Origin of the sequence: Pseudomonas sp. (genome assembly GCF_030683065.1) — a bacterium.
GTDB lineage: Bacteria > Pseudomonadota > Gammaproteobacteria > Pseudomonadales > Pseudomonadaceae > Aquipseudomonas.
Genome location: NZ_JAUXMX010000025.1, coordinates 1 through 50,000 on the forward strand (window position 1 = coordinate 1; position 50,000 = coordinate 50,000).

General features: G+C 62.6%; 35 protein-coding genes and 2 pseudogenes. 10 read left to right on the top strand and 27 right to left on the bottom strand.

Going from position 1 to position 50,000, the window contains the following annotated elements:
• Positions 1-229: 229 nt before the first annotated feature.
• Positions 230-2,005, bottom strand: a complete 1,776-nt coding sequence (locus tag Q8K09_RS05820) for an ATP-binding protein (protein WP_305254033.1) — start codon at positions 2,003-2,005, stop codon at positions 230-232.
• The gene (algB, locus tag Q8K09_RS05825; RefSeq protein WP_370869490.1) at positions 2,002-3,345 is read right to left on the bottom strand and encodes a sigma-54-dependent response regulator transcription factor AlgB; all 1,344 of its coding nucleotides are present in this window, start codon (positions 3,343-3,345) and stop codon (positions 2,002-2,004) included. Before algB ends, Q8K09_RS05820 begins: the two co-directional genes overlap by 4 nt.
• Before the next feature lie 281 nt (positions 3,346-3,626).
• Here algB and Q8K09_RS05830 point away from each other — a divergent pair, with 281 nt between their 5' ends.
• The 4 genes from Q8K09_RS05830 (at position 3,627) to Q8K09_RS05845 (ending at position 6,841) form a co-directional block, all read left to right on the top strand.
• The gene (locus Q8K09_RS05830) at positions 3,627-4,463 is read left to right on the top strand and encodes a BON domain-containing protein (RefSeq protein ID WP_305254034.1); all 837 of its coding nucleotides are present in this window, start codon (positions 3,627-3,629) and stop codon (positions 4,461-4,463) included.
• Between the two features lie 268 nt (positions 4,464-4,731).
• Positions 4,732-4,998: a hypothetical protein gene (locus Q8K09_RS05835; RefSeq protein WP_305254035.1), complete on the top strand. Its 267-nt coding sequence runs from the start codon at positions 4,732-4,734 to the stop codon at positions 4,996-4,998.
• Positions 4,999-5,260: 262 nt separating this feature from the next.
• Entirely contained in the window at positions 5,261-5,425 is a 165-nt protein-coding gene (locus Q8K09_RS05840) for a DUF1328 domain-containing protein (RefSeq protein WP_090379030.1), read from the top strand.
• A gap of 186 nt (positions 5,426-5,611) precedes the next feature.
• On the top strand, positions 5,612-6,841 hold the full coding sequence (locus Q8K09_RS05845; protein WP_305254065.1) for a nucleoside recognition domain-containing protein: 1,230 nt from the start codon (positions 5,612-5,614) through the stop codon (positions 6,839-6,841).
• Positions 6,842-7,003: 162 nt separating this feature from the next.
• Here Q8K09_RS05845 and Q8K09_RS05850 read toward each other — a convergent pair whose 3' ends face one another.
• From Q8K09_RS05850 to Q8K09_RS05865, 5 genes and pseudogenes are all read right to left on the bottom strand, one after another.
• The gene (locus Q8K09_RS05850) at positions 7,004-8,032 is read right to left on the bottom strand and encodes a DUF5924 family protein (RefSeq protein WP_370869491.1); all 1,029 of its coding nucleotides are present in this window, start codon (positions 8,030-8,032) and stop codon (positions 7,004-7,006) included.
• Positions 8,033-8,106: 74 nt separating this feature from the next.
• Complete coding sequence (locus tag Q8K09_RS21240; RefSeq protein ID WP_370869492.1) at positions 8,107-8,826, bottom strand: methyl-accepting chemotaxis protein; 720 nt, start codon at positions 8,824-8,826, stop codon at positions 8,107-8,109.
• A gap of 162 nt (positions 8,827-8,988) precedes the next feature.
• Positions 8,989-9,690 (bottom strand): annotated as a pseudogene (locus tag Q8K09_RS21245) (PAS domain-containing protein); the annotation flags it as partial.
• A gap of 24 nt (positions 9,691-9,714) precedes the next feature.
• Positions 9,715-11,955, bottom strand: a complete 2,241-nt coding sequence (locus Q8K09_RS05860) for an EAL domain-containing protein (protein WP_305254037.1) — start codon at positions 11,953-11,955, stop codon at positions 9,715-9,717.
• A 136-nt stretch (positions 11,956-12,091) separates the two neighbouring features.
• Entirely contained in the window at positions 12,092-12,418 is a 327-nt protein-coding gene (locus tag Q8K09_RS05865) for a hypothetical protein (RefSeq protein WP_305254038.1), read from the bottom strand.
• Positions 12,419-12,737: 319 nt separating this feature from the next.
• Between Q8K09_RS05865 and Q8K09_RS05870 the strand changes: the two genes are divergently transcribed.
• Positions 12,738-13,709 (top strand): TAXI family TRAP transporter solute-binding subunit, encoded by a 972-nt coding sequence (locus Q8K09_RS05870; protein WP_305254039.1) that lies wholly within the window; start codon positions 12,738-12,740, stop codon positions 13,707-13,709.
• Between the two features lie 178 nt (positions 13,710-13,887).
• Positions 13,888-16,470, top strand: a complete 2,583-nt coding sequence (locus Q8K09_RS05875; RefSeq protein ID WP_305254040.1) for a TRAP transporter permease — start codon at positions 13,888-13,890, stop codon at positions 16,468-16,470.
• A gap of 119 nt (positions 16,471-16,589) precedes the next feature.
• Here the strand turns inward: Q8K09_RS05875 and Q8K09_RS05880 are convergent, their stop codons facing one another.
• On the bottom strand, positions 16,590-17,717 hold the full coding sequence (locus tag Q8K09_RS05880; protein ID WP_305254041.1) for a PilT/PilU family type 4a pilus ATPase: 1,128 nt from the start codon (positions 17,715-17,717) through the stop codon (positions 16,590-16,592).
• Between the two features lie 100 nt (positions 17,718-17,817).
• Here Q8K09_RS05880 and recC point away from each other — a divergent pair, with 100 nt between their 5' ends.
• From recC to recD, 3 genes are all read left to right on the top strand, one after another.
• A complete protein-coding gene (gene recC, locus Q8K09_RS05885) occupies positions 17,818-21,156 on the top strand; it encodes an exodeoxyribonuclease V subunit gamma (protein WP_305254042.1) in 3,339 nt (1,112 codons plus the stop codon).
• Positions 21,153-24,698: an exodeoxyribonuclease V subunit beta gene (recB, locus tag Q8K09_RS05890; RefSeq protein ID WP_305254043.1), complete on the top strand. Its 3,546-nt coding sequence runs from the start codon at positions 21,153-21,155 to the stop codon at positions 24,696-24,698. The genes recC and recB overlap by 4 nt, the downstream gene beginning before the upstream one ends.
• A gap of 205 nt (positions 24,699-24,903) precedes the next feature.
• On the top strand, positions 24,904-26,748 hold the full coding sequence (gene recD / locus Q8K09_RS05895; RefSeq protein WP_305254044.1) for an exodeoxyribonuclease V subunit alpha: 1,845 nt from the start codon (positions 24,904-24,906) through the stop codon (positions 26,746-26,748).
• A 114-nt stretch (positions 26,749-26,862) separates the two neighbouring features.
• Here the strand turns inward: recD and Q8K09_RS05900 are convergent, their stop codons facing one another.
• The 13 genes from Q8K09_RS05900 to Q8K09_RS05960 all read right to left on the bottom strand — a co-directional run bounded on the left by Q8K09_RS05900 (position 26,863) and on the right by Q8K09_RS05960 (position 45,521).
• Positions 26,863-27,654: a gamma-glutamyl-gamma-aminobutyrate hydrolase family protein gene (locus Q8K09_RS05900; protein WP_305254045.1), complete on the bottom strand. Its 792-nt coding sequence runs from the start codon at positions 27,652-27,654 to the stop codon at positions 26,863-26,865.
• Positions 27,655-28,176: 522 nt separating this feature from the next.
• On the bottom strand, positions 28,177-29,400 hold the full coding sequence (locus Q8K09_RS05905; RefSeq protein ID WP_305254046.1) for a VWA domain-containing protein: 1,224 nt from the start codon (positions 29,398-29,400) through the stop codon (positions 28,177-28,179).
• A gap of 53 nt (positions 29,401-29,453) precedes the next feature.
• Positions 29,454-29,945 (bottom strand): hypothetical protein, encoded by a 492-nt coding sequence (locus Q8K09_RS05910; protein WP_305254047.1) that lies wholly within the window; start codon positions 29,943-29,945, stop codon positions 29,454-29,456.
• A gap of 10 nt (positions 29,946-29,955) precedes the next feature.
• A complete protein-coding gene (locus Q8K09_RS05915; RefSeq protein WP_305254049.1) occupies positions 29,956-30,687 on the bottom strand; it encodes a hypothetical protein in 732 nt (243 codons plus the stop codon).
• 33 nt (positions 30,688-30,720) lie between these two features.
• Positions 30,721-32,274, bottom strand: a complete 1,554-nt coding sequence (locus tag Q8K09_RS05920; RefSeq protein ID WP_305254050.1) for an SUMF1/EgtB/PvdO family nonheme iron enzyme — start codon at positions 32,272-32,274, stop codon at positions 30,721-30,723.
• Complete coding sequence (locus tag Q8K09_RS05925; RefSeq protein WP_305254051.1) at positions 32,264-33,487, bottom strand: FtsX-like permease family protein; 1,224 nt, start codon at positions 33,485-33,487, stop codon at positions 32,264-32,266. Before Q8K09_RS05925 ends, Q8K09_RS05920 begins: the two co-directional genes overlap by 11 nt.
• Positions 33,471-34,169: an ABC transporter ATP-binding protein gene (locus Q8K09_RS05930; protein WP_305254052.1), complete on the bottom strand. Its 699-nt coding sequence runs from the start codon at positions 34,167-34,169 to the stop codon at positions 33,471-33,473. The genes Q8K09_RS05925 and Q8K09_RS05930 overlap by 17 nt, the downstream gene beginning before the upstream one ends.
• 2 nt (positions 34,170-34,171) lie before the next feature.
• Positions 34,172-36,136: a vWA domain-containing protein gene (locus Q8K09_RS05935; RefSeq protein ID WP_305254067.1), complete on the bottom strand. Its 1,965-nt coding sequence runs from the start codon at positions 36,134-36,136 to the stop codon at positions 34,172-34,174.
• A gap of 2 nt (positions 36,137-36,138) precedes the next feature.
• Entirely contained in the window at positions 36,139-37,212 is a 1,074-nt protein-coding gene (locus Q8K09_RS05940) for a hypothetical protein (protein WP_305254053.1), read from the bottom strand.
• A gap of 3 nt (positions 37,213-37,215) precedes the next feature.
• A complete protein-coding gene (locus Q8K09_RS05945) occupies positions 37,216-39,891 on the bottom strand; it encodes a putative virulence factor (RefSeq protein WP_305254054.1) in 2,676 nt (891 codons plus the stop codon).
• A complete protein-coding gene (locus Q8K09_RS05950) occupies positions 39,888-43,016 on the bottom strand; it encodes a virulence factor SrfB (RefSeq protein ID WP_305254055.1) in 3,129 nt (1,042 codons plus the stop codon). The genes Q8K09_RS05945 and Q8K09_RS05950 overlap by 4 nt, the downstream gene beginning before the upstream one ends.
• Before the next feature lie 13 nt (positions 43,017-43,029).
• Positions 43,030-44,421: an SrfA family protein gene (locus tag Q8K09_RS05955; RefSeq protein ID WP_305254056.1), complete on the bottom strand. Its 1,392-nt coding sequence runs from the start codon at positions 44,419-44,421 to the stop codon at positions 43,030-43,032.
• A 173-nt stretch (positions 44,422-44,594) separates the two neighbouring features.
• Positions 44,595-45,521 (bottom strand): AEC family transporter, encoded by a 927-nt coding sequence (locus Q8K09_RS05960; RefSeq protein WP_305254057.1) that lies wholly within the window; start codon positions 45,519-45,521, stop codon positions 44,595-44,597.
• An 82-nt stretch (positions 45,522-45,603) separates the two neighbouring features.
• On the opposite strand from Q8K09_RS05960, the pseudogene Q8K09_RS05965 reads away from it, so the two are divergent.
• Positions 45,604-45,738: pseudogene (locus Q8K09_RS05965) on the top strand (GFA family protein); the annotation flags it as partial.
• Between the two features lie 130 nt (positions 45,739-45,868).
• Here the strand turns inward: Q8K09_RS05965 and Q8K09_RS05970 are convergent.
• From Q8K09_RS05970 to Q8K09_RS05995, 6 genes are all read right to left on the bottom strand, one after another.
• Positions 45,869-47,824: a DUF4105 domain-containing protein gene (locus tag Q8K09_RS05970; RefSeq protein ID WP_305254058.1), complete on the bottom strand. Its 1,956-nt coding sequence runs from the start codon at positions 47,822-47,824 to the stop codon at positions 45,869-45,871.
• Positions 47,821-48,141, bottom strand: a complete 321-nt coding sequence (locus Q8K09_RS05975; RefSeq protein WP_305254059.1) for a DUF2388 domain-containing protein — start codon at positions 48,139-48,141, stop codon at positions 47,821-47,823. Before Q8K09_RS05975 ends, Q8K09_RS05970 begins: the two co-directional genes overlap by 4 nt.
• Positions 48,142-48,293: 152 nt before the next feature.
• A complete protein-coding gene (locus tag Q8K09_RS05980; protein WP_305254060.1) occupies positions 48,294-48,611 on the bottom strand; it encodes a DUF2388 domain-containing protein in 318 nt (105 codons plus the stop codon).
• 113 nt (positions 48,612-48,724) lie between these two features.
• Positions 48,725-48,919, bottom strand: a complete 195-nt coding sequence (locus tag Q8K09_RS05985; protein ID WP_305254061.1) for a DUF1127 domain-containing protein — start codon at positions 48,917-48,919, stop codon at positions 48,725-48,727.
• Between the two features lie 244 nt (positions 48,920-49,163).
• The gene (locus tag Q8K09_RS05990; protein ID WP_305254062.1) at positions 49,164-49,379 is read right to left on the bottom strand and encodes a DUF1127 domain-containing protein; all 216 of its coding nucleotides are present in this window, start codon (positions 49,377-49,379) and stop codon (positions 49,164-49,166) included.
• A gap of 430 nt (positions 49,380-49,809) precedes the next feature.
• On the bottom strand, positions 49,810-50,000 hold a 191-nt coding region (locus Q8K09_RS05995; protein ID WP_305254063.1), incomplete at its 5' end, for an NAD(P)(+) transhydrogenase (Re/Si-specific) subunit beta.

Genomic DNA, 50,000 nt, shown 5'->3' on the forward strand with positions numbered 1-50,000 from the left:
CTGGAACACCTGCTTTGCCAAATCGACACCAATTCGCTTAAATTTCATGGTGACTCCTCCCTTCGTGACTTTTGTTTTGACAACTCTAGTCTGGCGCATAGACGCCGTAGGAGGGGGGAGTCCATTTCATTGGGCTACAAAAAAATGCTGCTCACTTGGCTTAAGTGAACAGCATTGCGCACCCTGCTGACTATTTTCACAGCACCTCAACGCTTCCCGCAGGCATGCGTCAGAGCGGCAGCTCCAGGTAGAAGCGCGCGCCCTGGCCCAGGCGTGACTGCACGCCGATGCGCCCGCCGTGCAGCTGGGCGATTTCCTTGCACAATGCAAGCCCGAGGCCGGCACCGCCGGTCTTGCGGCCGACCTGGACGAACGGCTCGAATATCCTCGCCTGCTGGCTGTAGGGAATACCCTCGCCATCATCCTCGACCGCCAAAATCACCCGCTGACCCTGGCGTCGCGCCTGCAGACGGATCTGCCCATTGGCGTGACTGTGGCGCAGGGCGTTGCCAAGCAAGTTGTCGAGGGCGCGCTCGATTTGCAAACGGTCCACATCGATCTCCGGCAATGTGCCGCCCACTTCGACACTCAGGGTAACCCCGCTTTCGGCGGCTTGGGCGGCAAAGCGCTGTTGCGCCTGCCGCAGCAATTGATCGAGGTCGCAGGGGTGCCTGTCGAGCTGCTGCAGGCCGTTCTGGTAACGCGAGAAATTCAGCAGGTCGTCAATCAACAGGAGTAGGCGACGCATTTCCTCATCGACCGTTTGCAGCAGCTCGCTCTCCCGCGCCTCAGGCGAAAAATGCAGGCGCTCCTGCAGCAGGCTGAAAGCCATGTGCATGCCCGTCACCGGGGTGCGCAACTCATGCGAGGCGCGCAGCACGAATTCGCTGCGCACGCGCTCGAAAGCCCGTTGCTCGGTAACGTCGTGCAACACCATTACCGCGCCATGAATCCGTTCGTCGCTGAGGCTGACCGGCGTGAGGCTGTACGTCAGCAAGCGGGTTTCGCCGTCGGCCTCGACCTGCAAGTCTTCCTGCTCCTGCTCCAGACCTTCGCCGCGCATGACCCGCTGCAGCTGCTCGTCCAGTCCCGGCCGCTGCAAGGCCTGGCTGATGCCCACGCCGCGCGGCTGGTCGTACCAACCGAGCTGGCGCTGGGCAACCTGATTGAAATGATCGAGCAGGCCGCTGCGGTCGAAAATCAGCAACCCGTCATCAATGCTGTCGAGCACCGCTTGCAAACGGCGTTGCTCGGTGAGCAAAGCCTCGACATCGCTGTTCTTGAATTGCCGCAGCGAGTCGGCCATCACCCCGAAGCGCTGGCTCAGGGACGACAGCTCAGCGACCGGAGACGGCGGTAGATTGACCTGGAAATCACCTTGGCTGATCCGTTCGACTGCCAGGGTCAGGGCCTCGAGCGGCTGGCCGAAGTGCTGGGCAATGCTGTGGGCAGTGACGAATCCGAGCAGCAGCACGGCCAGGCCAATCATGCCGAGTAGCGCAGCAATCAGGGTGGCGCGCTCCTGTGAGCGATGCTCGGCGCTCTGCAGCGCTTCGAAGTAGCGTATCTGTACGGCATTGATGCGCTCGCGCAGCGCCTCCACGGACTCGCCGAAAGCGGCAGAACCCAGCAGCTCCTGACGCACCGACAAAGGCTTGTCCATCAGTGCTTCATAGAGCGCATAGGCACTGCCAATCTCGCTCACGGCCTGGCGATCCAGGTCATCGATCGCGCCTTCACGAGCCTGCTCAAGCCACTCGTTAAAGCGCTGATCGGAGGCCTGCAAGGCCTGGTGGTCGAGGTTTTCTGGCAACAGCAGGATCAGCTGTTTGCCCAGCTCCAGGCGAAGGCCAAGAGTGGCATCAAGAATGCTCAGGTTATGGGTCATTGCCTGGCTTTGCGTCTTGGTCAGCTGCAATACGCTGAACATGCCCAAGAGCAGGCCAAGCAGGGCCATGGTGATCAGCGCGCTGCTGTTGAGGAAGAGCCGGCTGCGCAGCTTCACAGGTTGAACTGCTTGCGTTTGCGGTACAGGGTCGAGGCATCGATGCCGAGGGTTTTGGCCGCCAGGTCGAGGGTTTCGCTGCCAGCCAGTACCGCGCCGATATGGGCTTTTTCCAGTTCTTCCAGGCTCAGCGCACCGCCGACGCGCGGGCCATTGCCGGCCGGCTGTTCGCCAAGGCCGAGGTGGCTGACCTCGACCAGTGCCTGGGTGCAGATGATGCTGGCGCGCTCAATCACATTGCGCAGTTCGCGAATATTGCCGGGCCAGCGGTATGCCAGCAATGCTGCGCGCGCCGCATCACTGAAGCCGCGCGCCGGGCGGGCATATTCCTTGACGAACCGCGCGAGGAAACGCTCAGCCAAGGCCAGCAGGTCTTCACTGCGCTCACGTAACGGGGGCAGCTTGAACGTGATGACGTTGAGGCGGTAGAGCAGGTCTTCACGGAACTCGCCATTCTTGACCATCTCATCCAGGACCCGATTGGTGGCAGCGAGGAAGCGCACATCGGCACGGCGCGTTACCGGGTCGCCGACCCGCTCGTATTCTTTATCCTGAATGAAACGCAGCAACTTGGGCTGCAGGGTCAGCGGGAAGTCGCCGATCTCATCAAGAAACAGGCTGCCGCCGTCGGCCTGATTGACTCGGCCGAGGGTGCTTTCGCTGGCACCGGTGAAGGCGCCGCGGCTATGGCCGAACAGCTCGCTTTCCATCAGTTCGGCAGTCAGTGAGGGGCAGTTGATGGTCACGCAGAATTTTTTCGCGCGTCGGCTCCAGCCATGAATGGCCTGCGCCAGTTCACCCTTGCCCGTGCCTGACTCGCCGAGAATAAGGATATTGGCGTCGGTAACAGCGACCTGACGCGCAGTCTCCAGGATTGCCATCATCGCCGGATTGTTCGAATCGAGATCCTGTTTGCTGTTGCGCACTTTGCCTTCCAAGGCCTCCAGGCGCGTGGACATGTACCGTATGTGCAACTGCTTGATCGCCGCCATGCGCAATTGTTCGGGGCTGCAGGGTTTGACCAGGTAGTCCGCCGCGCCGGCCTGGATGGCGTCGACCGCGATATCCACCGCCGACAGCGCGGTGACTATCACTACATGCATCCATGGCGCCTGCACGCGCATCTGCGCCAGCACGTCGAGGCCGTTATCTTCGCCAAGGCGTAGATCGAGGAAGCACAGGTCGAACACCTGACGTTGCAGGAGCGCGTCTGCCTGCTTGGCACTGCTGGCCGTGGCCACCTGATGGCCGGCGTCCTCCAGGCAGTAACGGAAGGTGCGCAAGATTGCCGCCTCGTCATCGACCAGCAGAATGCGCCCGCCCGGTTGTTCTGCGTCCATGTCCATCTCCAGATGATTGAGGGGGCTGCAACAAACCTGCGCTACGGCGCGCGACACGTTCACAACCGCCAAGCGCAGGCGTAGTCCCGGCAATTTCGTGCAGGTTGCACGACGAGTATGCGGCGATCCTGCAAGCTGCATGCTGCCTCTCTTCGAGAGTTTTGATAACCAATTGATTTATATGATTTTAATTTTTAACCCTGGACTGGCACGCGCCCTGCAATTGTCTGGTTAATCGTTGCCCTAAGTGGCGCGTAACTGGATTCAATAGGAGTTCTGCCATGCATAAGTTGAAAGCTCTGGCCCTGGCCACCGCATCCGCAAGCCTGATCGCCTTCATGCCCTTGGCGGCCCATGCCGAGCAGGGCGATCTGAGCAGCCAGCTCAGCGAAGCCCGCCAGGAAGGCTCGATCTGGACCGCGTTCGCCCTCAACCGTCATCTCAGTCCGTTCAAAATCGATGTCGATGTCGAGAACGGTAAAGCACTGCTCACCGGCAGCGTAGAGACCGCGGTCGAGCGTGAGCTCGCCGAGCAAGTCGCGCTGGGCATCGAAGGGGTGAACACAGTCAATAACCAGCTGCAGGTCGATCCGCAGATCGAACCCATCGCCAGCAATGAACCAACCCTGGCGCAGCGTTTCGATGACGCCACGCTGGTCGCCACGGTGAAATCCAAACTGCTGTGGAACAGCAACACCGAAGGCCTGGATATCAAAGTGGCCAGCGAGAGCGGTGTGGTAACCCTCAGCGGCAGCGCACCGACTCCAGTGGCCAAGGAACTGGCGGGGCGCCTGGCGGCCAACACCAACGGCGTGCGCCAGGTGCAGAACCAACTGACCGTCAGCGCTGCCGACACCAATGCCGCCAAGGCGCAGCAGGCGGCGACTGATGCCGGAGCAGCGATCAGCGATACCTGGATTACCAGCAAGGTCAAATCCAGCCTGCTGTATAGCCGCAATCTCGACGGCTTGAACGTCTCGGTAACAACCAAGGCCGGCCAGGTCACGCTCGGCGGCAGCGTGCTGAGCGCGGCAGAGAAGCAACTGGCCATCGAGACCGCGCGCAACATCCGCGGTGTGCAGGCAGTTGAGGCTGCGGGCCTGAGCATCGCTGACTAATCCGCCAATAGCTGTACGTCCACCTATTGGGCGCGACAGGGATGTTACGCCTCAGGCCATCGTGCAAAACGCCCGACGACCAGACAGCGATCGTGCAGGACGCCCGTAATCGTTGCCGGTTCTATTTTTATCTCTTTGATTTAAATGACTTTTTATTTTCAATGTGGGTGGCATGCTCACTGCAATAGTCACCTTATCAGCACCCAGCGCCAGCATCCATGCCGGCCGGGCACCGGACAACCCAGGCAAGACTGGGAGGAGTTGCAGAATGAATCGCCGTCATTTCGATCTCGCCTTAAGCGACAAGCTTTTGTTGGTTGGCAGCGCACTCCTGTTGATCGTGATTGGGTTGGGGCTGGCATTGAGCCGAGATGCCGAAAAAATCGAACACCGCACCAGGCTATCGGCTCCAGCTGCACCGGCGGGCGCTGCGGCAGCAGACACCAGAACAACCCCTCAGGCACAGCAAGCCAGCAGCCATAGCCGGGCGCCGGACAACAGTGCCCCATCACGTCAATCCAGTTGGGTGTTCTAACCATGAGCATGCAACTGCAGGCAAGCAAATCGGCGCTCTGCGCGATCGTCCTGCTGCTGGCTGTGCTGCTGGCGCTGCTCAGCGGCGCAGCACTAGCCCTGTGGGGCAGTCGCTCCACGACAACTATAGAGCCAGGATCGCATCAGCCGTGCAGCGTGCGTCGCGTCTGGCCAGTGAACGCCGGCCAGACGCCGGAGCTGGAACATCCGCCCCTGCATTCGAGTCAAATACAGCAAGACCTTACATACCTAGGAGAAACACCATGTTGAGTTGGGCCATAACGTTTCTGATCATCGCCATCATCGCCGCCGTACTGGGCTTCGGTGGTATCGCCGGGACAGCTACAGGTATCGCGAAGATTCTGTTCGTCGTATTCCTGGTGATGTTCATCGTGTCGTTCATCATGGGTCGTCGCCCAAGAGGCTAGCGATCCACATCGCTGGCTGGTGCCCTGCAATTGGGCGCTGGCTTGGCGCTGCGGATCTGCTCGAATCCAATACCCGTGACAGACTACGGCAGAGCCATGTCCGGTTGATTCCCGCCAGGCACCGCACAACCTCAACGCCATCACCTTGAGCCGCGTTATCATTCGCGCATCGAGTGGGGGTGGATGATGCTTAACGGTTTGTGGCTGGGATTTTTTGTGGTGGCGGCAGTGGCCGGACTGTCGCGCTGGTTGCTGGGTGACGACCCTGCGGTATTCGCCGCGATGGTCGAGAGCCTGTTCGTCATGGCCAAGCTGGCGGTCGAGGTGATGGTGGTGCTGTTCGGCACCCTGACCTTGTGGCTGGGCTTTCTGCGTATCGCCGAGAAGGCCGGGCTGGTCGACCTCATGGGGCGCGCCTTGGGCCCCTTGTTCGCGCGTCTGATGCCCGAAGTGCCACGCGGCCATCCAGCGCTGGGCTTCATCACCCTCAACTTCGCCGCCAACGGCCTGGGCCTGGACAACGCGGCCACGCCGATTGGCCTGAAAGCCATGCGTGCGCTGCAAGAGTTGAACCCGAGCAAGGTGGTGGCGAGCAACGCGCAGATTCTCTTCCTGGTGCTCAACACCTCATCCCTGACCCTGCTGCCGGTGTCAATCTTCATGTACCGGGTGCAGCAGGGCGCCGACGACCCGACCTTGGTCTTCCTGCCGATCCTCTTGGCTACCAGCGCCTCGACCCTCGCCGGGCTGCTGGCGGTAGCCCTGATGCAGCGCCTGCGCCTGTGGGATCCGGTGGTGCTGGCCTACCTGATTCCCGGTGCGCTGCTGCTCGGTGGTTTCATGGCGCTGCTCGCCGGTCTGTCCACCACGGCGCTGGCGGGACTGTCCTCGCTGCTCGGCAACCTGACCCTGTTCGGCCTGATTTTACTGTTCCTGTTGGTCGGTGCGTTACGCCGGGTGCCGGTCTACGAGAGCTTTATAGAAGGCGCCAAGGAAGGCTTCGACGTGGCCAAGAGCCTGCTGCCCTACCTGGTCGCCATGCTCTGCGCGATTGGCGTGCTGCGCGCCTCCGGCGCACTGGATTTCGGTCTTGATGGGGTGCGCGCCGCAGTCCAATGGCTGGGCTGGGACACCCGTTTCATCGACGCCTTGCCTACCGCCCTGATGAAGCCGTTCTCCGGCAGCGCGGCGCGAGCCATGTTGATCGAGACTATGCAGAACTTCGGTGTGGACAGCTTCCCCGCGCTGTTGGCCGCGACGGTACAGGGCAGCACCGAGACCACCTTCTACGTGCTGGCGGTGTATTTCGGCGCGGTCGGTATCCAGCGCGTCCGGCATGCCGTGGGCTGTGCATTATTTGCCGACCTGGCCGGGATCATCGCCGCCATCGGCGTGTGCTACTGGTTCTTTGGCTAAGCAGCGCAACCACCAAGCCCGACCGATCAGGACCGCGCTCCGGCGCGGGGAGACACGACTGGGAGGGGCTTTCGGTTCGGGCCTCCCAGCAGTGGTAGCCGCGCTCAAGGGCGCGGCTGAAGCGCCCCCCCACGGTCAAGTTGTAGTGGCCCTGTTTGCCGGTTACTCAACCACCTTGAAGCGCAGCACACCGATCATCTGCCCAGCCTCGGTCATGACCTGCACCTGCCAGTTGCCAAGCGGGTCGGCAGGGAAGTTCTGCTTGTGGGTCCAGGCACGGTAGCCATTTTTGCGGCCGCCCTGGATGTCCAGAGCGATATGCTCGCCCGCCCGGCCGTTGTGGCGCCAAACGTGGTAAATGCGTTCATTCAGACCGCGCGGGGCGTTGATCGCGGTATAGGCGTACAAGCCCTGGTTGCGCAGCTGCGCAGCACTGAGTTGCTTCAACGTTGCGCCCGGCGCGCGGTTGCGGTTGTCGAACTCGGTGGTTACCGCGACCTCGGTCAGCCACAGCGTCGCTGGCGGCACCCAGACGCGCGCCAGCCAGCCAGTCGCACCCAGCGCCAGGATCAGGCCGACCAGCAGCACGCCGCGCCACCAGCGCCGGATAGTGATAATACCGAGCAGGCTGGGAAACGACAGCAGCGCGGCAGTGGCCAGGGCCAATTGGTAGCTCTGCGGGGTGGTCAATTTGAAGATGATTGGCAGGGCAGTGAGCAGCACGGCGAATAGCGTGAACGAATGATAGGTGAGGAACAGCCAGCGCCGCGGCGCCAGCTTCTTGTAGTAAAGCGGGTCGGTGATCGAGACCAGCGCGGCCGCCGCCAGCACCCCGGTAAACAATGCCTGGCCGCTGTTCCAGGTGGTGGTAATGATGAAAAACGGCAGGACGAAGAACAGGCTTTCCTGGTGGATCAACTGGGTCGCGTAGCGCAGCAACGGCGGCGGCAATTCGAAGCCGAACCAGCGGGCGATCTGCGCACGCAGGATATTTTCCAGAATCAGCCACAACCAGCTGACCAGCATCACCGTGGCCAGCACCTGGGCCAGTTCGGCCTGACGCTCGACCAGCAGAAAACTCGCCAGCCCAGAGGCAAAACCGAAGATCGCCACCAGCCCCGGATTGCGCTGGATCAAGGCGAACAGACGGCGCAGCGGGGGTTTACAGGACTCGAGTAGGGACAAGGGCAGGCTCATGGCTATCGGCGAATAGTCGAGAATACTCCTTGTGCCCCGCGTCTGTGTCCAGCGCCGCCTGCGGTTCTTCAGTGGCTGCGCTTCTGCCCCCAGAAATGTTCGACCAGCGCTTGCAGGCGGTCGGCCAGGGCAAAGACCTGGCCGGCACTGCTACGGCTCTGACTGCCGGCCACCACATTGCTCTCACTGGCGAGGCGGATACTGTTGAGGTTGCGCTGGATATCCTCACCGACGGCGCTCTGCTCCTCCACGGCGGCGGCGATCTGCAGGTTCATGTCACTGATCTGGCTGACCCGCTGGTTAATGCCCTCGAGTGCCTGGGCCGCTTGCAGCGCGTGGCCAACGCTGGCTGCGGCCTGGTGCTGGCTGCGGCCCATGGCGGCCACGGCGTTGCCGGTACCCTGCTGCAGGTTGCTGATAATGCCGTGGATTTCCGCGGTGGACTGCTGGGTACGCGAGGCCAGGCCGCGCACTTCGTCGGCAACCACCGCAAAACCGCGTCCGGCCTCACCGGCCCGCGCCGCTTCGATGGCGGCATTGAGGGCGAGCAGGTTGGTCTGCTCGGCAATGCTCTGGATGACTTCCAGGGCACGATTGATCTCCTGACTGTGCCGCTCCAGCTGGAGGATCACCTCGTTACTCTGCTGCACTTCGCTGGCCAGGGTGGCGATTGAGTGGCGGGTCTGTTCGACCAGCTGCAGGCCGCTACCGGTTTCCAGATCGGCGGCGCTGGCCGCGCTGGCGCTGAGCTGGGCGTGCCGTGCCACTTCCTGCACGCTGCTGGCCATCTGGCCGATGGCGCTGGCGACCTGATCGGTTTCGCCCTGTTGCTGCTTAGTGGCCTGAGCGCTGCTGTCGACGGCGGCGACCAGTTGCCCAGCCTCGACACTCAACTGCCAGGCCGAGTCGGCTATTCGCCCGACCACGGCGCCGGTTTCGGCCTGCAGACTGTGCAGGGCGAAGGCAATCTGGCCGAAGCAGTCGCTGCGCCCGGTATACACCAGCTGGCTCAATGGATTATGCGCAATCGCCTGGGCCTGGCGGGTCAAGCTCGCCAGTGGCCGCAGGCCGAGGTGCAGCACGCCGGCCAGCAACATGCCGAGTAGCGTCGCCGCGCCGAGGGCCGGCAGCAATGGCAGAACGCCACTGACGCCGAGCAGTAGCGCGGCGAGCAGGCCAGGCGTTGCGCAGAGCAGGCTGAGGCGCTGCGCCAGGCTCAAGTGCGGCGGCCGCAGCGGGTTGCGGCCGCCGCGCAGCTCGCCATACAAACGTTCGGCACACGCAACCCGTTGCGGCGAAGCCTGGGTGCGCACCGACTGGTATTCCGCCACCTGGCCATTGCGCAGCACTGGGGTGACATACGCGCTGACCCAATAATGGTCGCCGTTCTTGCAGCGGTTCTTCACCAGGCCCATCCACGAACGACCGGCCTTGACCGTGCGCCAGAGGTCGGCGAAGGCCTGAGGCGGCATGTCCGGGTGGCGCACGATGTTGTGGTTGTGACCCAGCAACTCGGCTTCAGTGAAACCACTGATGGCAATAAAATCCGGGTTGACGTAGCTCACCGCGCCCTTGAGATCGGTGGTGGAGAGGATATTGGCCTGGGCGTCGACTGCGACCGCACGACCACTGACGGGCATGTTGAGTTTCATTAGGCAGCTCTCTCGGATTTATTGTTATGGAAGGGAAAGGGCAGGCTGCAACAGGCAACAGAGCCCCTCGAAGCAGTCCTCGCCACTGAATAGCCGCTCCAGCTCAGCCGGTGGGCGCGGCCGGCTGAACCAGTAGCCTTGCGCCAGACGGCAGCCTTCGGCGCGCAGAAAATCGAGGTGTTCGCTGTGCTCCACACCTTCGGCCACCACCTCCAGACCAAGACTCAGGCCCAGACCGATGATGGCGCGGCTGATTAACTGTGAGTCGCCATCGGCGGACGTGCCGCTGATGAACGTCTTGTCGACCTTGAGAATGTGCAGCGGAAAGCGTTTGAGGTAACCGAGCGAGGAGTAGCCAGTGCCGAAGTCGTCCAGCGCCAACTGGATGCCCAGGCTGGCCAGTTCGCGCAGGCAGGCCAGGGTCTGGACGCTGTCTTCCATCAGCTGGCTTTCAGTGATCTCCAGCACCAGGCTGGTGGGCGGCAGACCGCTTTCGCGCAGAATATCGGCGACCCGCGCGGCAAAATCAGCCTGTTGCAGTTGCCGGCTGGACAGGTTGACCGAACAGCGCAACGCCGGCTGGCCGGTCAGTTGCCAGTGACGCACCTGCGCGCAGGCCTGACGCAGCACCCAGTCGCCGACCGCCTGGATCGCCCCGGACTCCTCTAGGCAGGGAATAAACTCCAGCGGCGACACCGCCCGGCCCTTGTGCTGCCAGCGCAACAGCGCTTCCACGGCCACCAGGTAAGGCTGCTCACGATCCAGCTGGCAGATCGGTTGATAGACCAGGCTGAACTCGTCCCTGGCCAGCGCGCGGCTGAGTGCGCTCTGCAGCTCCAGTTGATACTGGGCCTGGGCCTGCATTTCGGCACTGTAGCGGGCGAACTGCGCCTTGCCGGCAGCCTTGGCGCGGTACAGGGCGAGATCGGCTGCTTGCAGCGAATCGAGCCCGGCGTTTTCCTCGCTGAGCGCGGCAATACCGATGCTGATGCTGACCACCAACTGGTGTTCCTGTATCTGCAGGGGCGGCTGCAGGCTGTCGAGCATGCGCTGGGCCACCCGCTCGGCATCGGCGGTGCAAGCGAGGTCGTCAAGCAGCACCACAAACTCATCGCCGCCGAAGCGAATCAAGTGATCGCCGGGGCGCAGGCACTGGCTGAGGCGACGTGCGACCTCGACCAGTACCTGGTCACCGATGTGATGACCGAGACTGTCGTTGATCAGTTTGAAACGGTCCAGGTCGATGAACAGCAGCGCCGACTCACGCGCACCACTGCGACCCTGGCGTTGCAGGGCCTGATCCAGCAGCTCGGTCAGACGATCACGGTTAGCCAGACCGGTCAGCGGGTCGTGGCGAGCGGCATGCTGCAGTTGCTCTTGGGCGGCACGCCGCAGGCTGATGTCGGTCTGCGAACCGGCCATGCGCCGCTGGCCCTCAGCGACCTGCTCGGCCACGCCGCGCACCAGTACCCACAGGTAGCTGCCGCTCTGCCGACGAATGCGGTACTCGTGGTGCAGCGAAGGTGTGCTGCCTTGTAGGTGCGCATCGATAGCCCGGCGCAAGCCACCAATGTCATCGGGGTGGACGCGGGCGAACCAGCCGGCACTGCCGCTACCGAGCTGGTCGCGGTGCAAGTCGAGCATGCCCGCCCAGCGCTCCGAGAGGTACAGCTGGTCGTGATCGATGTGCCAGTCCCAGAGCCCGTCATTGGCGCCGCGCAGGGCACGGGCGAAGCGTGCCTCGCTGTCTTCCAGGGCCTTGCGTTGCGCGGAGCTGTAGGTGTCCAGGGCCAGACCGATGTCAAAGAACACCGCCTTCAGCAGGCTGGCAAAACTGGCGCTAGCCGGCTGCTCGCCGAGCAGGCCATCGAGCATCTCGTTCAGGTACAGGCGGTAGGCACCCAGGTACCACTTGAGGTCGACGCCGATCTTCTGGTGAACCCAGCCGATGCGCAGGCGATTGAGCACGTAACTCTGGTCGTAGGGACCATTCCACAGGCGCTGGTAGTAGTCGCTCTGGCTGTGCTTGAGGCGGGTGATTGTCGCCGGATCACTGACGATGGCGGCGGTCGCCGGGAAATCGCCGAGACGCCGGTAAAGGTTGTCGAGAAAAACCGAGTGGGCCGGCTGCACCGCCGCGCTATGACGGCTGAGCTGCTCGACATCGGCGGCGCTCCAATCGAGAAAGCGCAGGCGCTGGCTGATTTCGTCGCGGTCAAGACCGACGTGCTGGAGCAGTTCTTGGAATTCTTGCTCGTTGCCCATGGCGAGTCCTTACTTTTTTCGGCGCAAAAAAAAGCGCCGAGGCGAGTCATCTATAAAAAATGACTACCCTCGACGCTCTGTCTTGCAGGCCCATATGTCCTACCCGGCAAAGCTGGTTGTCGCCGCAGCTAAACCATTACTCGCGTGGGGTTTTACCCGATTCGCAATTATTCGACAAGCTCTCCAGCACACACATCGTCCGCTTGCGTAGTTTGGCCAGCTGCGCCGATTTAAAAGCATGCCGGGTCTGCTCCAGCACTTCTACAACATCGCTGAGCAGGGCCTGTACCTCACCGGCCTGATCCTGCGGCAGCGCCTGCAGCCAGCGACAACTGGCCGCCTGACTGCAGTCGCTGGGTTGTTCGAGGACTTCGCAGCCTGGCGCCTGGGCATGCAGCAGTTGCCGTACCCGGTCGATGCATTGCGGTTTGGGCAGGGTCACGAGTAGGCAGGTCTGGTTCATGGCGACAACTCGGTGGCGAATTGCCATGAAGGCTAGCGCGCCTGGCCAGCACTTCTATTGACCGGGGTCAGTGTCGCGCAGACTTGCGCCAGCGTCTGCGCAGCCGCTCGCCAACCGACCAAGGACAACCCTTCGGGGGCATACGCGCATGGATCAGTTGGCAGATTTACCCGCGCACCAGGCGCAATTACATACCCGGTTACCAGCTAAAAACGCATTGCTCCGTGCAAATTTTGTCCGAACGGTTAGACTTTCTCGCTTCCAGCCGCAGCCCACGAGGTTAGTGCGGCTCAACAACAAGCAGAAAAGGAGCTATCCCATGAAAGGCAAATCCTTGGCGTGGGTTCTGTCGGCGGCACTCGCAGGTATCACCTTGAGTGGCGCAGTACAGGCCGAAGAAAAATTCGTCACCATCGGCACCGGTGGTCAGACCGGGGTTTACTACGTGGCAGGCCAGTCGATCTGCCGCTTCGTCAATCGCGGCGCCAGCGAGCACAACATCAAGTGCAACGCTCCGGCCAGTGGCGGTGGCGTGGCTAACGTCAACGGCCTGCGCAGCGGTGAGTTCAACTTCGGCATCATGCAGTCGGATCACCAGTTCAAAGCGCTCAATGGTGTGGCACCGTTCCAGGCTGAAGGCGCGATGGGTGATATCCGCGCCTTGTTCTCCTTGCAGAGCGAAGTCTTCACCGTGCTCGCCCGTCGCGATGCCAAGATCACCAGCTTCGACGACCTCAAGGGCAAGCGCGTCAACGTTGGCAACCCGGGCTCCGGGCAGCGCGACACCCTCGATGAAATCATGCAGGTCAAGGGCTGGGACAAGTCGGTATTCGCCCTGTCTGCCGAGCTGAAGCCGGCCGAGCAGGCATCGGCCCTGGGCGACAACAACATCGACGCCATGACCTATTTCGTCGGCCATCCCAATGGCGCGATCCAGGAAGCCACCACCACCACCGACGCCGTACTGGTACCAGTGACGGGCGCCGAGATCGACAAGCTGCTGGCTGAAAAGAGCTACTACACCAAAGCTGAAATCCCGGGCGGCGTGTACAAAGGCAGTGACGCACCGACCCCCTCGATTGGCGGCAAGGCGGTACTCTCCACCACGGCCCAGGCCGATCCGGAAGTGGTCTACCAGCTGGTCAAGTCGGTGTTCGATAACATTGAACGTTTCAAGCGCCTGCACCCGGCATTTGCCGACCTCAAGGAAGCCGACATGATCAAGGCCGGTCTGACCGCGCCACTGCATGACGGTGCCGTACGTTATTACAAGGAACGTGGCTGGATGTAAGCCACGCTCGCAGCCTGGAAAAGCCTGGGCAAAATCCGGGGCACGCAGCCCCGGATGGCACTGGCGCTGCTCCAGCCTGCAAGATGAAACTGCACTACCCTACGTTTGAAACAAGCCCGCGCGTCGCAAGGCCGCGGGCTTTGCCGTTCTCCGATTTCTCGAATCCAGGTTGCAGCCCATGCATGACAAGCGACTTTCAACCCCCGAGCTTTCCACCGAAGAACTGATCGCCCAGGACGTCGGCGCACGCACCCCCGCGGGTGCTATGGCTCGGGTAATAGCAGGCCTGGCCCTGCTCTGGTCGCTGTTCCAGCTATGGATCGCCTCGCCCCTGCCGTTTATTTTTGGCATTGGTGTGCTCAACAACACTGAAACCCGCGCCATTCACCTGGCCTTTGCCCTGCTTCTGGCATTTCTCGCCTTCCCGGCGTTCAAGCGTTCGCCGCGCGACCGCGTACCCCTGCTGGATGTCGCCCTCGGCCTGGTGGCCGCAGCCAGTGCCGCCTACCTGTTCATTTTCTACCAGGATCTGGCGCAGCGTCCCGGCAGCCTGACCACGGCCGACCTGATCACCGCCTGTATCGGCATTCCGCTGCTGCTCGAGGCCACCCGTCGCGCCCTCGGTCCGCCGCTGGCGATCATCGCCCTGCTATTTCTCGTTTACAGCCTGGCCGGGCCATATATGCCGGGCCTGCTATCGCACCGCGGGGTGAGCTTCAACGCCCTGGCCAACCACCAGTGGATCACCACCGAAGGGGTGTTCGGCATCGCCCTCGGCGTGTCCACCAGCTTCGTGTTTCTCTTCGTGCTGTTCGGCGCCCTGCTCGAACGCGCCGGCGCCGGTCACTACTTCATTCAACTGGCCTTCAGCCTGCTCGGGCATTTCCGGGGCGGCCCGGCCAAGGCGGCGGTGGTGGCCTCGGGCATGACCGGGCTGATCTCCGGCTCCTCGATTGCCAACGTAGTGACTACCGGCACCTTCACCATTCCGATGATGAAGCGCACCGGTTTCTCCGCAGAGAAGGCCGGTGCAGTTGAAGTGGCGTCCTCGGTCAACGGCCAGATCATGCCGCCAGTGATGGGCGCCGCAGCCTTCCTGATGGTCGAATACGTCGGCATTCCCTATGTCGATGTGGTCAAGCACGCCTTCCTGCCCGCGCTGATTTCCTATATCGCGCTGGTCTACATCGTCCACTTGGAATCGCTCAAGCTCGGCCTCACCGCCCTACCGCGCAGCAGCCCGGCGCTCCCCTGGCTGCGCCGTCTGACCGGCCTGGCCTTCGGCGCGGCGCTGATCAGCGGTATCTCCCTTGGCGTCTACTACGGCCTCGGCTGGCTCAAACCGGCCCTCGGCGAAGGCTTCAGCGGGGTCGTCGGCGTGCTGCTGGCGGCACTCTATATCGGCCTGCTGAAGATTGCCGCCAGCGTCCCGCCACTGCCACCGGAAGACCCCGACGCGCCACTGGACAAGCTGCCCGAAACGCGTGCAGTACTGCTCAGCGGCCTGCACTTTTTGCTGCCGGTGGTGGTGCTGGTCTGGTGCCTGATGATCGAGCGCCTGTCCCCCGGCCTGTCGGCTTTCTGGGGCAGCGTAATGCTGGTGTTCATCCTGCTCACCCAGCGCCCGCTACTGAGCTGGTTGCGCACCGATGGCAGCCATGAGCACGGTAACTTCATGGATGGCCTGGTCGACCTGCGCGAGGGCATGACCGCCGGGGCGCGCAACATGATCGGCATCGGCATCGCCACCGCAGCAGCGGGGATCATCGTCGGTGCAGTGTCACAGACTGGGGTCGGCCTGGTGCTGGCCGATGTGGTCGAGCTGCTGTCGATGGGCAACCTGCTGCTGATGCTGGTGCTCACCGCGCTGCTCAGCCTGATCCTCGGCATGGGCTTGCCGACCACGGCCAACTACATCGTAGTGTCCAGCCTGCTGGCGCCGGTGGTGGTGGCCCTGGGGCAACAGAACGGCCTGATCGTGCCGCTGATTGCGGTGCACCTGTTCGTCTTCTACTTCGGCATCATGGCCGACGTCACCCCGCCGGTGGGCCTCGCCTCGTTCGCCGCCGCAGCGGTGTCCAAGGGCGATCCGATCAAGACCGGGCTGATGGCCTTCTACTACAGCCTGCGCACCGCGGCGCTGCCGTTCCTGTTCATCTTCAACACCGACCTGCTGCTGATCGACGTGGACTTCTGGCACGGGGTGCTGATCTTTATCGTCGCCACCATCGCCATGCTGATTTTTGCCGCCGGCACCCAGGGTTACTTCCTGGTCAAGAGCCGCTGGTACGAGAGCCTGCTGTTGCTGCTGATCGCCTTTACCCTGTTCCGTCCGGGCTTCTGGATGGATCTGCTGCACGACCCCTACCGCGACATCCCCCCGGCGCAGCTGGTGCAGGCGCTGGGCGAAGTCGAGGGCGGCAGCCAGTTACGTTTGCGTATCAGGGGCGAGGACGCAGTAGGCGATCCCCGCGAGTTCGCCCTGCTGTTACCAGTACCGGATGGCGACAGCGGTGAAGAACGCATGGAGAAACTCGGCCTGCTGACCTACGAGGAAGACGGCAAACTGCTGATCGACAGCGTCACCTTCGGCAGCCTGGCGGCCGATGCCGGCCTGGAGTTCGACCAGCAGATTCTGGTTGTACGCGCGCCGACCGAGCGCTGGATCAAGGAGCTGATGTGGCTTCCGGGCTTCCTGCTGTTTGGCCTGGTGGTCTGGCTGCAACGCCGGCGGCGTGAGCCCGAGGCCGTTGCCGGGTGACGGCGTCGATCCGCGTGCCGTAAACATCGAAGGCAAGGGTGGGCTGCGGTAAGCGGCTGTATGCCAGGGTGGCAGAAGCGCTTGCTGCCTGCCCTTGCACCTAAGTGGCATGGCTCGATTCAATTGTCGCGCAGCACCTTTAGCTCGCCATCCTCTGCGCCAAAGCCGCGCTCCAGCTTGACCTTGAGGCTCAGGTCGGTGCGCGAGTCGGCGAATTTGAGCGCTTCGCCCAGGGTGATTCGACCGGCTTCAAGCAGTTGATAAAGGTGCTGATCGAAGGTCTGCAGACCCTGCTCCAACGCGCGCGCCGTGGCGTCGCGAAGGTCGTCCAGCTGATCACGCTGGATCAGGTCGCGGATGTAAGGCGTGGCCAGCATCAGCTCGACCGCCGCCACACGCTTTTGCGTCACACCAGGCACCAGGCGCTGGCCGATCACCGCCAGCAGGTTCTGCGCCAGGTCGGCCAGCACCTGCTTGCGCGCCTCGTCCGGAAAGAAGCGCACGATCCGCTCGATCGCGTGGCTGCTGCTGGTGGCGTGCAGGGTGGCCACGCACAGGTGCCCGGTTTCCGCGTAATGCAGGGCATGCTGCATGGTCGCCGCATCGCGGATCTCGCCGAGCATGATCACGTCCGGCGCCTCGCGCAGCACGTTGCGCAGGGCGTCGGCAAAACTATGGGTATCCAGCCCGACTTCGCGCTGGTCGATGATCGATTTCTGGTGCTTGTGCAGGAACTCGATGGGGTCTTCGATGCAGACGATATGCCCGCTCTTGTGGCGGTTGCGAAAATCGAGCATGGCCGCCAGGGTGGTCGACTTGCCCGAGCCAGCCGCGCCAACCATAAGGATCAGCCCGCGGTCCTGCATGCTGAGTTTTTCCAGCAGTTTAGGCAGGCCGAGCGCCGTGAAGTCGGGGATCTGGCTCTTGATCAAGCGCACCACCATGCTCACTTCGCCGCGCTGGTAGTAGACGTTGACCCGGAAGCGCCCGGCGTTCTGCACGCTGACCGCCAGGTTCATCTCCAGATCGCGCTCGAACTCCATGATCTGTTTCTGGGTCATCAGCTGGTAGGCTTGCCGCTGCACCTCGCCGGCTTTCAGCACGCGCTCGTCGACCGCCTGGCTATGGCCCTCGATCTTGATGTGCGGTGGCGCGCCAACACTAAAAAACAAATCGGAACCGCCGCGCTCGTAGAGCAGTTGCAGATAGGGGAATACATCCACCGCGTCATCAGTCGTGTCGTTCATCGCGCCTCCTCGCTTTTTGCGTTGTCATCCTAGCACTGGCGGTCGCCCCGCACCGCCAGACTGGTTACCCTAGCGCTTCGCCACGGATGCAGTGCCCGCCATGCTCACTCTTTATCATGCTCCCGACCTGGAAACCCTCGGCGAACTGGCCACCACCCTGCTGGCCCAGCCGCTGCGTGAACCTTTCGCCCCCGCCTTGGTGGTGGTGCCGAGTCAGGGCATGGGCCGCTGGCTGACCCTGGAACTGGCGCGCAAACAGGGCATCGCCATGCAGCTCGAGGTGCAGTTGCCGGCCAAGTTCGTCTGGGATCTGTCGCGCCTGGCCCTGGGCCAACTACCCGAGCAATCGGCGTTCGCGCCAACCACCCTGGCCTGGCGCCTGTACGACTGGTTGTGCGAGCCGCTCAACCTGGCCGAAGCGCCGCGTCTGGCGCATTACCTGGACGGGGGTGACGAGCGCCGACGGCTGTCGTTGGCCAGCAAGATCGCCGACGTATTCGACCAATACCTGCTGTATCGCGACGACTGGCTGGCTGCTTGGGAGCGCAACGAGCTGCTCGACCTGGGCCCGGACGAAGCCTGGCAAGCGCTGCTCTGGCGCGAACTGACCCGCGATGGTCACCCGCACCGCGCGCGCCTGCTCGAAGACCTGCTGCGCCGCCTGTACGATGCTGCGCCCATCGATGGTCTGCCCGAGCGGCTGCTGGTGTTCGGCATCAGTAGCCTGCCGACTCACCACCTGCGCGTGCTCGAAGGCCTGGCACGGCACACCGAGGTGGTGATCTTCGCCCTCAACCCGTGCCGCGAAGCCTGGGGCGAAATTCGCGATATCCGCGAGCTGGCCCGGCAACCTGAGCTGAGCCCCGACGATTGGTACCTGGACGTCGGCCATCCGTTATTGGCCAGCCTGGGCAAGCAGGGCCGCGACTTCTTCGACAGCCTGTTCTCCCTGGCCTCCGCCGAAGGCAGCCAGGAAGTCGGCCTCTACTCCGAAGACCCGGACCTGCACGACAGCAGCCTGCTGCAAGCGCTGCAGAACGACATCCTGCGCCTGCGCACTCGCCAGCCCAATGAGCGCCTGGTGTTGCGCGAGGACGATCGCTCGCTGGAGCTGCATATCGCCCACTCGCCGCTGCGTGAAGTGGAAATCCTGCACGACCAGTTGCTCGCGCGCTTTGCCGCCGACCCGCAGCTGACCCCCGATCAGGTGGTGGTGCTGACCCCGGATATCGAGCGCTATGCGCCCTATATCGAGGCGGTGTTCGCCTACAAGGCGGGTGCCCATCGGGAGGGTACGCCCTGGATTCCCTTCAGCCTGGCCGACCGCAGCCTGCGCGCCGAAGTCCCGTTGATTGAGGCCTTTCTCAACCTGCTGGCTCTGCCCGACAGCCGCTTCGCCGCCGAGGAAATCCTCGCCTGGCTGGAGCAACCGTCGCTCGCCCGGCGTGCCGGCATCGAAGCCGAAGACCTGCCGCTGCTGCGCGACTGGCTGCGCGACGCCGGTGTGCGCTGGGGCCGCGACGGTGAGCATCGCCAGCAACTGGGCTTGCCGGCAGACAGCGCCTTTACCTGGCGCCAGGGCCTGGATCGCCTGCTGCTGGGCTTCGCCGCGCCGCCGCAACTGGCCGGTTCGCGCGCCCCCTTGCTCGGCGACAACTGGCCGCTGGATGCCCTGGAAGGCGCTCGCGCCCAATTGCTTGGGCGCCTGAGCGCTTTCGTCGAGCGGCTGGCCGCCCTGGCGCAGAGCCTGCAGCGCCCGCGCAGCCTGAGCGAATGGGCCGAGACCCTGCTGGCATTGGTCGACAACCTGTTCGACGAGCGCGAGGCCGGTGACACCCTGTTATTGCTCTCCCGTGCCTGCGCGGCCCTGCAGGATCAGGCCACGGCTGCCGGTATCGAGCGGCCGCTGGAGCTGGCGCTGGTGCGCCAGCAACTGACCTCTGCCCTGGAGCAGGGCAGCGGCGCCTCGGGCTTTCTCACCGGGGCGGTGACCTTCTGCACCATGGTGCCGATGCGCAGCCTGCCGTTCCGTTTGGTCTGCCTGCTCGGCCTGGACGACGGCGCCCTGCCACGGCGCACCCCAGCCGCCGGCTTCGACCTGATCGGCCAGAAACCGCGACGTGGCGACCGCGCCCGACGCCTCGACGACCGTTACCTGCTGCTCGAAACCCTGCTCGCCGCACGTGGCGGCTTGTACCTCAGCTACGTCGGCCGCGACCCGCGCAGCAACGCCGAACTACCGCCCTCGGTGCTGATCAGCGAACTGCTGGATGTCATCGACCTCACCGCGATCTGTGGTCCCCCCTGTAGGAGGGGCCTTGGCCGCGAAACAGACGCCGCCGATCCGTCAGCGCCTGCCAAAACCAGCACCCACATCACCCATCAGCACCCGCTACAACCCTTCGCTGCCGGCAACTTCGCCAGCGGAGCGCAGGCCGGTTTCGCCGCGCCCTGGTTTCGCGCCGCCCAACGCCTGAGCGAGGCCGTCGAAACAGCGCAGCCATTCGCCAGCACCCTGGCCACGCCAAACCAGGACGGGGCGGGCGGCGACCCGCTAACCATCGAGCCCAGCCAACTGATCCATTGCTTCAAGCACCCGGCGCGCTACCTGCTGGAACAGCGCCTCGGCCTGCGCCTGGCACAGGGCGAAGAGGCACTGGCCGGTGACGAACCCTTCAGCGTCGAATGGACCAGCCAATACGGCCTGCGCCAACTCGCGCTGCAGGCCATCGAGCAAGGCTGGAGCGAGCGCGAGGAACGCAGCATCGCCGCCGCATCCGGCTGGCTGCCGGTGGGCGAACTGGGCCAGGCCCACTGGGGGCAGATTCGCGGACCGATCCGCGCCTTCGCCCCGATCCTGTTCGACGAGCGCCCTGAAGCCGCGCCACAACCGCTGCTGGTGGATATCCAGCTGGCCGGCGTGCGCATCCACGGCTGGCTCGACGGCGTCAGCGCCAGCGGTCTGTTCGACTACCGCCTGCGCGACCTCGGCGCCTGGGAGCTGGCGCCATTCTGGCTGCGCCACCTACTGCTCAACTGCGCCGCCACCCCGGACATCGCCCGCGATAGCCGCCTGCTGTCGCCGAAAAGCGAATGGCGGCTGGGGCCATTGGCCAATCCGCTGCAACTGCTCGAACCCTGGCTCGCCGCCTACCAGAGCGCCCTGTGCGAGCCGCTGCCGGTGCTGGCCAAGTGCAGTTATGGCTTCGCCAAAAAATGGCGCAGCCCCGGTAAAAAGGAGCCAATTGACGCCGCACGCAGCGAAGCGCGAGTGATGTGGCAGGGCAACGACTACATGAACGGCGAAGGCCAGGACCCCTGGAACGCCCTGGCCTTCCGCGACCGTGAGCCGCTGGATGAACGCTTCGAGGCCTTGGCCCAACAACTTTACGGTCCGGCCCTGGATGCCCTGCACGCAAGCGAAGAGGACGAAGCATGACAGGCGCACCGTTGGATCTGCTGCAGGACAGCTTCGCCGGCCGCTCACTGATCGAGGCAAGTGCCGGCACCGGTAAGACCTGGACCCTCACCGCTCTGTACGCACGCTTGTTGCTGGAGAAGCGGCTCAACGTCAGCCAGATTCTGGTGGTGACCTTTACCACCGCGGCTACCGCCGAATTGCGCGAACGGATTCGCCTGCGTCTGGCCGAGTTGCTGGCAGTCTACGACGACGGCCCCGGCAACGATGAGCTACTCAATCGCCTGCACGCGCAGTACCCTGATGCCGCCAGCCACCGACGTCTGCTGCTGGCGGTGCACGGCTTCGACGAGGCGGCAATCTTCACCATCCACGGTTTCTGCCAACGTGCGCTGCAAGATGCGGCATTCGAGGCCGGTGGCGATTTCGACAACGAGCTGACCCACGACGACCGCGAGATTCTCGACGCCCTGCTCGCCGACCTCTGGCGCCACGAGTTAGCCGCCGCCGAGCCGCAGTGGGCGGCCTTTCTGGTGCAGCAAAAAATCACCCCACAAAGCCTGCGCCAGCGTCTGCGCAATCACCTGGGCAAACCCTACCTGCGCATCGAACCGCAGCCCGGCGCCAGCAGCGAGATGAGCGCCCTGCGCGACGCCTGGCAGCACGCGCGAGACTGCTGGCAACGCGACAGTGGTTGCTGGTTGCCGCAGCTCAAGGGCTTCGCCGGCTTCAAGAGCAATATGTGCAACCCGGCCAAGCTCGGCGCCTGGCAGGTCGAGCTGGACGGTTATTTCAGCGACGCCGCCGCGCTGTTCAGCAAGACCGAGGCACACCAGCGCTTGTCCCGTGAAGGCCTGGCCAAGGCCAGCAAGAAAGGCGAGAGCGCGCCGCACAGCCCGCTGGCCGATGCCCTGCAAGGCCTGTGCGAGGCGCTGCAGACTGCGCTACCCGAGGCCGAGCAGCGCTTGATCGACCTGCAGGTGCGCCTGATCGGTCAACTCAACGAGCAGTTACCGCAACGCAAGGCTGCCCAGCGCCTGCTGGCCTTCGACGACCTGCTCAACAAACTGCAGCAGGGGCTCTATGGCGAGGGCGGCGAACACCTGGCCGGCAAACTGCACGAGCAATACCCGGTGGCGCTGATCGATGAATTCCAGGACACCGACCCGGTGCAGTACCAGGTGTTCCGGCGCATCTACGAAAACCAGGGTGACCTGTGTTTTGTCGGCGACCCCAAGCAGGCCATCTACGCGTTTCGCGGCGCGGACCTGGCCACCTACCTCAAGGCCCGCGACGAGGCAGCACGGCAATACAGCCTGGCCACCAACCACCGTTCCACACCCGAGTTGATCGCCGCGCTCAACCAGTTGTTCGACCGGCCCATGCCCTTCGCCGAGCCGGGCCTGACCTATCCGCAGGTCGGCGCCAGCCAACGCGCGCGACCGCAGCTGGTGCTGCCGGTTAGCGATGACGAGCAGGACGCACCGCTGGCGCTGGTCTGGCTGGCCGACGATTACCTCGGCAAGGGCGAGGCCGGCGCCCTGGTGGCACGCGACACGGCCCGGCGCATCGCCGCGCTGCTCACGGCGAGCGGCCGTGGCGAGGCCTATTTCGAGGCACCGGACGAACGCACGGCGCTGAAAGGCGGCGATATCGCGGTGCTGGTCGCCAGCCACCGCCAGGCCGGGGAAGTCGCCGCCGAGCTGGCGGCGCGCGGCGTGCCCAGCGTGCGCCGCGGCAAGGAAAACGTCTGGCACAGCGAAGAAGCCGGCGAGCTGGCTGCGGTGCTCGCCGCCTATGCCGAGCCGGGCCGCGAAGGCGCACTGCGTTATGCCCTGGCCAGCCGTTTGCTAGGGCGCAGCGCTGCCGATCTGGCCGCCTGCCAGGACGATGCCCAGGCCTGGGATGCCGAGCGCGAAGCCGCCGAGCGCTATCACCAACTCTGGCAGCAACAGGGCTTTATGCGCGCCTTCCGCGCCTGGCTGGACGAGCAGCTGGTGGCCCCACGGTTGCTCGCTCTGGTCGATGGCGAACGCCGCCTGACCAACCTGCTGCACCTGGCTGAACTGCTGCAGAGCGAGAGCCTGCAGCGCTCCGGGCTGGAACAACTGCTGAGCTGGTTCAACGCCCAGCGCAGCGCCGAGGCTCATGGCGAAGAAGCCCTGCTGCGCCTGGAAAGCGATGCCGAGCGGGTGCAGATCGTCACCATCCACACCTCCAAGGGCCTGGAATACCCGCTGGTATTCTGCCCCTACCTGTGGGACGGCGCGCTGCTGCGCCAGAGCGAAGACATCACCTGCCACGCCGACGACGGTACGCCGCTGCTCGACCTGGGTGGCGAGCAGCTCGATGCGCACCGCGAGCGCGCCCGCCACGAGCGCTTCGCCGAGCGCCTGCGCCTGACCTACGTGGCCCTGACCCGGGCCCGCGACCGCCTCTGGCTGCACTGGGGGCCGGTGGACTGCAAGCCGAAAAAGGACGGCACGCTCAGCGAAGCCGGCCTGCACAGCAGCGCACTGGCCTGGCTGCTGCACGGTCGCCAGCTGCCCGGCGAGAATGCCCTGGGCGACCTCGCCGGCCACCTGAAAACCCTCAGCCCTACCGGTCTGCGCGGCGAGATCGAGCAGCTGGTGGGCGCCAGCCACGGCCATATGGCCGTGCAAGCGCTGCGCGAAAGCGAAGCCAGCGCCGCCGGTGAACGCCGCGCACCGCCGCCCCTGCAGCTGCAGCAGATGAACCGCAGCCTGCACAGCGCCTGGCGTATCGGCAGCTTCTCCGGGCTGGCCTCTGGCATGCACATGGAAGCGCCGGATCGCGACGGCCTGGCACTGCCCGCCGCCAGCGAGCCGGGCAGCGGCTTCTTCGCCTTTCCCCGCGGCGCCCGCGCCGGCACCTGCCTGCACGCGATTCTGGAAGACTGGGCGCGCGGCAAGGCGCCGTTGGCTGACTTGATCGAACCGGCGCTGCGCGGCCATGGCATCGACAGCGACTGGCGCGAGGTAGCGCTGAACCAGTTGCAGCAGGTGCTCGACAGCGACCTCGACGGCCATGGTCTGACCCTGGCCAGCCTGCGCGCGGCGCGGCGCCTGCCGGAGCTCGGTTTCACCTTCCCGGTAGCCAACCTCGACCTGCAGCGCCTGCGCGCCATCCTCACCGACCCTGCCTTTGGGCTGCCCGTGTCGATGCGCGAAGCCGCGGCGCGCCTGGAGTTCGACAACCTGAAAGGTTTCCTCAAGGGTTTTATCGACCTGACCTTCGAGCACGACGGCCGTTGGTACATCGCCGACTATAAGTCCAACTGGCTCGGCCCGGACGTCAGCTACTACGGCGGCGATCGCCTACTCCAGGCCCTGGCCGGCGAGCACTACTACCTGCAATACCTGATCTACCTGGTGGCGCTGCGGCGCTTCCTGCGCCAGCGCCTGGTCGACTTCGACAACAGCCAGCTGGGCGGCGCCTACTACCTGTTCCTGCGCGGCATGCCAACGGCCGGGGTGTATTTTTCCCGCCCAGCGGATGGCTTGCTGGACGCGCTGGATACCTTGTTCGAGGAGGGCAGATGATGGAATACCACGCCGTAGGATGGGTTGAGCCTGCGATGCCCATCAATGCGCAGGTCTACCACTTGTTGGGTATCGCTGCGCTCAACCCAACCTACCAATCTACGGCCGCCCACGCGCTATCCGTAGGGTGCGCCGTGCGCACCATGGTTATTGCACGTGGTGCGCACGGCCTAGGCGGCTCCGCGGCACCCTACGGGGGTATTGCATGAACCTTTCCGACTTGCCTCTCGGCCCGCTGGAACGCGCGCTGGTCGACAGCCTGCGGCGTCTCGATCCGGCCGCCGAACCGCTGGTGCTGGCCTCGGCGGCACTGCTCTGTGCGGCGCTGGATAACGGCGACGTCTGCCTACCACTGGCGCGGCGTGCCGGGCAGCGGCCCTGGCCCGAGCACGCCTTCTGCCTGCCGCCACTGGCCGAGTGGCAGGCGCGACTTGAAGCCTCGTCCCTGGTCGGCGGCGACGGCGACTTCGCCCCGTTGATCCTTGAGCATGGTCGCCTCTATCTGGCGCGCTACCAGGCCTACGAACGCCAATTGGCCGAACAGTTGTTGTTGCGCGCCGCCGATCTGCCCGAGGTCGACGAGACCCAGCTGAGCGAAAGCCTGACTCGCCTGTTCGCCTTCAACGCCCAGCAGCCGGACTGGCAGCGCCTGGCTGCCGCGCAGGCGGTAAGGCGCAGGCTGGCGGTGATTTCCGGCGGCCCCGGCACCGGCAAGACCACCACCGTGGTGCGCTTGCTCGCGGCGCTGCTCGAACAATCCGCCGGCGCTCCGTTGGCCATCGGCCTGGCCGCGCCCACCGGCAAGGCGGCGGCGCGGATGGCCGAGGCGATCCGCAACGCCAAGGCCAGCCTGCCGGTCGACGAGGCGATCAAGGCAGCGCTGCCGGACCAGGCGCGCACCCTGCACCGTCTGCTCGGCAGCCGCGGCGACAGCCCGCAGGTGCGCCATAACGCGAGCAATCCCCTGGCGCTGGACGTACTGGTGGTTGACGAAGCCTCGATGGTCGACCTGGCGCTGATGGCCAAGTTGATCGACGCCTTGCCGCCCAGCGCCCGACTGATCCTGCTCGGCGACAAGGACCAGCTGTGCGCGGTGGAAGCCGGCGCGGTATTCGCCGAACTCTGCGAAGGCCGCGGCTTCGACGCCCAGGCCGCCGCCGACCTGCAACGCATCACCGGCCAGCAAGTGCCCGTCGCCCAACCAACTTCACGCCTGGGCGATGCCGTGGTGTTGCTCACTCACAGCCACCGCTTTGCCGGCGACAGCGGCATCGGCGAGCTAGCGCGACGGATCAACGCTGGCGACGCCAGCGGCACCCTGGGGTTACTCAAAGAGCAGCGCAGCGATCTGGCCTGGAACGCCCAGCCGACCCCCGCCGATCTGCTGGAACGCCTGGACCGGGGCTACGCGCCCTTTCTCGCCGCGGCAAAAACAGGCGATCCGCAGGCCGCCTTTGCCGCCTTCAACGGCTTCCGCGCGCTCTGCGCCCAACGCGAAGGCGCCTGGGGCGTGGCCGGGATCAACGAAGCACTGGAAGCACGGGTGAAAAGGCGCGGCCAGGTCGCCAGCCGCGAACGCTGGTACGTCGGCCGGCCGGTGATGGTGCGGCAAAACGACTACGCCCTCGGTCTGTTCAACGGCGACATCGGCATCTGCTTGCACAGCGAATACGGCTTGCGGGTGTTCTTTGAGGGAGAGGGCGAAAACGAAGACGGCTACCGCCCCTTTGCTCCGGCGCGCCTGCCCAGCCACGACAGCGCCTTCGCCATGACCGTACACAAGAGCCAAGGCTCGGAATTCAGCGAGGTACTGCTGGTCTTGCCCGAGCAACCCAGCCCATTGCTCAGTCGCAGCCTGTTCTACACCGGCATCACCCGGGCCAAACACAAGGTAGAAATCTGGGGCCTGCCGGCGCGCCTGAGCGAGGCGGTGACCACCCGCGCCGAACGTGCAGCTGGCCTGGCCGAACGCCTGGCGGTCGAGCCGACCAGCCTACCCAAACCTGTAGCGAGGCCTGAGACCGGTCAGGATCAACTGGCGCTGTTCTAGCCTGGATGGCGGAAGGGTTGAGCGCAACGATAGCCATTGCATGCCGGCATGCATGGCGATTTTTCAGGTCAGTGCCCGGCCGAGCGCAGACGCGCGGCCGCAAGGCGTTGTGCGCTACTGCTGGTCAGCAGTAGCCATGCGCTGACGACAGGCTTCGCCGAAGGCCTGGAAGATTTTCACCGAGTCGGGGTTGGCACTGGCCTGCCACTCCGGATGCCACTGCACCGCCAAGGTGAACTGCGCCAATCCGGGGGCATGGATCGCTTCGATCAGGCCGTCTTCGGCGTAGGCCAGTGCTTCAAGGCCTTCGCCCAGGGTGGCGATACCCTGGCCATGCAGCGAGTTGATGGTGATTTCATCCTTCTGCAGCACATCGGCCAGCCAGCTGCCGGCTACCAGGCGCACGCTGTGGCTTTCGCCGTACTGCACATCCACCGGATCGGTAGAGTCTTCGCGGTGGTCGTCGAAGTCGCCTACGGCATAGAGTTTCTGGTGGATGTCGCCACCCAGGGCCACGTTGATTTCCTGCATACCCCGGCAGATGCCGAAGATCGGCAGACCGCGTGCGACTGCGGCACGGATCAGCGGCAGATCGAACAGGTCGCGGTCGCGATCCTGGGCCTTGTCTGGGGTCAGGTTTTCCTGGTTGTAGAGCGCCGGGTCGATGTTGCTGCCAGCGCCGGTGAGGTAAACGCCATCGACCATGTCGAGGTATTGCTCGAGGTCATCGGTGCCGCAGCAGGTCGGGGCCAGCAGCGGTACGCAGCCGGAAATCTCAACGAGGGGAGCGATGTACTTGTGGGTCATCACCTGATAGGCATGCCCTTTGCGTTCCTGGGCGCCCATGGACATGAGGACCACGGGCTTGCGTTTGGCGTTGGATACAGTGCCGCTAATGTTGGACATAAATCACCTTGGGGCAGGGACAGCCTGCCGTTGCTGTGCAGGAAGGGCCGCATGGCTGCGGCGCTGCCTCCTGTGTGTTGCCGGTGTCGACGGGCGCCCGCGCAGACTGCAGGGCAGAGCTTTTTGGCCTGTTCTAGGCGCGTTCTGACTGTCGAAACACCGGCTCAGTCTGCCAAAGCCGTAAAATATGTCAAACGAATGGTGCACTTTTCGAGTGGTAATCTGGCAAAACCAGACGCTGACCACAGGCAGAAATTACTCTATATTGCTGATATTAATAGTATTTATCTAAATAAATACGAGCAGAGCAGTCCAATATTTTTAACGCCTTACACGTCTGCTCTTTTGCCCGTCAGATGCCGCGGAGTGAGCGACGCCCTGGATCGGCCCAACGCTAATCTGGGTTCCTGCGTGCAACACGAATAGGTCACTCACCTGTTCGGCTACGCAGGATTTTCACCCTCTTCACCCTGTGCGCGTGTGCCGCTGTGCGTCACTATCAGAGTGGCCAAACTGCGCGGCTTACTGGCATTGCGCCGCGCTGGATACTTCCTCGCTGGCCTGCAACAAAATACGTGAGACCTCTTGCTCACTGCTTGCCGAGTACACTCGGCCGCCGGTGTTTTCGGCAATACAGTTGGACAAGGTGCTCTCGCCGATATTCACCACATTGACCCGCAGCCGCGGCTGTTCGCGGGCAATTCGACGAGACACGGCGCACACGTCGCGCTCGCAGCCATCTTCGCCATCGATGAACATGACCACCACGGCATCGCGGCGACGACCATCGACAAGACTTGCCGCCTTTTCCAGACTGGCCGCCAGGGGCGTACCTTCATTTGCGGTGATGTTTTGCAGACCCGCCAGCAGTTGCTGGCGCTCGGCATGGGCGAACACGCCTTGATCAACCTGGCGGTCACAGCCTGCAAACGTGATGAGGCGCATATCGATGTCGGGATGCAGGCTGCCAATCATGCCGCCAAAGGCATTCTTGGCCACAGCCAGACGTGTCGGTTCGGATAACAGCATGGCCTTGCGCGGATGACGGGCGTCATAGTGCTGGCCTTCCTGAAAAAACCATTGCTCATCAGCCTGTGACGCAGCGATATTGATGTTCATCGAGCCTGAGGTATCCAGCACCACAACGAAATCCGGCGCTACAGAGGGGTCCTTCTGGCAGGCATAGCTGACAAGCGGCTGCGGGTTGAATACGTGCAGCAGGTAGCCGCGCCAAAACCACAGCAGCCAGAGCAAGCCGATCAGCAACAATGGCAGCAGGGCCAACCACAGCCAACGCCGCCCGTGGCGTGCAGGCGCCGGGGCCGAGCTCGGCGCGACGGCAGGCGGCGGCAATGCCGGCAACCCCCAACGCACCACGACTGGATCACCATTGAGGCTGTATAGGTTGTGCAGGTCCGGCGGCCCGATCAGGCTCCGCAAGGCACTCGCCGGCGCCGCATCGCCACGGCCCTGCAGCGCATTAGCCAAATGCCCCAACGCGTCCTGACGCTGCTGGTAGATTTGCAGCAATCGGCTCTGCTGCTGCTCGTCCAGCTGCGTATAGGGCGTCGGCTGACCGCCCAGTTCAGACCACCACTGCAAGGCGCCATCGCTGCCGGGGCGCGGCTTGGCAAATAGATTGGCAACACTGGGCGGGAAGTGCTTGCGCACCAATTCGACCTTGGCGTCGAGCGCAGCAAGCACGTCCTGAGGATAGGTCGCTGAGTCGTGTGCAACGCGCTGCATGAACAAAATTCCTGAAAAAGTGGTGGCCGCTCAAGACGGCCACCGAGGGTGCATTACTCGTAACCAAGGCTCAGCTGCAAACGGCTGACCTTCTGCTGCAGCGCCTTTAGCTCTTGCTTGCGCGCTTCGGCATCAGCCGTTTGCCCAGCACCGGCCGGCCCGTTAAGTTGCTGCTCCAGGCCGGCAATTTGCTCCTGCACCTGGCTCTTGTTGGCGTGCCGACTTTTAAGCTGGTTTAACAACATCCCCAGCGAACGCTCCAACGCCTCGCGCTGCTGCTCTTGGCCGAGCAGGCTCTGCTGCGTGGTGGCCTGCTGCGCGGCTATTTCCTGGTAGACCCGATGGAATAGCTCGTTTTCAGCGCGGGCGTCGCTTAAGCCCTGCTCGCGCTGGCGAACCTGCTCGCTGTAGCCGCCTGAATAGTCGCAGTTCATCTTGGTTATCAGGCTGGAATTGTGATCGCTCGAATCGCAACTACCTGGTGTGGTGGCGCACCCTGCAAGCACCGATAAGCTGAGGCCGAGAGTTAACAGTCGTAGTGTCATGTCTGTCCCCTCAACCCAGCGTGATCGCAGAGCGCTGGCTGTATAGGCCATCGACTTCTTGCTGCAAGGCAACCACCTTGGTGTTCATTTTGCTGATTTCCGTTTCAATGCTGGCAACCTCGTCGCCTGCACCGTTCTGACGCTCCAGCACTGCGGTTTTCTCATACTCGGTAACCTTGTTGCGCATGCCGGCGAGGTCTTTGCGCATCTGCGCGATGTTGCTGTCGATTTCGGCGATTTCTTTCTGCGCCTTGGCTGCGTCGAGTTGCTGGGTCTTGATCGACTTCTGGATCTGGGCAATGCGCTCCTCGTCGTCACGAATCACTTGCTGCAACGTCGCGGTTCGGCTGGCCACCTTGTCGGTATCGGCCTGGATATCGCTACTCATCAACTGCAGACGCTCGGTCGTATCGGAATACTCGCTGCGGCGTTGGTCGAAATAATAATTGGCGCCCATCGCCACCCCGCATGCCGCGATACCGGCAATTACCGCGCACTGGGCCTTATTGCTCGAGTTGGATAGCGCGCAGGCCAGTACACCGGCTCCGGCTGCCGCAGCACATGCCTGAAAGCCCGAGGTGCTGAAAAACTTCGCGCCGTTACCCTGGGTCAACCGTGGGTCAGCGGCTGGCGAACCGCCGATCATCGAACTGCCGGTGCTGGCACAGCCAGTCAGCAGAATGCTCCCTGTCATGACAAAGCTGAGAACTACCCTGGAAAAAGACCACTGGCTCAGTTTCATGATGTTGCTCCTGGATGTTGCGTTTTCTGGGGTTTATTGGGATACGGCTTTGCAACTGGCCAACCATGCTGCGGTGTCGATCTTGTGCTTTTGAAGAAAGACCTGCTGGTTGGCCCAGTGCGTACGCAGATAGGGTTTGAGCTCTTGCAATTGTTTGTTGCGGCTGATGATTTCTTCCATCACCGGCACCTGCGCGCTGAGTAAAGGCTGGCCATACAGCGTGGCTGACTCGACCAGACTGCTGGCGTAGTAACGGCTGAGTTTGTGCAGGCGATCCTTCTGCTCATCCAGCTTGCCCTTGCGCATGTCGCAGCTTGCATCTTGCTCACTGCTTTCGCAGTTGAGGCTGTAGTTGTGCTGCAGAAAATCCAGGTATTTGCCATCGTCGAACAGTTTCGTGCACAGGAAAGCACCCAGGTTGAGGCTGGCTCGAATCGCCTGATCACGGGTTTCTTCCTGCTGCTGGTTACTCGCCCGCAACTGGTTTTCCAGGGTTTTGAGCTGATCCTTGAGCGCCTGATCCTCAACCCCCGAGGCCAATGCTTCGAGCGCCTGCACCGCGCCCTTGCTCTGCGGTTGGTCGGCGGCCTGATCGCCACTGCCCAGCTTCTGCCAACTCTTCTCGATACTGGCGACCCGCTCACGTGAGGTCAGGGTTTGCGAGACCAGCGCCAGACGCAGCCCTGACGTCTTGTTTTTTACCTGCCCCTGGGCTGTGTAATACGGCTCTTCCTTGCGCAACGCCGTGCGCAGTTCGGCTTGTGCGGTCAGGTAGTTGCCCCCGCGCACGACATAGCCACCGGCTTGACCATGCTGACGATCGAGTTTGTTCAGCCGAAACGGCTCAAACATCATTTCATCGGCATTGCCGAGCATGTCGTGCAGGCCAAGCGGGTTGGGCTTGAGCAAACCGCCAAGCTGCAGCTGGCCATTGGCCGATTGTGAACCGGCGAACCACTCGTGGTTGTTCAGGCCTTCGGGCATCGGATAGCGGCCGTCACGGAACTCGGCAGTGCCAACTTCCAGTCCGCCACGGGCCGCGAACTCCCACTCCACTTCAGTCGGCAGGCGGACAAAACCGAGGGCGCCATCCTCTTTGGGTAAGGAGGCCGGCGCATTCTTGCGTAGCCACAGGTTGTATTGGTCTGCCGCCTGCAGGGCCTCCAGCCAACTGATCGAGACCACCGGCAGGCGCAGTTTGTTCGAGGCTGTCGGGCAGCTCTCGTCCATCAGCGCGCGGTATTGCAGTTGGCTCATTTCATACTTGGCCATCAGGTAATAGCGGGAATTTTCCGACTGTGCCCCGGTAAAACTGCCCGCGATAAACGCCGGGCGCGTCTGCTCAACATAGCCCCACTCGGCATTGTCCTGACCGATGCTGACGGGGTAGTCGTCGAGCGGGCCGGCAAGAGGAATGTAAACCTTGCGAAACACCATCGAGCCGTCACAAGGCATCGGCAGCACAACATCGCTCGCCTCGGGTAACGGATTGAAATGCTTCTGCTCCCAGCCCGCCGCATTGGCTGCGCTGACCAGACAAAGACCAAGCGGCAGCAATAGAACATGACACCAGTGTTTAGAGTTCACGCAGGCTCTCCGCGGGTTGAATACTGATGGCCTGCATGGCCCCGACAAGGGCGACCAACGCAGCGACCACGAGGGCTAGCATCAAGGCCACAAGGCCGTGCCAGACGGTGATATGACAAACAAAGGTGCCCGTGCTCTGGCTGCTGCCAAGCAGCTGGTTGAACAGGTCACTGGCCCCCCAGTACAGCGCCAGCCCGCCGATATAGCCGGCGAGACTGAGCAGCACGGCCTGCAGCATCAGGTAGCCGACCACCGCCGCGCTGCTAAATCCGAGCAGCCGCAACAGCGCCAGACTGCGCCGCTTGCGGTCGATATTGGCGAGAAAGGCGCCCACCAGTGACGCGATGCAACCGGTTAACGCGACCAGCGCGATCACGCCAAAAATCACCCCGAGAACATGGTTGATCGCCTTGACGCTTTCGATATCGGCCAACCGCGTCGCGGTTTCGATGTGCTGGGCATTCAGCCAGCGCTCCAGTGGCGCAACGCTGTCGACATCGCGCGCATACAGCCGTGCGCGCGCATAGCGTGGCGCCAGACCGGCGAGCGCTTTGCCGCTGCTCACATTGAGGGCGGGCACCTGATAACCATCGCGAAAATGCTCCAGGCCAAGCAGTAACTGCGGTGCCACGAAGGCCGCCGCCCGCCCAAACCGGGCGGGGTCGAGGACGGCCAGGACCTGCAGGACCTGCTCGCCGCGCTCGTTGGCACCATCGAGTCGGCGCAACACGCGCAAGCGCACGCTGTCCCCGGGCTTGAGCGCCAGACGCTCGGCCACACGGGCACTGAGAATCACCTGATTGGCCTGCACGGCGCTGTGCGCCGTGTCCAACAACGGATCGCCTTGCTGGGTTGGAATGATCTCCACGCCTTCCATAAAGCGGCGCTGCTCGCCAAGCAGGTCAGCCTGGGTATTCAGCGAGCGTGGCTGGCCGATGGCAAAGCCGGTTTCAGGCAACTGCTGCAGGCGCGTGAGCCAGGCGTCATCATAATTGCCACTGCTCAGCAGCTTGATTTCGAGGTTACGCGGGTCACGCAGCAGCTCGTCCTGCAATTGGCTGACCACGCCATGCTTGAGGCCAAACAACAGCAACAACGGTGCGATCACCGCAACCAGCGACGCGGCAATGCACAAGGAAACCTTGCGGTCATGCACAAGGTCGTCGAATGCCAGTTTAGCGAGCAGCGCCAGGTGTCTAATCGATTGCGGCAAAGAGTGTCTCTCCCTGACGACTGACCGCGCCGATGCGGGTCAGACCGAATTCCTGCACCAGCGACCAATCATGGGACACCACTAGTGCACTCAAGCCCAGCTGTGCGACCAGGTCCAGCAGCAGCTCAAACAGACGCCGTGCGCTATGCGGATCGAGTGCCGCCGTTGGTTCGTCGGCCAGCAATACTTGCGGCTCGTGGGCAAGCGCTCGCACACAGGCCACCCGCTGGCGTTCGCCGATCGACAACGCCTGGGGCAACTTGCCTAGCAATGGTTCCAGGCGCAGCACCTGCACGGCTTTCGCAACCTGCGCGCTGCGACTGGGCAGGCCCAACATACGCCGCGGCAAGCTGATGTTGTCGCGCACGCTGAGAAACGGCAGCAAGCCACCGCTTTGCAGCACGAACCCCAAATGGCGGGAACGCACAGCCGCCAGGGCCGCCTGATCATTGGCGTCGAGCAGCCGGCGAATGTCCAGGCGCTCACGGCCGAGCTGGTAATGCGTCAGCTCTTGTGGCGCCAGCAGCAGCCCGATCGCTTCAAGCAGAGTGCTCTTGCCACAGCCGCTTTCACCGGTGACCGCGCGGATTTCACCACGGCCCAGTTGCAGGTTGGGCAACCGCACACAGTGACGCTGCGCCCCACTGCCACGCGCCACCATCAACCCCTGAATATCGAGCATCGCTAAGGCATCATCTCAAGGGGCACGGGATAGACGTTATCGCGAGCATCGCTGTCCTTGGCCAACGCCACCCAACGGTCAACGTCGGCGTTGTAGCGCTGGTAGTGGCGCAGCTTGGTGCTCAGGGTACGAATGAATTTTTCCTGAGACAGGCCATCCCAGCTTTTCCAGGTTTCTTCATCCAGGTTGAGCACTTCGCTCTGATACGGCAGGTCTTCCAGGTACTCACCCAGGACGCCCAGCTCAGCGAGCCGCGTGTTATCGCTCTGCTTCAACTGGTTCGGGTCAGCGCCCATGGTGGCGGCCACCGAGCGCAAGCGCTGGAACATCTCGCTGGGCGAGATCAAACCTTCGTTGGCGGCATCGAGGATCTGTTTGAGTACATCGCTGAGGTCGCTCAATTGCGACTTGGTCAACAATACCCGCACGTCGGTGGTCGGCAGATTCTGCTTGATCAGGTCACGGTCGCTGATCCATGCCTGAAAAACCGGAGGTGCCTGGCTGCCGGTCTTTTGCCCAAGGTAGGCCAGCTGCATGGCATGACCAATGAGCGCGGCATCATCGAGCATTTTCTGCTCGGCTGGGTCCTGCTTGGCATTGAGCGCACTGCCAATCGCATCATCGCCCATGTAAGCAGACTTGACCTGCGTGGTGATGGCGCTGGCCAAGGCATCCACTTTGCGGCCGTAGGCGTCGAGATCGCCCGCATTTACCGGATAGTAGAGCGAGGTGTTGGTCCCGGGATACGTCGACAGCGCCTGATACTGCGCCTCGGCCGTAGCATGGTTTTTAAGCCCTGCCGCGGTCTTCAGGTGCAAGGTGTAGATCGCCACCCCCGGGTTGCTCGCCTCGATTCTTACCTGCTCGGCGCCAAGACCGGTATGCGACAGCGAACTGTCACCGTCAATTGCACCCGCGTCGGTAATCAGCACCACATAGCGCGCGCCGAACTGGCTCCAGTCGACCTGGTCAATCGCATGCATCACCCCGGCATAGGCATCCTCATCGAAGCTGCTGCTGGAAACCTTGGCTTGCTGGAGGTCGGCAACCTTGTCGAGAAAGTCGGCACCGTCTTTCACCGTATTCGGGTCTGCATACATCTTGCTGACGTAATCGAGGCCCGCCACCGCCTTGGTGCTGGAGCGGAAAGCCACCAGGCCGAACTTGACCTGTTTACCGAGGTTTTCCACCTCGATTTGTGCATACACCTTGCGAATGGCCTCGCGGGTGCGCTCGATATAGGGGTCCATGGAAATGGTCGAGTCGATGACAAACACCACCGCGGCGCTGAACTCTTTCAACTGACTGGCAGACTGCACGGCACTGCTGCCCGCGCCGGCTGCAGCGGTCGAAGCCGCCGCGTCCGCCTTGCTGACCGAGGCGACATTGAGGATTCGCGCGCGAAAGCCTTCTTCGGTCATCACCTCTTCACCACTGAGCACCGGCAGCAGGTAAAACTGCTTGTGCATATCGACAAAGAACTCTGGCTCCTGAGCCAGTACCCCAGGGGCCTGGACGCCTTGCTTGAGCTTGGCCCGCAGCGGAGCAACCTGACTGACCGGGTCTGGCGCGTCGAGAATACTTTCCAGGGTCGTACGTTCTTTGAAAAACAGCAGGCGGTCGCGGTTTGCCGGGTTGGTGAAGGCCAGGGTCAGTTGCATTTTCCAGTCGACGGTACAGCTCGCGGCCAACCAGCCGATGCTTTTACCGTAGCTGTCAGGACCAACCCTGAGCCATTCTGAACTGCCGGCCTCGGCTCGCTCGTACACATAAAAACGACTGAATGCCGGTTGTGTAACACCACCTGCTGCACCAGCAGCGCTGACCAGTTGGCAGTTGGGCGTGGTTAGCACCCGCTGGAACAGGGTCTGCTTGCCATCTTGCAGCAAGGGTTTGTCTGCAGCTTGCAGCAGGGGGCTAATGCACAATGCCAACGCCGCGGCGACTGACCAAGAGTGACGACGCATGCTCACGGCTGCAGCTCCTCGAGACGTTGTTGTGCTTCGAGATTGTCAGGCTCGACACTGAGAATGGTTTCGTACCAGTAGGCTGCCGTGGCGTTGTCCGGCTCGGCGAAGCAGGCGCTGGCCTGATGGTACTTAGGGTCATATTCATGGGCGTAGGCCAGCGCCACCTTGGTGTCGCCGGCCTGGGAGCGATTGGCATACAGGCGCTGGGCGATGCCGCAATGTTGGCCGGCCTTGGCGCTGTTGATCACGCTGAGCAATTGATCACTGTCGGGGGCTGCTTTCACGCAACCCTGGACGAACTGCAACTCGGCCTGAGTGCCCATGTTTTCCACTGCACAGGGCGCAGCAGCCAACGGCTCGGCACTGACTGTTGCCGGCACGCTGAGCGGCGCTTCGGCAGCGGGCAATTCGGCTGCCGGCTTGAGCAAGAACCACAGGCCGAGAGCCACAGCCACCAGCAAGCCAAGCAACGCCAGCACCCACAGCAAGGGGCTACGCTTGACCGGCGGCGTAGTTATTGCCTGTGGTTCGGGTTCGCTGGCCGCCAGATCGCTGGCCGCCAGGACGCTGGCCGCCAGGTTGTCATCCGCCGTGCTCGGCAGGTCAAATACTAGCTCAAATTCCGGCAGCGCCACGGCGTCTGGTTCGGCAGGCGGTGCAACGGGCGTGAGTTTGGTCGATGCCGTGCTCGGCGCATAATCGCCGTCACCGGCGAGCGAGGAGATCAGCCCTGGGGCCAAACGCATGGGGTTTTCATCTTCACTGCGGCCGTCCTGGGTGCGTAACTTGAAATTGAAAATCTCGTTGGCGGAACACAGCAACAATGGGTCGACGATCTCGCCACCGACTGCGGTGCTCATAGATTCGTCATCGGCGCCGGGAGCGAACGTATCCACCCGGAACCAGCACGGGTTGCTGCTCCACGCCTGGCCGTGCTGAAGATAATGGCTGTCCTGATTGCGCTGAATAGCAAACTCCAGCTGCTCGGTCTGCTCCTCCCAGCCGCGCACATTAAGGATGGCGCGCCCAGGCAAGGAGGGTTCCAGGGCAAGTAACTTGGCATTGATGGACATGACTTATCTCGCTTGAAAAACCCGGATGACCTGACCCAGCGCGGCGTTTTGCTCTGGGGTAATGTCGCGACCTTCGCTGTGCCCGGCATTGGCCTGGGTATGCAGGGCCACACCGGAAATCCAGTCGTTGGCAAACACGGCGGTTTGGTCCGTGGCCTGCGCTGGCAGTTGCGGCAATTGTTGGGTGATGACGTCACGGTAGAAGGCAAACAAGGCGTCCTTGTTGCCGAGCAACCCCTTGGGGCGCTTTTCCGGTGGCTGGTACATGTGACCGAACCAGGCGACGAAGTCGTTGAGCACCAATTGCGTGGTGAGCACTTGCCGCTGCACCAGGTTGTCTCGGCGCACGCCGCTTTGCGCGCGCTTGAGCAATGCCTGGCTCAGCTGCTCGGGCAAGCCCAGGCGGTAAGCCGTGGTGACCAACTCATCAACCAGCGCATCGATCACATCGCGCGGCAAACCCAGCAACTTGAGCAAGCCCTGGCGGTCGCCCAGCTCACGCAGGTGGCCAACCCAGGCCTGGAACGCCGCCTTGGCGAAACGATGTTCATGGCTTTGCTGCTCGGGTGCAGCCACGGCTGCCGGCTTGGCGACACTGCCTGAGAAGATATCGAAGCCGTCGTCTTCATCGTGGCTGTCGGCCTGGGCCGCCTGGCCACTCTGCACGGCGGATTCAAAGGCACCACTGAGGTAGAGGTCACGCAGATGCTCGTCCGGCAGCGCCATGTAGTGCAGTAGCTCGCCGAGCTCTTTCATGCGCTTGACCAGCGGGCGCACAATTTTATTGGCCTGAGCCTGCTTGATGGCCAACGCCCCCTCGCCATCCAGCTGGAAGTAACTGTTGAGGTAACCCTGCACCTCCTTCGGCCGACCGTGCAACTGATCGGCGATACGGCGCAGCTTGAATTCCAGGCACGCCAGTGCCGTAAAGCTGTCACTAAAACGGCTGATACCGCCGTCATTCAGCTCAAGCATGGCCTTCCAGGCTTGCGCCGGGTGGGCAACATGGCGGTTGACCAGCTCACTCTTGCTGAAGGTTTCCCCCAGTTGTTCGAGCATCGGCTTGGTCGTTGCCGTGAAGGACTCTTCCTGACCCGCTGCACTGAGCGTGATAAAGGAGGTGTCCAGGCGCGGCTTGCGCACCAGGTAGGTGTTATTGAAGGGCGCATTGCCCCACTGCTTCATCCACTTCTGGCTGCCAAATCGCTCGACGATGGTCAGCTTGAGCATGTTGTCGCAGGACTCGGGGAAGAGCGCGGGGTCTCGCATGTTCAATGCGCTGCTAATCCAGCCATCGCACATGGTCAGCGCCCAGATCAGGCCGCTGGCATGACCCTGACGCTCTTCGGCTTCCTCGCCTTGGGTCTTGTTGATCCAGCGCTCAAGCACCGGCGCCACGCTGACCACTTCACTTTGTTTGAAGGAGCTGGTGCAGACTACCAACGCGTTCATTTCCTGCTCATCGGTGTAGCGCTCGAACAGATAGGCAACCTTGCCACGCAGCAACAACTTGCCGATCGGATCAATGATGCTGCCATCACTGGCAACTTCTTCGGCCTCGGAAATCTTCGCCAGCTTGCTGCGCGAGCGATAGCCGGGGAAGTCGAGCAGATCGACATCATTGACGATCGGATTACCCGGCTCGTTGACCAGGCGGAATATCAGTTCGGTGGTCAGCGCCGCCAGTTGCGCGCTGGGCAGCAACACCGGCGCTTTGAGTTCGCCGGCAACCAATGGCCGCACTTCCAGGCTGCTGTCTTGGGCGCTACTGCCCAGACGACTGAGGATATCGACGTTCATGATGCTGTTGCTTTGCACGAAGCGCTCGCCGTCGCTGCGTACCAGGGCACTGAGCGGGGCAAAGACGGTGCTCGGCAGGCCCAGCGCGTGTAACGCCTGCGCCAGACGCACATAGGTTTGTGTCAGCGTGGGTTCTTCACCCCACAGCACCGAGAACAGCTCGGCGCGCTCTGCCACGCTGAGATAAGGCGCGACCTTGAGCACCCGTGGCCAATACACCGGCTTGAGCTTTTCATCCGCCTTCAACGAAATAATCGCCAGGTAATCGCACAGTGCGACCACGTCATCACTGTTGACACCCGGTACCGGCCGCCCCGACTCGCGTCCATCAAAGCGGTGCAACAATGCCTGGATACGCTCGCTGCTGAGGGCGTAATCGACACGTTCCTGATCGAAGTCGCCAAACCAGATATTGGCCAGGATCTTGGCCAGTTCAATTTCCTGGAACAGGCGCAACTCAACCGGATAAGCAGCATCCGGGCTGGGCTGGGCACGCCGACTGAAGCGAGTAACCAGGCCGGTGGCCTCCTTACCACCACCGACCGGATTGACGTGCTTGATGAACTCCAGCCGTTGATTGCCGAAATCGGTTTCCAGATTGCCTGCGCTGTCAGCCGCCAAGGCCGAAATCAGGTAACTCTTGCCCGCCTGGGACAACCCGAAAAAGCCGATGCACATTGGCGTGCCCGAGGCCCGGCCAAGGCTTTTGGCCAGGTTGCGCGTGCGGTGCAATTCGAAATTGAAACTGTCGGCTTCGGCATCCAGGCGCTTGGCATTGCCACGCACGCCCTCGACCCACTGCAATGCTTTGCCAGCACCGTCATAGACCGCCTGCCAGGCGTTAATCAGTTCGCGTTGTTCAGAGGTGTGATTGCTCATTTCGGATTCACGTTCCCGCTGTCGAGCCAGTAGTCGGAAGCACCATCGTCAGCGCTGGACATGGTGTAGAGCTGGAGCTTCACATCTTTTTTCGGATCGAAGGTGTCTCCGCCTTCGATGTTGGATTCGATGTTGTCGTCGATTTCCAGCAGGTCACTGATGATCTCGGCATCGCTGCGCTCGGCATCTGCGGCTTTGACCTTGAAGCGCAACAACAGGTAGGGGTTGAGCCCGTCCGAGGTCTTTTTGCCGCTGAGCTTGGCTTTACCTTTGTCGGTGAGCTGGATCAGGTACAGCGGCGAAGCCACCCAGCGCTCTGCGCAAAGCTGTCGGTAACCAAGACGTAAACGGCCCTGGACGGGCAACTGCGGCCCATCGATAGCATCGTCGTGGAGTACCAGGCGGCCGTTATCGGTGGTGACATCGCGGTACAGCACATCGCTGTCAGTGATCAGGTTATTGGTGTCGAGCGTGCCGATATGGCGCATGGTCGAGTAGGGTTTGAGCCGGCTGACCCCGAAGTAGAAATTGGAGATATTGCGCTGCTCGCTGAGCAGACACAGCATCGCGCCAACGGCGGCGGTGCTTTTCGGGTCATCGATCTGACCGTTCTTGTGGAACGGATACCAGCCACCCGTGCGGTAGCCCTGCATCGGGATGATGCGCCCCGGGGGCAACGGCAGGTTCTTGCGGATATGCGCCTGCACACCCGCCAAACGCGAAGGTCGGCCAGTCAATAACAGGGCGTCGCAGGGGTACTGGAAGATCACCTCGCAGAGGGCATCGAGAATCTTCGTCAGGTTGATCTGATCGTTGAGAAATGCGCCATGGATAGCACTCAGATCAAGCTGGATTTCCACCTGCTGCAGGTTGAAATCCGCGCTGCCGCCGTCGGCCCGGCGCACGGCGCTGGCCACGTAATTGCGTACACCCTCGCTGACGGCGTCAGCGCCCAGCAGCTCGGCATAGGTATGGGTGCTGATGTCGCTCGGTTGCTCGGGGTTGTACTGCTCGTAGGCCTTGAGTAACGCCAGCCCAAGCGGGGTAAAGACCTGCAGGTTGAGTTGCTGGCGCAGCACGGCCTCTTGGGCGGTGACGGTCTCCTTGCCGCTGAGTTTGGACAACAGCGAATCGGGGGCCTTCACTCCCACGCCGCGCAAGGCACGGGTAAAGCTCGGCAGGACAAAGCGCTGAATGATGTCCAGCAAAATGTCGTCACCGGCGACCTTGAAGCTGTCGCGAAAGCGCTGCTCGGGGATAATCGATACGTTGCTGCCAGCGCTGTTTTCCGTGCCTCGCTCAATCCGGTAGTCAGTAATGACCAAATCCGTCGTGCCACCGCCGATGTCGATACTGGCCAGCGTGATGCGCTCGCGATCCTTCTTGTCAGGACGGGCCAAGCTGTCAAAAAACTCCTCGGGGTGACCCGCGAAATTTTCCCGCACCTCGGTATACAGGTAGACCAATTGGCCGCAGGAAGCTTCGTCCCACTCCACCTTGATCTTGGGCAACGGGATACGCGGCAGCGGAACCCCGCTGTTGCTCTTGTTCGACTTGCTCGGGTCCAGGTCACCCTCATGCCAGCCCATGCACTTCCAAACCAACGCAATGGCTTGCAGCATGCGGTCGTTGAGAATGCTGCGCTCAGCCTGCGTCATGCCTGGCGGCACGGTCAGGGTGATGCTCGACAATTGCCGCGGGCGGTCCGTGTGGCCCTGACGCGTACGCTGGGCTGGGCTGTTGATCTGCGACAACGCCTGGGTCAGCACCTCGGCGAGCATGAAGGTCATCAGCGAGCTGCGCGAGTACTGCGGCGAAAACGCAGGCAAACGGTCATCTTCGTTTTTCAGCTTGTAAAACGCCTGCCCCAGCTTGGTGATCTTGTGTGAAAAGGGGGCCGCTGTCGCCTTGGGCTCCTGGCTGGTTTTCAGGTGCGAGCAGTTGAATCGCCAGCCATGGGTGTAACCCTCTTCATCCCACAAATAACGCTTCGGACTGGACAACCCGGTCGACCCTTCAGTGCCGCGACGCTGGCCGGCAAGGCGCGCCGCCTCACTGCCGACACGGGCAATGGTCGGCCACTGGAACGCATCATGACGACCGCTCTGGCCAGAGAAATTTTCTTTGCCGAACGTCGCCTGGGTGAATTCGATCCGGCTTTCAAATGGGTGGCTGTAGACCTGCTCGGGGCGGCTCAGGTCGCGCAGCTGCAGGGCGTAATTGGCGCTCATGCCATCGCCCGCCTGGCCGTGATTTTCGATCAGGATGCCGCAGGTGCGCGAGTTGCCAACATCGAGAACCAGGTCAACCGTGATGGGCGGATCAATCGAATCGACGCCGTTGGCACCTAGCTTGATTTGTGGAATATCGACCTTGGCCGGCTCGCTGCTGCGCTGCTCCGGTATCGGTTTGGCCAGCAGGCTGAGCAGATTCAGGTAATGCGCAATGTGCTTCTGCTCGGCAATGTCTTCGTTATTGCTTTCCTCGGTGCGGTGCTTGTTGGCCTCAAGGTAGATTTCCTTGAGCCACTCCTGCACCCACTTGTGGTCCATGAACCAGCGGGTCTGCTTGGCATTGCAGGCCAGGCGAAACAACGCACCGGCATTGACATCTTCGCGGGTCGGCGCCAGGTACTGCATGCCATTGCTGACACGCATTACGCGGGTATCAAACGCCACGGTGAGGCGATGGGTGTGGCCGTCTATATCCGGCTCATCGAGCTGCACCATGCGCATCCGCGCCCAGTTACTCGGGCCTTCGTCATAGCGCTCAGGGTGCATAAACCGGAAGAACGGCACAGGCAGCCATAGGCCGTTAAGCAGCTCAAGGCTGCTCTGCATGCTGACACGAAGGTCCTCATCGGTTTCACTGATCAGGCGCTCCTGCTGCTGCGCCTTGTCCAGGCTTTCACCGCTTTTGCCTTCGGTGCTGATCGGCCCCAGGTGAAAATATTCGCCGGTTTCCTTGTTCTGCAGCAGGCGCGCGATCAATGCGTTGCCCATCTTGGCAAACAGCCCCGACGGCTCCTTGCGTAGATCAAGGGTCAGGGCGAAATCCATAAACTGGATACCGCTATCGTTAACCAGGGTGACGGTTTCTTCGAATTGCGTGAGTTCTGGCAGCATGAGATGGGGGGCCTTATTCGCCTACTTTCCGCATTGACATGGGGAATTGTTCGTTACCGTAACTGCCCGTACAGTCGGCGATGCTTTGTGCGCCAGGCTTGCACTGCACTTGGGGCATGTCGTAATTGCTGCCGTCGGTGCAACCCGCCAACCCCTGGCTATTGATGGCCAGGCTGCCATCGACCATGGCGGCACCTACCGCCCCGGTACATGACACGCCATCCGGGCGGCTGACCGTGACATTGCCCTGGCCATCCTTGAAGTCATATTCCAGACGCAGTGGCTTACCTGTGCGGCGATCCTGAATACCCGCACCGGCGCGGTACTGACCATCGAGAAAGTCTGCCGGCCCCTCATCCGCGTCTGGCGGGATGCTCAACGCAGGCGGCTGCGCGGGTTCGCCAGAGGCGTCCTCGTCCAGGGTTGGTGGCTGGGGTGTTTCGCCTGGCGGCGCAGGCTCTGCCGCTGGCTCCGGCGGTGTCTGGGGTTGTTCTTCGGGTGGCTGAGGCGTATCGCCGGCAGGCGCTGCATCCTCACGCGGCAGGTCGGGTAGCCCACTGCCTGATGGGGCAGCCGGTACAGCGCCGTTCAAGACGGGCGCACCACCGAGGCCAACACCGGGCACACGCACATCAGGCATGACCAGATCAGGCGCACTCAAACCAGGCAAGTCAAACCCCGGCACCTTCACATCCGGCATGCAGCCGCGCAGAAGGCTGAGCAATAAAAGCAACAACAACAGCATCAGTAATGGCCAAAGCCACCAGAAGCGCCGCCACCAGGGTTTACTGACTTGAATAACGTCGGCTGCGGGGGGTGGGCTGAGCAGCGGCGCCGCACCAGGGTGCTCGGCGCCGCCACTGATAACAGCTGCCGGACGCGGGGCCAGAAAGAACAGGGGCTCACGCTGACGGTCGTCTTCGCTGAGGATGAAGCCCCAGAAACTAAGCACCGGTTGATCGTAGAGCTCGCTTACCCCTTGAGCATCAAGGCGTTCGGTTTTGACGATATAGACGTAGGCGTCGTCTGGACTGAACGGAGCCAGGCCGAGTAGTTTGCCAAAAATCACCAGATCGCTTTGCTTGCTTTTGTCGCCGGAGAGGATCAGCGACTGGCTCATTTCAGCAATGCTGGCCTTGAAGGCATTCAGCTTGGCGCGGGCATCGTCGCGCTCGCCTTCGGTGGCCGCCGACCACGGGATGACATCACCCTGAACCGGGCTGTACCAGTCAATCACACTGCCTTGCTCGTTGCTTTTCGGCACGGCAAGGAATTTGGCAATAAGGGGATTTTTACGGGTCAATGCCGCAATGATTTGCAGCGCAGCCTTGTAAACAGGCTGGCCCGTCTCACCCATCGCAATAAATTCATCGCTTTTGCCAGTGCGCAGCAGTGCTCCGTGCATACATTCCATTCCTTGAACTAGCCGCGCTTAAAATTGTAACAGCGATTACCGGTAGCCTATTGGGAGTAGTGGCAAAAAGCAATCTTCGTCAATTTACAAGCGCCACATTTCCAGCCAAATACGGACTGCTCGGGCGTCTGCTCAACAACTGCCCGCACATGCCAACCGCCGGATCAAGGCCCGAGCAGACGCAATATGGCCGGCAGACTGGCGGCTGCCAGCAGCGTCTGCAGGGTTATGATCCCGGCCATCAGGTGGCTGTCGCCGCCCAGTTGGCGGGTCAGTACGTAGGCAGTCGGGGCCGTCGGCAGGGCGAAGAACAGCACCAGTACGCTGCTTTCCATCGGCGGCAAGTGCAGGCCGTAGGCCACGGCCCAGGCCAGTAACGGCATGACCAATAGACGCAGGCTACTGTTCCAGGCCAAGGCGGGAATCTCGCCGCCGAGCTGTTCGGGCTTCAGGGCCGCGCCAACGCAGAGCAGCCCAAGCGGCAGGCTGGCAGCAGCGAGCAGGCCGAGCAGACGCTCGCTGCCGCCGGGCAGGCCAAGCCCGCTGAGGTTGACCAGGGCGCCGCCGAGGCAGGCGAGGATCAGCGGGTTTTTGAGAATTGGCAGCAGCAGGCTGCGCGCGCTGACGCCGCGCTCAGCCGTCAGCGACCAGACCGACAGCACGTTGACCGTCGGCACCATCAAGGCCAGCATCAAGGCGGCCAGCGCCAGGCCCTCCTGGCCATACAGGCTGCCCACTGCGGCCAGCCCCAGGTAGGTGTTGAAGCGCAACGCGCCCTGGGTGAACGCCCCAAAGCGCCCGGCGGGCCAGCCGCGCAAGCGCCGCAGCACGAGCAACCCCAGCCAGGCACTTCCCAGGCCGAGCAATACCGCCAGGGCCAGACGCGGCAGCGCAGGATTGTCCAGCGGTGCGTTGGCCAGGCTGCTGAACAGCAGAGCAGGAAACAGGATGAAGTAATTCAGTCGCTCGGCGCCGGGCCAGAAGGCTTCGTTGGGGAAGTCCCAGCGGCGTAGGTAAAAGCCGGCGACGATCAAGGCGAACAATGGCCACAAGGCCAGCAATAATTCCAGCACGGCAACCCCCGCCAGCAAACCAGCTGGTCATCTTGGCGAGCGCGCTACAACGACGCAAGGGCGCTATAAAAGTATCGCCAGTGCATGCGGAGTAACGCTTATGAGCGAGATCCACTACGGTGGCTGCCAGTGCGGCGCCTTGCGTTATCAATTCCGCGCAGCATTGCGCGACATCGCCCATTGTCACTGCTCGATCTGCCGACGCACCACCGGCGGCATACCCACCACCTGGCTGCAACTGGATGGGCACTTGCCGCAGGAGCAGCAGGAGTTCATTGCCGACTCCGACCGTCCCAGGTAGGGTGCGCCCGACCACAATACGTTGGTGCGCACGGCGCACCCTACAGGCCGGCTTTGCGGTCAGCTCAAGGCAGTCGCAGCCCGCCGCTGGCCTTGTGCAGCGCGCGCAGGTGCTCGCCAAGCTGCACCAGGTTGGCTTCGTTGGCCTCCAGCTCCGCCAGGCGCGCCGGCTCCAGCAGGTTGCGCACTTCATGGTCGAGATCGTCGCTGAGCTGACGCAGTTGCAGCTGGCGGTTGCGGCTCTCGGCCTCCAGGCGTTGCCACTCGCCGCGTTGCGGCAGGCCGTAGCCGCCCTCGAGCAGCTCTGCCGGGCGGCTGAGAAAACCACTGTTGGCGAGAATCTGCTCCAGCGCGCCGCCGGCCTTGTTCAGGTTCGGATCCTTGGCCGCGCGGCCCGTCAGATAACGGCGCTTGAGTTCGTCCTGGGCGAGCAGCAGTTGCCGGCGTAACGCCGCTTGTTCGAGCAGCAGCAGCGCGGCGCTGGCGCGCAGATCGGCTTTAGCAAACCACGGCCGACGGGCTGCGGAGGTCTGTGCCAGCCAGTCTTCGACAGACTGCTGCTCGATTGGCAGGCGCTGCTGCAGCACCGTGAACATGGCTTGATAACGGTCACGAAAGGAGTCGAAGCGATAGCCCAGGCGCAGGGCCTCACGCGGGTCATCAAGCACGCTGCGATCGGCCAGGTCGCGCGCCACCAGGGTGTCGAGCAGGCCGTTGGGCAAAATACTGTCGAGCGCCTGCAGGCGCGGGTGCTGGCTGCCGCTGCGGAGTAGCTTGAGGGTTTCCACTGCGCAGTTGTTGGAGATGAAGTAGTAGTCACCGTCGTAGCTCCAGTGTTGCTCGACGGCACGGCTGACCAATTGTTCCAGCTGCTCGCGCTCGAGCATCAGCGGCACCGAGGCCAGGCTGCGCAGTTCGACCTTGGTGTATTCCTCGATCACCTGCGCCAGCGGCAGGACGAACAGTCGTGATGGATAAGCACCTGTCAGGCCACCCCAGCTGGACAGCTGCAGGTCGCCGACGAAAGCGCGGTAGGACAGCACCAGGTGTTCGTCCAGGTCCAGCCGACAATCCGGCCCGCGCGGTCGGCCGGGGGCACAGATCACCAGGCGCAGCATGCTGTGGCCCCAACGGCTGGCCCATTCCTGGTTGGCTTCGGCGAGCAGGTAGTCGACCTGATAGACCCGCGCGGGGTCGAGCGTGGCCAGCGGCTGGCGGGCGAAATCGCGGCCGGCGTTGAGGTAAGCGTAACCGTCGGCGCAGGGCTGCTGGTGAGCCGGTGTCCAGCCGGCAAAATGCTCGCTCAAGTGGCGTGCCAGCGAGGGCCGGCGACAGGCATAACTGGGGTCGAGGAGGAAGTACTCGATGTTCACCGCGACGAACTCGAGTGGATTGCTCAGTTCATAGGCATCCGGGCTGCGCGCGACCTGACCGTTGGCCTGCTCACGGGCGCCACGGCGACCGACCTGTTGTGGCCAGCCGGCCAGGTCGAGCAGGCTCGGGTTGTCGCTGAGGGTGAAGCGTCTTGCGGTTTGACCACGGCAAGCATCAGGCAAGCCGACCGCACCGAGGCTGGCAAAGCGCTGCCGGCAGCGCTGCAGCAGGTGTTGTTCGTCATCTGGCCAGAGCTGCGCACGGTCATAGAGGTGGGTCAGTTCGTGCAGCACAGTGGCCAGCAACTCACGGCGCACGTTGCCATGCGGGCGCTGGGTCTGGGTTGTGGCGGCACTGCCATCGCTGAGGGACGGCAGCAGCTGGCTGTTCAGTTCGATGCCGCTGAAGCGTCCAGCGCGGCCATATACCTCGGCCGGCATGGCTCGCCAGCGCACGTTGACGTGGCGATCCAGGCGCTGCTTGAAACTGGGCGGGAGGGCACTGAAGGCTTCGTCCAGCAGGGCCTGGCTGGCTTGCCGCTCACTGCTGTCGAGGGCATCGCTATCCAACACCAGGCGCAGCTCGGCATGGCTGGCGACGCTGGTCAGCAGGGCAAAGGCCAGTAGCCAGGCACGGGCGCGGCTCACCTGGCGAGAATGGCTTCAGCCAACACCTGATCGGACGCATGCTCAGCCTCAGACACACGGCTGCGAATGGTGCCCAGTGCTGCTTCCAGCTGCACACCCCGGATCACACCCTGACTGGCGACGAAGCTGGCAGCATCATCACGGGCGGCGAGGACGATTTTCGAGTCACGGATCGAGGTGGTGGTATCCGAGGTGAAGTCGAAGGTGCGATCCAGCGCACGAACGATGATGTTGCTGGTAGCAACCAGAGTCTGCGCCTGGACACTACCCGCAAACAGGGCAACCAGCGCAACAGCGGCGAGCAACGAACGATGCATGACGATCTCCATGAAATCAGATATTGAGGGGGTTGGATGGCTATTCGCACAGACAGTTCCTGCGCATGGCGAAGCAGGCCAGGCACGGCAAGCCTACTGCATCAGCCCCGATGCAGTGCAGCTAGTTAGCTGGGTGCCCGCCTGTTGCTGCTTCAGTAACTTAGAATCGCTTGCGCCAGCTCCTCGTCATCGGCAACCAGACCAGGGGTTTGCTGGCGGATGTGCTGCAGTGCTGCCTCCAGTCGTACACCGCGGATGGCACCCTGGCTGGCGATGAAACTGGCAGCGTCGCCGCGTGCAGCAAGCACGAGCTTGCTGTCACGCAACGAAGAAGTGGCATCGGAAGTGGCGTCCGAGGTACCCATTACTGCACCACCCAGGGTATCGGTGGTGGCGACGAAACTGGACGCCGAGGCACCGCTGGCCAGCAACAACACAGCGGAAAAACCAAGTACACGCAAAGCGATCATTCTCAAACTCCTGGGGCAACGTTCAACAGCGGGACAATCGGCCACACAATAATAGTCAGAAACCTAACACAGTCAGAAACCTAGCCCAGAGGCCGGCAAACACACCGACCGCTTTAACGCCAGAACGGTTTCCCCAACTCAGCCAGGCGTTCACTGGGGCTAATACCGGCGTCCGCCAGCAGGCGTGGATCAAGCCTGGCCAGGTGGCGGCGGGTGCGGATATTAAGCTGCCAGCGCCTGACAATACCGCGCAGGCGGTCGAACGGGCTGCTGCATGGCGTGGGGATATCGCTGAGAATGCGCTCCATGACAATGATCCTTCCCGTACTGGACGGGCGTGGCGGTATGGGCATACATCGTCGCGCGACACCGCCCAGTCTGGCAGTCACAGCAGGGTAAAAGTGTACTGGGTCAGTTGCTGATTTTGTGAAACTGTTACGTAGGTGAGCACGGCACGCTGTGCTGTTCACTCCGACGCAGAACGACAAAGCCCGCCAACGCTGGGCGTGGGCGGGCTTGTCAGAGCGTTCAACGCGGCTTGCGCCGCCAGGCTTAGCGCCAGAACGGCTTGCCCAACTCGGCGTGGCGCTGGGCCTCGCTGATACCGGCATCAGCCAGCAGACGGGCATCCAGGCGTGCCAACTGGCGACGGCTGACGATGCGGCGCTGCCACAACAAAAGTACGGCAATCAGGCCTAACGACGATACGTTACGGGCGCTGGATGAGTGGTCTTGAAACAGCATATCGGAACTGAGGGTACGTTCCATGGTGACATCCTTCCGCTTGTGGCGGGACTAGAGAGTGTTTTGCCTGACGCTCATGTTCCGCTACTCGCAACCGGTGCAATAGTCACAGCTGGGTTAAATTGCTTGGCTATTAGATAGTGTGCTTAGTAACTGTTTTGCCGTTTTTGGTACTAACTGTACCGGCTATAAGTGAATTACCGCGCGCTATAAGGAAAAGCAGTTCTTTATCTCGCTATAAACCTATAAAGCAGTGATTGCCTATAGGTACAGTTGCAAATTGATTGGCCAAAATCGCTGATCTGTAACTCAGCTTTTTATTCAGTTTTGCCACCTGACGGCGTCAATCTGTAGCGGTGAGAGCCCCTGCAGAGCAACCTCAGGTCAGACCGGCGAAGTTCCAGAAGCAAAAAACCCGGCACGTATTGGCCGGGTTTTTCATACTCAGCAGCGGTTAGTCGACGGCCTTGACCATGTCCTCGATGACCTTCTTGGCGTCGCCGAAGACCATCATGGTTTTGTCCAGGTAGAACAGTTCGTTGTCCAGGCCGGCGTAGCCGCTGGCCATCGAGCGCTTGTTGACGATCACGGTCTTGGCCTTGTAGGCCTCGAGGATCGGCATGCCGGCGATTGACGACGTCGGAT

Coding starts and splice junctions, on each gene's coding strand:
- Q8K09_RS05845 (WP_305254065.1), top strand. CDS start 5,612: ATGCTTAACGGTTTGTGGCTGGGATTTTTTGTGGTGGCGGCAGTGGCC.
- recD (WP_305254044.1), top strand. CDS start 24,904: ATGAACCTTTCCGACTTGCCTCTCGGCCCGCTGGAACGCGCGCTGGTC.
- Q8K09_RS05950 (WP_305254055.1), bottom strand. CDS start 43,016: ATGCTGCCAGAACTCACGCAATTCGAAGAAACCGTCACCCTGGTTAAC.
- Q8K09_RS05875 (WP_305254040.1), top strand. CDS start 13,888: ATGCATGACAAGCGACTTTCAACCCCCGAGCTTTCCACCGAAGAACTG.
- Q8K09_RS05900 (WP_305254045.1), bottom strand. CDS start 27,654: ATGTCCAACATTAGCGGCACTGTATCCAACGCCAAACGCAAGCCCGTG.
- Q8K09_RS05830 (WP_305254034.1), top strand. CDS start 3,627: ATGCATAAGTTGAAAGCTCTGGCCCTGGCCACCGCATCCGCAAGCCTG.
- Q8K09_RS21240 (WP_370869492.1), bottom strand. CDS start 8,826: ATGGCCAGCAGCGTGCAGGAAGTGGCACGGCACGCCCAGCTCAGCGCC.
- Q8K09_RS05835 (WP_305254035.1), top strand. CDS start 4,732: ATGAATCGCCGTCATTTCGATCTCGCCTTAAGCGACAAGCTTTTGTTG.
- algB (WP_370869490.1), bottom strand. CDS start 3,345: ATGGACGCAGAACAACCGGGCGGGCGCATTCTGCTGGTCGATGACGAG.
- Q8K09_RS05860 (WP_305254037.1), bottom strand. CDS start 11,955: ATGGGCAACGAGCAAGAATTCCAAGAACTGCTCCAGCACGTCGGTCTT.
- Q8K09_RS05935 (WP_305254067.1), bottom strand. CDS start 36,136: ATGCGTCGTCACTCTTGGTCAGTCGCCGCGGCGTTGGCATTGTGCATT.
- Q8K09_RS05905 (WP_305254046.1), bottom strand. CDS start 29,400: ATGCAGCGCGTTGCACACGACTCAGCGACCTATCCTCAGGACGTGCTT.
- Q8K09_RS05945 (WP_305254054.1), bottom strand. CDS start 39,891: ATGAGCAATCACACCTCTGAACAACGCGAACTGATTAACGCCTGGCAG.
- Q8K09_RS05980 (WP_305254060.1), bottom strand. CDS start 48,611: ATGATCGCTTTGCGTGTACTTGGTTTTTCCGCTGTGTTGTTGCTGGCC.
- Q8K09_RS05975 (WP_305254059.1), bottom strand. CDS start 48,141: ATGCATCGTTCGTTGCTCGCCGCTGTTGCGCTGGTTGCCCTGTTTGCG.
- Q8K09_RS05880 (WP_305254041.1), bottom strand. CDS start 17,717: ATGAACGACACGACTGATGACGCGGTGGATGTATTCCCCTATCTGCAA.
- Q8K09_RS05910 (WP_305254047.1), bottom strand. CDS start 29,945: ATGACACTACGACTGTTAACTCTCGGCCTCAGCTTATCGGTGCTTGCA.
- recB (WP_305254043.1), top strand. CDS start 21,153: ATGACAGGCGCACCGTTGGATCTGCTGCAGGACAGCTTCGCCGGCCGC.
- Q8K09_RS05955 (WP_305254056.1), bottom strand. CDS start 44,421: ATGCACGGAGCACTGCTGCGCACTGGCAAAAGCGATGAATTTATTGCG.
- Q8K09_RS05985 (WP_305254061.1), bottom strand. CDS start 48,919: ATGGAGCGCATTCTCAGCGATATCCCCACGCCATGCAGCAGCCCGTTC.
- Q8K09_RS05870 (WP_305254039.1), top strand. CDS start 12,738: ATGAAAGGCAAATCCTTGGCGTGGGTTCTGTCGGCGGCACTCGCAGGT.
- Q8K09_RS05930 (WP_305254052.1), bottom strand. CDS start 34,169: ATGCTCGATATTCAGGGGTTGATGGTGGCGCGTGGCAGTGGGGCGCAG.
- Q8K09_RS05940 (WP_305254053.1), bottom strand. CDS start 37,212: ATGTCCATCAATGCCAAGTTACTTGCCCTGGAACCCTCCTTGCCTGGG.
- Q8K09_RS05915 (WP_305254049.1), bottom strand. CDS start 30,687: ATGAAACTGAGCCAGTGGTCTTTTTCCAGGGTAGTTCTCAGCTTTGTC.
- Q8K09_RS05840 (WP_090379030.1), top strand. CDS start 5,261: ATGTTGAGTTGGGCCATAACGTTTCTGATCATCGCCATCATCGCCGCC.
- Q8K09_RS05990 (WP_305254062.1), bottom strand. CDS start 49,379: ATGGAACGTACCCTCAGTTCCGATATGCTGTTTCAAGACCACTCATCC.
- Q8K09_RS05865 (WP_305254038.1), bottom strand. CDS start 12,418: ATGAACCAGACCTGCCTACTCGTGACCCTGCCCAAACCGCAATGCATC.
- recC (WP_305254042.1), top strand. CDS start 17,818: ATGCTCACTCTTTATCATGCTCCCGACCTGGAAACCCTCGGCGAACTG.